This window comes from Desulfallas thermosapovorans DSM 6562, assembly GCF_008124625.1.
GTDB classification, from domain to species: Bacteria; Bacillota; Desulfotomaculia; order Desulfotomaculales; family Desulfallaceae; genus Sporotomaculum; species Sporotomaculum thermosapovorans.
Map to the genome: position 1 here is coordinate 115343 of NZ_VNHM01000007.1, position 49572 is coordinate 164914.

54 protein-coding genes and 1 pseudogene (1 of these 55 running past the window's edge) are annotated in these 49572 nt (G+C 51.3%); 3 read left to right on the top strand and 52 right to left on the bottom strand.

What is annotated here, in order from left to right; translation table 11 throughout:
• The 48 genes from LX24_RS07755 to LX24_RS07990 all read right to left on the bottom strand — a co-directional run.
• Nucleotides 1–791 carry the 5' portion of a DUF3866 family protein gene (locus LX24_RS07755; RefSeq protein WP_166511574.1) on the bottom strand. The gene continues 319 nt to the left of window position 1, outside the view, so only the first 791 of its 1110 coding nucleotides appear in the window; the start codon lies at nucleotides 789–791; its stop codon lies off the left edge, out of view.
• Between the two features lie 5 nt (nucleotides 792–796).
• Nucleotides 797–1933: a M20/M25/M40 family metallo-hydrolase gene (locus LX24_RS07760; RefSeq protein ID WP_166511575.1), complete on the bottom strand. Its 1137-nt coding sequence runs from the start codon at nucleotides 1931–1933 to the stop codon at nucleotides 797–799.
• A gap of 135 nt (nucleotides 1934–2068) precedes the next feature.
• Nucleotides 2069–2614, bottom strand: a complete 546-nt coding sequence (locus LX24_RS07765; RefSeq protein ID WP_166511576.1) for a 2-oxoacid:acceptor oxidoreductase family protein — start codon at nucleotides 2612–2614, stop codon at nucleotides 2069–2071.
• Entirely contained in the window at nucleotides 2614–3366 is a 753-nt protein-coding gene (locus LX24_RS07770) for a thiamine pyrophosphate-dependent enzyme (protein WP_207706556.1), read from the bottom strand. Before LX24_RS07770 ends, LX24_RS07765 begins: the two co-directional genes overlap by 1 nt.
• Nucleotides 3366–4430 carry a 3-methyl-2-oxobutanoate dehydrogenase subunit VorB gene (locus tag LX24_RS07775; RefSeq protein WP_166511577.1) on the bottom strand — a complete coding sequence of 355 codons (1065 nt, stop codon included), beginning with the start codon at nucleotides 4428–4430 and terminating at the stop codon, nucleotides 3366–3368. The genes LX24_RS07770 and LX24_RS07775 overlap by 1 nt, the downstream gene beginning before the upstream one ends.
• A complete protein-coding gene (locus tag LX24_RS07780; RefSeq protein ID WP_166511578.1) occupies nucleotides 4423–4644 on the bottom strand; it encodes a 4Fe-4S binding protein in 222 nt (73 codons plus the stop codon). Before LX24_RS07780 ends, LX24_RS07775 begins: the two co-directional genes overlap by 8 nt.
• Before the next feature lie 138 nt (nucleotides 4645–4782).
• Nucleotides 4783–5478: a hypothetical protein gene (locus tag LX24_RS07785; protein ID WP_166511579.1), complete on the bottom strand. Its 696-nt coding sequence runs from the start codon at nucleotides 5476–5478 to the stop codon at nucleotides 4783–4785.
• A 44-nt stretch (nucleotides 5479–5522) separates the two neighbouring features.
• Nucleotides 5523–6377: an MraY family glycosyltransferase gene (locus LX24_RS07790; RefSeq protein ID WP_243131665.1), complete on the bottom strand. Its 855-nt coding sequence runs from the start codon at nucleotides 6375–6377 to the stop codon at nucleotides 5523–5525.
• A gap of 17 nt (nucleotides 6378–6394) precedes the next feature.
• Nucleotides 6395–7069, bottom strand: coding sequence for a glycosyltransferase family 2 protein (locus tag LX24_RS07795; RefSeq protein WP_166511580.1), 675 nt, complete (start codon nucleotides 7067–7069; stop codon nucleotides 6395–6397).
• Nucleotides 7070–7099: 30 nt separating this feature from the next.
• Entirely contained in the window at nucleotides 7100–7972 is an 873-nt protein-coding gene (locus LX24_RS07800; RefSeq protein ID WP_166511581.1) for a copper transporter, read from the bottom strand.
• Between the two features lie 22 nt (nucleotides 7973–7994).
• Nucleotides 7995–9116, bottom strand: coding sequence for a putative cytokinetic ring protein SteA (gene steA, locus LX24_RS07805; protein WP_166511582.1), 1122 nt, complete (start codon nucleotides 9114–9116; stop codon nucleotides 7995–7997).
• 277 nt (nucleotides 9117–9393) lie between these two features.
• Complete coding sequence (spo0A, locus tag LX24_RS07810) at nucleotides 9394–10155, bottom strand: sporulation transcription factor Spo0A (RefSeq protein ID WP_166511583.1); 762 nt, start codon at nucleotides 10153–10155, stop codon at nucleotides 9394–9396.
• Nucleotides 10156–10285: 130 nt separating this feature from the next.
• Nucleotides 10286–11497, bottom strand: coding sequence for a SpoIVB peptidase (spoIVB, locus tag LX24_RS07815; RefSeq protein ID WP_243131666.1), 1212 nt, complete (start codon nucleotides 11495–11497; stop codon nucleotides 10286–10288).
• Nucleotides 11498–12015: 518 nt separating this feature from the next.
• Nucleotides 12016–13707, bottom strand: a complete 1692-nt coding sequence (recN, locus tag LX24_RS07820) for a DNA repair protein RecN (protein WP_166511584.1) — start codon at nucleotides 13705–13707, stop codon at nucleotides 12016–12018.
• A 5-nt stretch (nucleotides 13708–13712) separates the two neighbouring features.
• Complete coding sequence (gene argR / locus LX24_RS07825; RefSeq protein ID WP_166511585.1) at nucleotides 13713–14168, bottom strand: arginine repressor; 456 nt, start codon at nucleotides 14166–14168, stop codon at nucleotides 13713–13715.
• Nucleotides 14149–14766: a tRNA 5-(aminomethyl)-2-thiouridylate-methyltransferase MnmM gene (gene mnmM / locus LX24_RS07830; protein ID WP_166511586.1), complete on the bottom strand. Its 618-nt coding sequence runs from the start codon at nucleotides 14764–14766 to the stop codon at nucleotides 14149–14151. The genes argR and mnmM overlap by 20 nt, the downstream gene beginning before the upstream one ends.
• Nucleotides 14759–15625 carry an NAD(+)/NADH kinase gene (locus LX24_RS07835; RefSeq protein ID WP_166511587.1) on the bottom strand — a complete coding sequence of 289 codons (867 nt, stop codon included), beginning with the start codon at nucleotides 15623–15625 and terminating at the stop codon, nucleotides 14759–14761. Before LX24_RS07835 ends, mnmM begins: the two co-directional genes overlap by 8 nt.
• Nucleotides 15622–16446, bottom strand: a complete 825-nt coding sequence (locus LX24_RS07840) for a TlyA family RNA methyltransferase (protein ID WP_166511633.1) — start codon at nucleotides 16444–16446, stop codon at nucleotides 15622–15624. Before LX24_RS07840 ends, LX24_RS07835 begins: the two co-directional genes overlap by 4 nt.
• Nucleotides 16447–16449: 3 nt before the next feature.
• The gene (gene dxs, locus LX24_RS07845; RefSeq protein WP_166511588.1) at nucleotides 16450–18369 is read right to left on the bottom strand and encodes a 1-deoxy-D-xylulose-5-phosphate synthase; all 1920 of its coding nucleotides are present in this window, start codon (nucleotides 18367–18369) and stop codon (nucleotides 16450–16452) included.
• A gap of 39 nt (nucleotides 18370–18408) precedes the next feature.
• Entirely contained in the window at nucleotides 18409–18975 is a 567-nt protein-coding gene (locus LX24_RS07850) for a hypothetical protein (protein WP_166511589.1), read from the bottom strand.
• A gap of 869 nt (nucleotides 18976–19844) precedes the next feature.
• Complete coding sequence (locus LX24_RS07855; protein WP_166511590.1) at nucleotides 19845–20735, bottom strand: polyprenyl synthetase family protein; 891 nt, start codon at nucleotides 20733–20735, stop codon at nucleotides 19845–19847.
• Between the two features lie 2 nt (nucleotides 20736–20737).
• Entirely contained in the window at nucleotides 20738–20965 is a 228-nt protein-coding gene (gene xseB / locus LX24_RS07860; RefSeq protein WP_166511591.1) for an exodeoxyribonuclease VII small subunit, read from the bottom strand.
• 254 nt (nucleotides 20966–21219) lie between these two features.
• On the bottom strand, nucleotides 21220–21852 hold the full coding sequence (locus LX24_RS07865) for a cyclodeaminase/cyclohydrolase family protein (RefSeq protein WP_166511592.1): 633 nt from the start codon (nucleotides 21850–21852) through the stop codon (nucleotides 21220–21222).
• Nucleotides 21853–21882: 30 nt separating this feature from the next.
• On the bottom strand, nucleotides 21883–22734 hold the full coding sequence (locus LX24_RS07870; protein WP_166511593.1) for a bifunctional 5,10-methylenetetrahydrofolate dehydrogenase/5,10-methenyltetrahydrofolate cyclohydrolase: 852 nt from the start codon (nucleotides 22732–22734) through the stop codon (nucleotides 21883–21885).
• A 27-nt stretch (nucleotides 22735–22761) separates the two neighbouring features.
• Nucleotides 22762–23958 carry an exodeoxyribonuclease VII large subunit gene (gene xseA / locus LX24_RS07875; RefSeq protein ID WP_166511594.1) on the bottom strand — a complete coding sequence of 399 codons (1197 nt, stop codon included), beginning with the start codon at nucleotides 23956–23958 and terminating at the stop codon, nucleotides 22762–22764.
• 185 nt (nucleotides 23959–24143) lie between these two features.
• Entirely contained in the window at nucleotides 24144–25556 is a 1413-nt protein-coding gene (gene gltA, locus LX24_RS07880; RefSeq protein WP_166511595.1) for an NADPH-dependent glutamate synthase, read from the bottom strand.
• Entirely contained in the window at nucleotides 25556–26407 is an 852-nt protein-coding gene (locus tag LX24_RS07885; protein WP_166511596.1) for a sulfide/dihydroorotate dehydrogenase-like FAD/NAD-binding protein, read from the bottom strand. Before LX24_RS07885 ends, gltA begins: the two co-directional genes overlap by 1 nt.
• A gap of 196 nt (nucleotides 26408–26603) precedes the next feature.
• Nucleotides 26604–27017 (bottom strand): transcription antitermination factor NusB, encoded by a 414-nt coding sequence (gene nusB / locus LX24_RS07890; protein WP_166511597.1) that lies wholly within the window; start codon nucleotides 27015–27017, stop codon nucleotides 26604–26606.
• Nucleotides 27018–27026: 9 nt separating this feature from the next.
• On the bottom strand, nucleotides 27027–27248 hold the full coding sequence (locus LX24_RS07895; protein WP_166511598.1) for a DUF2273 domain-containing protein: 222 nt from the start codon (nucleotides 27246–27248) through the stop codon (nucleotides 27027–27029).
• Nucleotides 27249–27262: 14 nt separating this feature from the next.
• Nucleotides 27263–27796, bottom strand: a complete 534-nt coding sequence (gene amaP, locus LX24_RS07900) for an alkaline shock response membrane anchor protein AmaP (protein WP_166511599.1) — start codon at nucleotides 27794–27796, stop codon at nucleotides 27263–27265.
• 18 nt (nucleotides 27797–27814) lie between these two features.
• Nucleotides 27815–28204: an Asp23/Gls24 family envelope stress response protein gene (locus LX24_RS07905; protein WP_166511634.1), complete on the bottom strand. Its 390-nt coding sequence runs from the start codon at nucleotides 28202–28204 to the stop codon at nucleotides 27815–27817.
• Nucleotides 28205–28280: 76 nt separating this feature from the next.
• The gene (gene accC / locus LX24_RS07910) at nucleotides 28281–29630 is read right to left on the bottom strand and encodes an acetyl-CoA carboxylase biotin carboxylase subunit (RefSeq protein WP_166511600.1); all 1350 of its coding nucleotides are present in this window, start codon (nucleotides 29628–29630) and stop codon (nucleotides 28281–28283) included.
• A gap of 9 nt (nucleotides 29631–29639) precedes the next feature.
• Nucleotides 29640–31619, bottom strand: coding sequence for an acetyl-CoA carboxylase biotin carboxyl carrier protein (accB, locus tag LX24_RS07915; RefSeq protein ID WP_207706557.1), 1980 nt, complete (start codon nucleotides 31617–31619; stop codon nucleotides 29640–29642).
• A gap of 254 nt (nucleotides 31620–31873) precedes the next feature.
• Entirely contained in the window at nucleotides 31874–32479 is a 606-nt protein-coding gene (locus LX24_RS07920) for a SpoIIIAH-like family protein (RefSeq protein ID WP_166511602.1), read from the bottom strand.
• A 56-nt stretch (nucleotides 32480–32535) separates the two neighbouring features.
• Nucleotides 32536–33141 carry a hypothetical protein gene (locus LX24_RS07925; protein WP_166511603.1) on the bottom strand — a complete coding sequence of 202 codons (606 nt, stop codon included), beginning with the start codon at nucleotides 33139–33141 and terminating at the stop codon, nucleotides 32536–32538.
• A gap of 21 nt (nucleotides 33142–33162) precedes the next feature.
• Nucleotides 33163–33834: a stage III sporulation protein AF gene (locus LX24_RS07930; RefSeq protein ID WP_166511604.1), complete on the bottom strand. Its 672-nt coding sequence runs from the start codon at nucleotides 33832–33834 to the stop codon at nucleotides 33163–33165.
• A 20-nt stretch (nucleotides 33835–33854) separates the two neighbouring features.
• A complete protein-coding gene (gene spoIIIAE / locus LX24_RS07935) occupies nucleotides 33855–35045 on the bottom strand; it encodes a stage III sporulation protein AE (RefSeq protein ID WP_243131667.1) in 1191 nt (396 codons plus the stop codon).
• A 12-nt stretch (nucleotides 35046–35057) separates the two neighbouring features.
• A complete protein-coding gene (spoIIIAD, locus tag LX24_RS07940; protein ID WP_166511605.1) occupies nucleotides 35058–35444 on the bottom strand; it encodes a stage III sporulation protein AD in 387 nt (128 codons plus the stop codon).
• A gap of 11 nt (nucleotides 35445–35455) precedes the next feature.
• On the bottom strand, nucleotides 35456–35659 hold the full coding sequence (gene spoIIIAC, locus LX24_RS07945) for a stage III sporulation protein AC (protein WP_166511606.1): 204 nt from the start codon (nucleotides 35657–35659) through the stop codon (nucleotides 35456–35458).
• Between the two features lie 16 nt (nucleotides 35660–35675).
• On the bottom strand, nucleotides 35676–36194 hold the full coding sequence (spoIIIAB, locus tag LX24_RS07950; protein WP_166511607.1) for a stage III sporulation protein SpoIIIAB: 519 nt from the start codon (nucleotides 36192–36194) through the stop codon (nucleotides 35676–35678).
• Entirely contained in the window at nucleotides 36188–37141 is a 954-nt protein-coding gene (spoIIIAA, locus tag LX24_RS07955) for a stage III sporulation protein AA (RefSeq protein ID WP_166511636.1), read from the bottom strand. Before spoIIIAA ends, spoIIIAB begins: the two co-directional genes overlap by 7 nt.
• 309 nt (nucleotides 37142–37450) lie before the next feature.
• Nucleotides 37451–39139, bottom strand: a complete 1689-nt coding sequence (locus LX24_RS07960; RefSeq protein ID WP_166511608.1) for an FAD-dependent oxidoreductase — start codon at nucleotides 39137–39139, stop codon at nucleotides 37451–37453.
• Nucleotides 39140–39462: 323 nt separating this feature from the next.
• Nucleotides 39463–39897, bottom strand: coding sequence for a CD1247 N-terminal domain-containing protein (locus LX24_RS07965; protein WP_166511609.1), 435 nt, complete (start codon nucleotides 39895–39897; stop codon nucleotides 39463–39465).
• A 186-nt stretch (nucleotides 39898–40083) separates the two neighbouring features.
• Nucleotides 40084–40641 carry an elongation factor P gene (gene efp / locus LX24_RS07970; protein ID WP_166511610.1) on the bottom strand — a complete coding sequence of 186 codons (558 nt, stop codon included), beginning with the start codon at nucleotides 40639–40641 and terminating at the stop codon, nucleotides 40084–40086.
• A gap of 72 nt (nucleotides 40642–40713) precedes the next feature.
• Complete coding sequence (locus LX24_RS07975) at nucleotides 40714–41784, bottom strand: M24 family metallopeptidase (RefSeq protein WP_166511611.1); 1071 nt, start codon at nucleotides 41782–41784, stop codon at nucleotides 40714–40716.
• Nucleotides 41785–41786: 2 nt separating this feature from the next.
• The gene (gene aroQ, locus LX24_RS07980; RefSeq protein ID WP_166511612.1) at nucleotides 41787–42236 is read right to left on the bottom strand and encodes a type II 3-dehydroquinate dehydratase; all 450 of its coding nucleotides are present in this window, start codon (nucleotides 42234–42236) and stop codon (nucleotides 41787–41789) included.
• A 310-nt stretch (nucleotides 42237–42546) separates the two neighbouring features.
• Nucleotides 42547–43899 (bottom strand): TldD/PmbA family protein, encoded by a 1353-nt coding sequence (locus LX24_RS07985; RefSeq protein WP_166511613.1) that lies wholly within the window; start codon nucleotides 43897–43899, stop codon nucleotides 42547–42549.
• A gap of 128 nt (nucleotides 43900–44027) precedes the next feature.
• Complete coding sequence (locus LX24_RS07990; RefSeq protein ID WP_166511614.1) at nucleotides 44028–44243, bottom strand: hypothetical protein; 216 nt, start codon at nucleotides 44241–44243, stop codon at nucleotides 44028–44030.
• 275 nt (nucleotides 44244–44518) lie between these two features.
• On the opposite strand from LX24_RS07990, the gene LX24_RS07995 reads away from it, so the two are divergent.
• A complete protein-coding gene (locus LX24_RS07995) occupies nucleotides 44519–44782 on the top strand; it encodes a DUF3243 domain-containing protein (RefSeq protein WP_166511615.1) in 264 nt (87 codons plus the stop codon).
• Between the two features lie 91 nt (nucleotides 44783–44873).
• On the opposite strand, the gene LX24_RS08000 is transcribed toward LX24_RS07995, so the two are convergent.
• The 4 genes from LX24_RS08000 to hepT form a co-directional block, all read right to left on the bottom strand.
• A complete protein-coding gene (locus LX24_RS08000) occupies nucleotides 44874–45629 on the bottom strand; it encodes a prepilin peptidase (protein WP_166511616.1) in 756 nt (251 codons plus the stop codon).
• Nucleotides 45630–45703: 74 nt separating this feature from the next.
• Nucleotides 45704–47098 (bottom strand): TldD/PmbA family protein, encoded by a 1395-nt coding sequence (locus LX24_RS08005; protein WP_166511617.1) that lies wholly within the window; start codon nucleotides 47096–47098, stop codon nucleotides 45704–45706.
• Between the two features lie 141 nt (nucleotides 47099–47239).
• The gene (locus tag LX24_RS08010) at nucleotides 47240–47659 is read right to left on the bottom strand and encodes a nucleotidyltransferase domain-containing protein (RefSeq protein ID WP_166511618.1); all 420 of its coding nucleotides are present in this window, start codon (nucleotides 47657–47659) and stop codon (nucleotides 47240–47242) included.
• Between the two features lie 5 nt (nucleotides 47660–47664).
• On the bottom strand, nucleotides 47665–48111 hold the full coding sequence (gene hepT, locus LX24_RS08015) for a type VII toxin-antitoxin system HepT family RNase toxin (RefSeq protein ID WP_166511619.1): 447 nt from the start codon (nucleotides 48109–48111) through the stop codon (nucleotides 47665–47667).
• 303 nt (nucleotides 48112–48414) lie between these two features.
• On the opposite strand from hepT, the gene LX24_RS08020 reads away from it, so the two are divergent.
• Nucleotides 48415–49278 (top strand): hypothetical protein, encoded by an 864-nt coding sequence (locus tag LX24_RS08020; RefSeq protein WP_166511620.1) that lies wholly within the window; start codon nucleotides 48415–48417, stop codon nucleotides 49276–49278.
• Between the two features lie 118 nt (nucleotides 49279–49396).
• A pseudogene (locus LX24_RS14955) lies at nucleotides 49397–49572 on the top strand (IS5/IS1182 family transposase); the annotation flags it as partial.

Here is a 49572-nt window from a genome sequence, read left to right on the forward strand (position 1 = left end):
CCCCGGTGTCTTTCCCGGGGATCAGCAAAACTGATGCGGGGAATCGCCACCGGCTGGCCGCCCAGTATATTCACGGCGTTAATTATTTCCCCCTGTTCCACACCGGTGAAGCCCAGCGGGGAACCGGTACCCACAATCCCCGGTCCCATGGCCACAATGATGACATCCGCCCGGGCCACTGCCTTTGCCGTCAACAGCGCAGTATAAATATTGATACACTCCCAATCACCGCCAAAGGCATGGCCGCAGGTTATGGTAGCATCCACCAGTCCCTTTTCCCGCAGTTCACGGACCAGATTGCTAAGGGGCAATGGCAGAGCCGCGCCGTCCGTCATCACATACACCACCCGGGCCCGGCCACCGGTAACTGCCTTGGCCCCAGCCGCCGCGGGAGCCAGCATACTGTGCAGCGTACCCACCACCACAGGCACACCGTCCAGGGACGTTGTATTTTTGATTATTTCCGCGTCAGGGCTGTCCGGCTCTTCGGCAGCCAGCACCTTGACCTGACAGGGACTGTAGCGCAATTTCATTATATGCCCGGGCTCCCGGGCCTCCCTCGGGGGGATGGTGACATTGGCCATGACAAAATGGGCACCCCCCGTGCCCAGGTTCTTGGACACGGCGGTGGTGTTAAGCACCACGGTGTCTCCGGTTTTCACCGGTCCGGTGAGTAAATCATAGTTGTACGCCTTCCCTTCTGGCTCCCCCGGTATTTGCACCGTTATTTCCGTTATATCCCCCCGCCTGGCTTTGACGCCCGTCACCCGGCCTTGCCTTATTCTGATCAAAATAACTATTCTCCCTTCCCGGCCCCGCAGGTTACCGCCGCTTTGATGATGGCCAGTACATACGAAGCATCCATTACCAGGTCATCCACATTGATAAATTCGCCGGTGGTGTGCACATTTTGCATGGCAATGCCCAGGTTCACCGCTTCAATACCATGCTCATTAAAAATATGGGTGTCGCTGCCCCCGCCCGTGCCTTTGACCACGGGCTCTAGACCTATGTCCAATGCCGCATTGCGGGCTAACTCAACCACCGGCGCATCGCCGGGTACATCCATGGCCGGATAAACCGTTTCCACTTTTATCTGCACCCGGGCTCCACCTTCCCGGGCCGCCCTCTCCAGCGCCTCGCAAATAGCCCGGGTTTGCTTGATCCGTTTATCTTCCTGCAGGCTTCTGGTTTCACCTTTAATAGTTACTTTCTCGGGCACAATATTAATGGCCGTACCACCGGAAATAATGCCGATATTGGCGGTGGTTTCGTGATCTATGCGGCCCAATTGCATGGCTGCTATGGCCCGGGATGCCACCTGAATGGCATTCACTCCATCTTCGGGGTTAATACCGGCGTGGGCTGCGGTGCCAAGCATTTCAGCATATATCTCGTCCTGGGAAGGACCACGTGTGATAATGGTGCCCGCCGGGCCGTTGCTGTCCAGTACATAGCCCATCCGGGCCGTCAGGCGGGAAAAATCCAGGTACTTGACGCCCGATAATCCCACTTCTTCACACACGGTAAAAACCAGTTCCAGGTCACCAAAGGGTAATTTTTGTTCCTGCAGCACCCGTACCGCCTCCAGTATGGCAGCTATACCCGCTTTGTCATCGGCACCCAGAACGGTATCTCCCGCCGAGCGGATGACGCCGTTTTCTTCCACGGGTTTAATGCCGCAGCCCGGAGTTACCGTGTCCATGTGGGCCGAGAACATCAGGGCCGGTGCTTGGGCATTGCCGGCCAGACGGGCAATGAGATTACCCGTGTCCGATCCGGTTCGGGAACCGGCCTCATCTACATGGACGGTAAATCCCAACCTTTGTAGTTTTTCCTTAAGCAGTGCGGCCATTTGTCCCTCCCGGCGGCTTTCACTGTCCACCTGTACCATTTCCATAAACTCGGCCACCAGCCGCTCCCTGTTTATCAATCCAACCCCACCTTTGCAAACTATTGTTGTTAATATAATAACCGCCGGAAGCCCGGCTGTAAAACCGGCTTTCGGCGGTTATTATGGATTTGTTTATATTTATTTATTACGATATTGCAGTTGCTTTAATAAACTTTAAGCCTGACCCCTGGCCAGCTCGCGGCCCTTTTCCAGGGCTTCGCCGTTTAAGGGGATTAGATTGTGGTGTTTGGGCGGCAGCACCTTTTTCAGCGATTCCAGTACGCCTTCGTTGGATACTACGCCGGTTAGTTCCAGTAAAGCTCCCAGGATAATATTGTTGGCCACTTTGCCGTTGCCCAACTCCTCGGCCATGTCGTTAGCCGGCACATATACGGTGCGCACATCGGTGCGCTGGGTTTTAATATCAATCAACGAGCTGTTTACCAGAATCAAACCGCCCGGTACCACCGTGGGTTCAAATTTTTCCAGGGAAGGCCGGTTCATGGCAATCAGCACGGTGGGTTCGCTGACCACCGGTGAGCTAATGGGTTCAGTGGAAATGGTTATGCCGCAGTTAGCCGTACCGCCGCGCATCTCCGGGCCATAGGAGGGAATCCAGGCCACATGTTTATCCTCGATCATTCCGGCGTAGGCCAGCAGCTGTCCGGTGGATAAAACACCTTGCCCCCCGAAACCCGCGATTAAGATACCTTCAAACATTATATCTGCACCTCCTCCGCCGGAGTTTTGTGTTCACCAAGCGGGTAGTAAGGAATCATATTCTCTTCCAGCCACTTCAGTGCCTCCAGAGGGGGCAGGCCCCAGTTGGTGGGGCAAGAACCCAGTATTTCCACCAGGGTAAAGCCGTCTCCGCGCATTTGTACTTCAAAAGCTTTGCGTATGGCCTTTTTGGCCTGGGCTATATGCTTGGGGTTGTGCAGAGATACCCGGGCCAGGTAAGCACTGCCATCCAGCGGGGCCAGCATTTCACAAACCTTTACGGGCATACCATTGGCATCCTTATCCCGCCCGTAGGGAGTGGTGGTGGTTTTCTGGCCCAATAACGTGGTGGGGGCCATCTGGCCGCCGGTCATGGCGTAAACCGCATTGTTGACGAAAATAACGGTTATCTTTTCGCCCCGGGCCGCCGCGTGCACCAGCTCGCCCGTGCCGATGGCCGCCGCGTCGCCGTCACCCTGGTAGGTAAACACCAGCCGGTCGGGCAGCACCCGCTTGATGCCCGTACCCACCGCCGGTGCCCGGCCGTGGGCGGCCTGGTACATATCTATATCCAGGTAATTATAAATAAATACGGAACAGCCCACCGGTGCTATACCCAGGGCGCGCTCGTATATACCCATTTCATCAATAACTTCGGCCACCAAACGGTGGGCAATGCCATGGGTGCAGCCCGGACAGTAATGGAATGGTAAATCAGCCAGCGCCTCCGGCCTGGTAAAAACTTTTTTCATTATACCGCACCCCCGTTGTACAGTTTTTTAACCTCCGCCAGCACATCCCGGGCCACGGGCAGCATACCGCCCACCCGGCCATAGAAATGCACCGGCTTTTTACCCGCCACCGCCAGCCGCACGTCTTCCACCATTTGGCCCATGTTCATTTCCACCGTCAGGAACTGTTCAGCCGTCTCCCGTAAACGGGCTATCACTCCGGCAGGGAAGGGCCAAACTGTAATGGGGCGGATCAAACCAACCGCCAGGCCCTCCTGCCGGGCACGATCAACCACAGCCTTGCAGATTCTGGCACAGGTGCCAAAGGCTACAATGATCATTTTAGCGTCATGCACCTGGTATTCTTCCCAGCGCTGTTCTTCTTTGGTTATGGCCGCATATTTTTGGGACAGCCTGATATTGTGCTTCTCGCATTCTTCAGGCACGATATATAACGAGTTGATTAATCGTTTGGGGCCGCCTTTTTTACGCCCGGTAGCCGCCCATTCTTTTTCCGGCGGTTGCACCAGTTTCTCCTCACCCAGGTCCACCGGTTCCATCATCTGGCCCAATACACCATCGGCCAGCAGCATCACCGGGTTACGGTATTTATCCGCCAAGTCAAAGGCATCCGCCATCAAGTCAATAATCTCCTGCACCGATGCCGGGGCCAGGCAAATCACCCGGTAATCGCCATGACCGCCGCCATTGACGGCCTGGAAATAATCGGACTGGGCCGGGGCAATGTTACCCAGGCCGGGACCGCCCCGCATCATGTTCACTATTACACAGGGCAGCTCGGCACCGGCCAAGTAGGATATACCTTCCTGCATCAAGCTAATACCGGGGCCCGAGGATGAAGTCATTACCCGGGCACCGGCCCCGGCGGCGCCAAAGACCATATTGGCCGCCGCTGTTTCACTCTCCGATTGCAAATACACACCGCCCACCTCGGGCATACGCTTGGCCAGGTAGTGTGGCAATTCACTCTGCGGGGTAATGGGGTAACCGAAGAAATAGCGACAACCGGCCCGCACGGCACCTTCTCCGATGGCCTCATTACCTTTCATCAATATTTTAGCCAACCTTTTTTTCCTCCTTTGCCACTTCAATTACCAGGTCCGGACACATGCGGGCACACAGTGCACACCCGGTGCATTTTTCAGGTTCTTCCACGGTAGCCGGGTGAAATCCCATGACATTGATATGCCCGGCCATTTTAATTAATTGTTTGGGACACACCGCTGCGCATAATTGACAACCTTTGCAGCGCTCTTCCCGAAATGTTATTTGCGCCAAAAAGAGCCCTCCTTAATACCTGGATAATGTATAGATAAAATTGATAGTAGCTATTAGTGTCGCACATTTGTCACCGGTTAAACTAGCTATTTGGTTATCTTGAGCGTTGGCCAATGATCTTTGGCGTCCCCGTGTTTTCTAAAATAAGCCTGACCCCTTGGCCCAGGGAGGCATCATGTTTTTTTCAATGGGGAATAGCGGTATACCCGGTATGCGCCCGGTTATCTCCCGGGCCAGTGGGCTGTGCACGGCTACAAAGGCTACCGGTAGTCCCAGCTGCCGCGCCGCATCCTCAATGATGGCATGGCCATTTAAAACCGTATCCGGGTCAGTGGCGGAGCCCAGATTGGTATTGCTCACCAGAGCGGTTACCTGCAGGCGGGATGCCTTTTCCACCGACCGCAACATTTTAATTATTCCCTCTGCCGTACCGGTAAAGGGACGACAAGCATTGGCCACAAAATACATGTTATAAGACCCGGCGGGCAAGTAATGTTTAAACCGGCCCAGGGCAACAGCACCGATATCATCGCCGCCGACATCAAAAACGCCCATGCACCGTTCATCTTCCAAAACACCTATAATAGACGGTGGCAGGGCGGGCACATCGGCACCCGCCAGTTCGCCCGGCGGGCATATCACGCGCAAACCCGTTTTCTCCAGTTCATCACGCATCAACCTGGTACGAAAATAAGGATTAATAATATCTAAATCCACAATACCAACCCGTGGGTATTGTCCTTTCAGCCACAGGGCAAAGTTTATAGACAGCTCGGTCTTGCCGCTGCCTAAATTGCCTGTAAATAAAGTAATTCTTTTGAAATCGCTCAGCAATTGAATACACTCCTAATTCGTGACCAACAAGTAATTATTCGACATTATTTCTCAGGTTCCTTCTCCCGGCCCAACATATCCAGATAATTCAGTATAATGTTTCGGGAAATAATTTGGGTCAGGGAATATTTTTCTGTAATTATATGCAGTATTACCAGCACCGTCAGGTAACCGGTACGGTAATAACCCTCCAGGGATACAGCTGCTGTTAATCCAATGACTATACCCAGCGTGTTGGACCCGGCATCCCCCATCATGGCCCTGGCTTTAAGATCCGCCGGCAAAAAGGCCAGCAGTGTACCCAGCACCATGGTGGCCAAAACGGCCTCGGGACCACCCAGCGCCGCGGGCAGCAAAACTGCGTACAGCAGCACGAATACTTTGCCGGCGCGACCGGGTCGCAGGTCAAACAAATTGACCAGGTTAACCGACAGGGCTATGATCAGAGTGCTGTCCAGTACACGCCTAATATCACCGTGGTATACCTGCACCGCTAGAAAAAGCGCCAGTATGCCACCTCCCAGCGCTTTGACGGCCCCGGTGGTTAAACGTCCCCGGGCCAGGGCTTTAAAGTGACCTATTAATCCACTGGCGTCACGGCTGCCCCAAAAATCATCCATGAGCCCCAAAAAGGTGGCTCCGGCCATGGCCAGTAAATAAATCAACGCAATAGCACGTAATCCTGCCGGCCAGAAATAAAACAAGGGTAGTACTGCTGTTAACGTAGAAATAAAAAAAACAACCCCTGCGGCCAGAGGTATCTTTTCTCCCTTGAAATTCGGTCGCACAAATTCAGCCCGGACAATCATATCCAAAATTTTTTCCCTGATGAACAAAGCAATAAAAAAAGCCAGTCCCAAACCCACCGGCAAATAAAATAATTCCGGCTGCCAGTTCAATGATTTCACCTCGAAACTTATTTCACAGCGGCTCTGGCCAGTACCAGGGCCACGTGACAAAACTGTCTGCCCCGGTGCCAGAAACCCTTCAAGTCACGACCGGTTTCAGCATGGGTCATTTGCACCGGCACTTCCAGCACCTTAAACCCCGCCCGGACCGCCTTAATGGTCAGGCCAACCTCCACCCCGTAGCCCGAGGCAAAGGGTAGCAATTTTTCCATTACCTGACGGGTCATCACCCGCTGGCCTGATAAGGGGGATTGCATTTCCAACCCGGTGTAAAATTTAATACCTTTCCTGGCCAATCCTTTAACCAGGCCGAAGCCCCCTTTGCGCCGGGGCGGCGGAAACCGGGCCACGGTCATATCCGCCTGACCCGCCAGTACCGGTTCCAGTAACCACCGGGCTTCCCTGGCTGTCTCGCCCAAATCACCATCCAGCAGCATGATCACACCGGCATTAATATCCGCGCTGCCCCGGTTCAAAGCAGCACCTTTGCCGCTGTTCCGGGGCATGCTGATCACCCTGGCCCCCGCGGCAGCAGCCAGCTGTGCCGTACGGTCGGTGGACGCATCATCCACCACCACAATTTCGTTGACTTCAGGCAGCGCGGCCAGCGAGGCCACGGTGGCGCCGATATATTTTTCTTCATTAAATGCCGGTATGAGAGCCACAACCCGCTTTAACGACATTTACACCCTCGTTCCTTTCCTAAACCAAATCTACTGAACCGGTAAATCGGGCAGCAGCCTTTGGGCCGTGGATTTAATACCATAGTGGCCGGGTTGGCCGCTTAGTGCCAGCACCATAGCAAATTGACCCGGTACGGTATCAATATTATCCACTGTGCTAATGTGTTTGCGCTGGTATTCTTTCATTGATGACAAAGTGACATCGGTTTCCTCCACGCCCACCACCGGTATGTTTAACTCGTTGAAATAATCTATTAAAGAGATATCAATTTGCATGTTGCGGTTGATATCATTGTAACTGCCGCCGACAATGATGATACCATCTACCGGGTTACCATACTGGCCGCTGGTTTTAAGCAATTCTTTTTCCACCAGGTGCCCGATCACCAACGTATTTTCACCGGTATTTATATTGTTAGCTATTTCCATTGCCAGCCTTTTATATAATTCATCAGTGGTATTAACGGGCCAACCGAGTTCCTGCTGCAAAGCCTCGATGGTTTTCTGCTCATCGCCAATGGCGTTGACTGAAGTAACTGAAATAATACTGCCCCCGGCGGCTTCTATTACCCCGGCAACTTCCGGGGGAAAACCAAAGTTATTTAACTCCACCAGGGCATAATTTTTACCGGCCAGTTTACCCGCCGCCAAAACCGGCAGCACTTGTTTTTCAAATTGTTTATGCATATTGGAGTCGGTTTCCAGTGTATTGGCCCGGGCTTGAATGGTTTCATTGGTTTCCCGTAATGACTGCAACTGGCTTTCCAACCTGTCTGTAACCTGTTTCTGGTAATCAATCAGCGCGTCATTACCCAGTAAAGTACTGCCGATTAAAATGCCGATACCCAAAGCCAAAAACACCGCCACCAGCGATGCAATATGGTATTTGTAATCAATAATCATTAATTATCACCTTGGTTTCCCGTTAGATTCCCACCAGCAGTCGAAATTGAATAAACAAAAGCCGCAACAATTCCCTGGTTGAAGGAGAAATCACCGCCACAGCGGCCACAGGCAGCATCGCGGCAACAAAAATGGGGGCCAGGTGTTTGGCACGCAGTCTGCTTTTATACAGTTTGCTGACCCCTTTGGCATCAATTAACACCGAACCCACCTTGGCCCGCACCAAAAAAGTACTGGCCATGCCTTTACGGCCTTTTTCCAGAAAATCTATCATATTGGAATGGGTACCAACCGCCACAATCAGCTCGGCCCCCTTTTCGTAGGCAATTAGCATCGCTATATCCTCGCTGGTGCCCGGCGCGGCGAAGGTTATCGCCGGCAAGCCCATTTCCTGTAACCGGGCCATGCCGGGTGCCCGGCCGTCCGGGTAGGCATGCACCACCAGTTCGGCACCGCATTGCAGCGTTTTATCGCTGACGCTATCCATATCACCCACTATAACATCAGGCTTCAATCCAAACTCCATTAAAGCGTCGGCCCCACCGTCAACACCTATCAGCACAGGCTTTATTTCGTATATATAGGACTTTATTGCCCGCAGGTCTTCTTTATAATTTTTGCCGCGCACTACTATCAAGGCGTGCTTGTCCTTAAAGGTGGTTTTAACATCGGGAACTTTATACTGGCCGCAAATCAGGCCAATTTCATTTTGGGCATAATCCATGGTATTTTGTACAAAACTGGACAATACGCTTTCCAAATTGGCCTTGGTGGCCTCCATTTTTTGTTTTATAATATCAACGGTCAACTCTTCACCACTACACAGTACCCGGCCCGCGTGAATTATCTGGCCGTTCTTTACTTCAATTTCCTGGCCTTCCGTCAATATTGAAAATAAATCACTCTCCGGGCAGTCCACCAGTTTAATACCGGCTTCCACAATGGTCAAAGGCCCGCAATTGGGATAAACTTCACTCATGGATGAACTGACATTGACCACCGCTTTTACATGGGCTTCCACAAGGGCATTGGCGGCCACTTCGTCCAGATCGCGGTGATCTATTACGGCAATATCTCCATGCTGCAAGCGTTTAACCAGATGCTTGGTTTTTTTATCGAGCCGGACTGTGCCTTTGATGGCCACATTATCACCACCTTAATTTTCTCATTTTACAGTTTTTGCTTATTGCCGTCAAGACCGCACCGGTGCCAAAATAAGTAAATTTATATTATATATGTTATGATTCCAATATATGTTATGATTTCACGACACAAACCTTTCACATTATATATCATAAACCAAAATAAAAACACCGCCAATTTATTGTCTTTAGAAAAACTAATAAATTATTGGTGTTAGAAATTTGCATTTTAAAATCGTAAGTAGTAATTCTCATTTTTTTAAATATGAAGATTTTATACTAGCTGACTTTGGCTTCAATGCGCAATTTGTCGGCTACCATGGCAATGAACTCGGAATTGGTAGGTTTACCGCGCTGAAGGTTAATGGTATAACCGAAAAATTTGGTCATCATTTCAATGTTACCCCTATCCCAGGCCAGCTCGATAGCATGCCGTATAGCCCTTTCCACCCTGCTGGGAGTGGTTTGATATTTATGGGCGATCATGGGGTACAATTCTTTAGTTACCGCCCCAAGCAAATTTACATCTTCGATAACCTGTAAAATGGCGTCCCGCAGGTAATGATAACCTTTTATATGGGCGGGCACACCCATCTCATGGATAATATTTGTAACCGCAACATCAAGATTTTTGGGCTTGGCCACCGAAATATACTGGGCTACCTTAAATCCCCCGGCCAACTGTTTTATTCTGGTGGCCAGCACCGAAAAATCAAAGGGTTTTAATATATAATAATCTGCCCCCAATTCAACAGCCCTCTGGGTTATACTTTCCTGGCCAAAGGCAGTCAGCATGATCACCCGGGGTCGATGTTGAAATTCATTTAATTTTTCCAGCACACCGATACCATCCAAATGGGGCATGATCAGGTCCAGCACCAAAATATCGGGTTCTTCTTCCTGGATTAAATCCAGTGCTTCCAAACCGTTTTGGGCGATACCCACCAGGTTCAAGTCTTCCTGTTCCTGCAGAAATTCCTTTAATAATTCACAAAATTCACGATTATCATCAGCTATTATAATTTTAATTACCTTTCTCATTGATTTCCCGCCTCCTAAAAACTTCTTTTTTATCTCTGAGTATTTACTTTCGACGTGGAGGGGGGAATACCTTTATTTTTTTTTAACTTTTTTGTTAAATTTTTACTATTTTATTTCTACACGTTAATAATTATCCCGCTATCCTTTCCGCATGCTCTATATTTAACAGATTTGCTTCTTTTAACATATTTTCTGCCAGAACACCATACCCTTTGGCAGGATCATTGATAAAAACATGGGTTACCGCCCCCACCAGCCTGCCGTTTTGTATAATGGGACTGCCGCTCATGCCCTGGATAATGCCGCCGGTACGGTCCAATAATCTTTTATCGATAACTTTGATTACCATTCCCTTACCCTGGTTATCCGCGGGCAAAATATCCTCAATTTCTATATTAAATCTTTCTATTTTATTTTCGTCAAGAACCGTTAATATTTCGGCCGGGCCCTTTTTAATTTGATATTTCATGGCCACGGGTACGGGCTGGTTATAATAAGGGTTACGGATACCCTTTTGCAATTTACCAAAAATGCCGCAGGTGGTATTCTTTTCAATGTCTCCGATTATATCGCTACTGCCTTTAAATACACCCAGCTTTTCTCCCGGAGCACCCTTTTTGCCCGGGTGCAGCCCTTTAACGGCGGCCTCCACTATCTTACCGTTCACCGGGTTTAATCTATGGCCGCTTTCAAAATCAGTGATCATATGGCCCAGCGCTCCGTAGGTTTTTGTTCTTGGTTCATAAAAGGTCAGTGTCCCTACACCGGCAGTGCTGTTTTTAATAAACAGCCCAATGCGATAACGGCCAGTTTTGTCACACAGGATAGGTTCAATCCTGGCCAGCCTGTTTTTATTTCCCTGTTTAACCAGTAAAGATATTTTTTTTCCTTGTTTCCCGTATTTATCAACAAGTTCCTGTAATTGATTTTCACTGGTAATTTTTGCGCCGTTGATCTGTAAAATCAAGTCGCCCACTGAAATACCGGCTGCCCTTGCCGGGTAGTATGTTTGACCGTCCTTCTCCACAGCGGCTTCCCCCACTACCATGACACCCTCGGTATGCAATAAAACACCAATGGATTGCCCCCCTGGAATGACATGTGGGGGATCCACCACATTTACCACCATGCGATGAATGGGCAGCAAACCAAAAAGCTTCATCTGCATTTCCATTTGCCCCGTTTTTAAAGCTACGGGCAGTATTTCTTCAGGATTATAAGTAAATTCCCGGTATTGGTTACCGTCAACTGAAAATATTTCAGACGCCGCACGCAGGTTCAAACTTACGTTTTGAATAAAAATCTCCGGCAGTTCAATGCCCGTTGCAATTCTATCACCCACATTGATATACTGCCGGGTGGGTAGAAAATAAAGCCAGTAAGAATTAAGGGTAATAAAAGTTGCCATCAGAGCAAATACTAGTACAAACAGGGTTCCCAGTGATCTGTGATGATTGCTGCGTTTCAGACAACATTCCCCCTTATGCAAAATGTTTTACTTTTAATAAAAAATGGTCAAAAAAAATCACCGCCCTTCCCTTTCGCAGTGTAAAAAAATTTGTGTAATTAAATTGGCCCGGTTCATGTCCATTTATTCCGCCCTTTTGTACCTCTCTTTGGAAAGGCCTGCAGTCATGCCGTCCCCTTTTGTTCTGTAACATATTGATAACGGGCACAAAAAAAATGGTTGGCATATTTTTCGAAGTTGCCAACCAATTAGTTCCAATTGGCGCCTGGTGTTGCAAGATAAGCTAAAAAGCTTTTAACCTTATATGCATGCCTTTCCAGGGCGCAAAACGTTATGAAAGAATTTCTTTCAGACTTTCAACACCCGGCACTAAAGCTAGATTCGCCAATCTTTTAATTTTCGGAACTGCGCAGCAAAAGATTACGCGCGTGGTGATAAAGAGCTGTGGATTCCCGATCGCCCCCTAGCATGCGGCTTAATTCTTTGATACGTTCCTCGTTCTCCAATAATGATATTGTTGTCACAGTTTTTTGGCTATCTGCCAGTTTGTTGATTAAAAAATGTTTGTTCGCGCAAGCTGCAACAGCAGCTGCGTGGGTTACACAGAGTATTTGCTTGGCCTGGCTTAACTGGTCCAGTTTGCCGGCCACCGCCTGTAATGTTCGCCCCCCGATACCGGCATCCACTTCGTCAAAAACCAGGGTATTGATTTCGTCAGCGGCTGCCAGTATTGATTTAAGGGCCAGCATGACCCGGGACAATTCGCCGCCCGAGGCGCTCTTGGACAGCGGGCGCAGCGGTTCCCCCGGGTTGGGGGAGATCAGGAATTCCACTGCGTTTTGGCCCCGGGGACCGGGTTCGGAGGTGGTCAGGCGCACCGCAAACTGCACATTGCTCATGGCCAAATCCTTTAGTTCCCGCTCGATGGCCTGCTCCAAACCGGTGGCTGCTTTTTGCCTGCCCGCCTCAAGTTGCCGGGCCAGGGTAAAATACTGGTCGGCACTTTTGTTCACCTGTTCATCGATACCGGCCGCATCAGTTTCCATGGCCTTTAGTTGCTCCAGTTCAACGGCAATCTGCTCTCTGTGGTCCAGTATATCGGGTATGCTGGCCCCGTATTTCTTTTTTAACCGGTCAATTAAGGCCAGCCTTTCTTCAATATAATTCAACTCCCGGGGGTCTATTTCCAGGTTTTCCTGGTAACTGGCCAATTCCCGGGCGGTTTCTTCCACCAGGCAAAGGGCTGAAAAAATATTTTCCCGGGCACTTGTTAAACCGGGTATGTAGCGGCAAAGCTCATCCAGGCTGTTTTTGGCCTCGCCCAATAGGTCAACTGCCGCCGGGGTGCGGTTGGCACCTTTGTGTATACTCACCAGTACCTGCTCAGTGAGAGATGATATTCTTTCGGCATTGGCCAGCATATCACGGCGCTGTCTCAGTTCTTCCTCGTCCTCACCGGACAGGCGGGCCGCGTCTATTTCTTCCATTTGATACTTGATCATATCCATGCGCTGTTGTCTTTCCCGCCCGCCGCTAGTTATCTTTTCCTTGAGGTGCAGGTATTTACGCCACTGCCGGTAAGCTTTTTCGGTATCCCGGAGCAAATCAAGCACACCGGCACCGCCGTACCTGTCCAGCATCTGCATTTGTTTATCCGCCAGAAGTAAGGATTGTTGATCGTGCTGGCCGTGCAAGTCAACCAGTAAACCGGCTATTTCCCGGTAAACGCCCAGGTTGACAATCCTGCCGTTAACCCGGCAGGGGTTGCGACCCTGGCGGTTTATTTCCCGGCTTAGAATGAGCAAATCAGGTTCATCCTCACCGGTTTCCAAACCGTATTGCAGCATACGGTCCCGCACGCCCGGTAGCCGGGCAATATCAAATGTAGCCTGAACCAGTGCCCGGTCCCGGCCGGTGCGAATTAATTCTGTCTGTACACGAAAGCCCAGGGCAACTTGCAGGGCTTCCAGCACGATGGATTTACCCGCCCCGGTTTCACCGGTAAGGACATTCAAACCCGGTCCAAAGACTATTTCCGCCTCATCAATCAGTCCGAAATGTTTTATGTATAATGAAATCAGCACACCATTCACCTCCCGGTGAGAGCAAAGAATTTCTTCATGGTGGCATGGGTCAATTTCTTGGGCTTTACAACAACTAATATGGTGTCATCCCCGGCAACCGTACCGATTACTTCGGGCCAACCGGCATTATCGATGGTAGAGGCCACTCCCTGGGCCTCACCGGGTAAAGTTTTGATGATAATAAGGTTTTCACTGTAGTCCAGACAGACCACCGAATCTCTGAACAACCTTTTCATCCTGTCTTCATTTCTTGGGTTCAGGGATTCCCCCGGCACTGTATAGCGGGATATGCCGGAACTGCCGGGTACTTTGATCAAGCCCAATTCTTTAATATCCCTTGATACGGTAGCCTGGGTCACTGAAAACCCGGCTTTTTGCAGAACATCAACCAGATCTTCCTGGGTACTGATTTCCTGTTCACTGATTAATTCCAATATTTTTTTATGGCGCCAGGTTTTCAATTCCTTTTTTCACCCTTTCTATAAAGATTAAAAAGGGAGCCGAAACCGACCTGTTGATAAAGGTAACCTTAAGCACTCCAAAGCGACGGGGATCAAGATTAGCCGCGGTTTCCTCCACAGCCCGGCTTTCATCCGCGGCACCGGGATGGCCGGTATAAACCACCACGCTGATCCGCCCGCCCGGTTTTAGAAGTTCCAGGGCAATCTGTAACGCCCTGACCGTGGTATGGGCACGGGTTATTCTGTCGTGATCGCCGCCGGGCAAGTAGCCCAAATTGAATATAAAGGCATCCACAGGAGTATCAATATATAAATCCATTTTTTCATGCCCGTCATGAATTAAAGTTACGCCGCTGTCCAAGCCGAACTGTTTTAGCCTCCGGGCTGTAATATCAAGGGCCTCCCGTTGGATGTCGAAGGCATAAACCCTGCCGCCCGCACCCACCGCATTGGCTAAAAAAAGGGTATCGTAACCATTGCCCGCTGTGGCGTCCACCGCCACACTGCCTTTTTGCAACACTTCACCTACAAACTGCTGCCCCAACAGCACCGCATTTCCCCGTACACCGGCAAAATTAACGGGCCTTTTGTTAGACACCGGCCCCGTCTCCCTCTTTTAATTTTTCCTTAAGAATATCGAAAAAAGTGCGGTTATTCAGTTTAATAAATTTAGCCCGGTGAGAAGCTCTGCGCACAATCACCGAGTCTCCGCACTGCAATCGCATACCGTGTTGACCATCCATGGTTAGCATAACCTCACCTTGTTTGGAACGTAATGTTACCTGCACCTCACTGTCCGCAGCAATGACCAGCGGCCTTGCCCACAGGGCGTGGGGACAAATTGGTGTTACCAGCATAAGTTCCAATTTAGGCACCACCAGCGGACCCCCCGCTGAAAGCGAGTAGGCTGTTGACCCGGTAGGGGTGGATATAATTACTCCGTCGGCATGATAAGTATTAAAAAGGTGCCCGTCCACCATGGCATCAAAAACAATCATGCGGGCAAAGGCGCCTTTGGCAATTACAGCATCGTTCAAGCCATTTATCGGGGCGCAGGTGAGCCCGTCCCGCACAACGCTGGCTTTAAGCATCATCCGCTCCTCAATGGTATACTTTCCAGCCAGCAGGCATTCCATGGCCTCGTACAGCCGGGGGATGTCCACCTCGGTGAGGAACCCCAAGCGCCCCAGGTTGACGCCAAAAATAGGCACTCCTGCCGGTGCAGCCAGGCGAGCGCTATGCAGCAACGTGCCGTCTCCTCCCAGCACCACCAGGCACTCCACCTGCCGCACCATTTCCCGGCGGTTAAAACCGGCCAGGGGTCTGCCTATACGGGTAGCAGTTTCATCGTCCAGCAATAAAGCAACCCCCCGGTTGCACAACCAATTCTCGATGTCGTTGACCAGGTTTATAATTTTACCCTTATCTAAATTGGACAACAGGCCGATGGTATTCAATGTTCCGATCCTCCGGATAAGTTACGGTGCGCCTCGGACACCGCCCGAACAATCAATTCATTTAACCCGCCCGGGGCAGAGGCGGGCTTTTTGAAATGCAGCAAGTACTCGATGTTACCCTCGGGCCCCTTGATGGGGGAATAGTCAATACCCAGCACTGCAATACCCAAGCCACCGGCCGATTGCACCACTTTTTGCAGTACCTCCCGGTGTACCCCGGGGTCTTTGACCACTCCCTTTTTGCCCACCACCCCGCGGCCCGCCTCAAACTGCGGTTTCACCAAAGCCACACCTTCGTATTTGTCCAGCAGGTAATCCAGCCGGGGTAGCACCAGGGTGAGGGAAATAAATGAAACATCAATGGTAACCAAATCGGGCATACCCTTTATGAACACGTCCCTTTCCATATAACGGATATTGGTCCGTTCCAGCACGGTTACCCGGGGATCGGAGCGCAACGACCAGGCCATCTGGCCGTAGCCAACGTCCACTGCATAAACCGCTGCGGCACCGTTCTGTAATGCACAATCTGTGAATCCCCCGGTGGAGGCACCAATATCCAGGACCACTTTACCCGGCATATCAATGGGGAAAACTTGTAGTGCCCGGGCCAGTTTATAGCCACCCCGGCTAACATAAGGCATTTTTGGTTTTACAATAATGTTGGTTTGGTGGGCGTCCACCCTTTGCCCCGGCTTATCCGCCAGCTGGCCGTTGACCATAACCTCCCCGGCCATTAATGCGGCCCGGGCCTTTTCTCTGCTATCAAAAAACCCCTTTTCAACCAACAGCACGTCAATCCTTTTCTTTTCCGCCACGATTATTTACGCGCCTCCGCCCAGGCCAATAATTTTACCGCCTTTGACTTTCTGTGAGCTAATCATGTGCAACGCCTGGTTAACTATGTTTTCCGCCGTTAACCCGTATTTTTCGCGCAAAATTAACTGGCTGCCGTGTTCCAAAAACATATCCGCAATACCCAGACATTTAACCTGCATACCGGTAATATCCTTTGCTGCAAACAATTCCAAAACGGCCGATCCAAAACCACCGGGTAATGTATTTTCCTCCACGGTTATCAAACGACCGGTACGAATAGCCCACCGGGTGATACAATCCTCATCCAGCGGCTTAATAAACCTGGCATTGATAACAGTGGCCAGCACGCCACGTTCTTTCAGCAGAGCCGCTGCGCGACGGGCCACCGGCACCATATTGCCCACAGCCAGCAGTGTGATATCCTTGCCCTCGGCCAACACTTCGGCCCGGCCCACCGGTAGTACGCGACTGTGCCGGTCCAAAGCCACCCCCAAACCGGTCCCCCGGGGGTAACGCACTGCACAGGGACCGTTTAACTGCAGTGCGGTATGCAGCATATGCTGCAATTCATTTTCATCGGCCGGAGCCATTACAGTCATATTGGGAGAGCTACGCAGGTAAGAAATATCAAACAAACCGTGGTGTGTCGGGCCGTCATCTCCCACTATACCACTGCGGTCCACAGCAAACACCACCGGCAGTTGCTGCAGGCATACATCGTGGATAATTTGGTCATAGGCTCGCTGTAAAAAAGTAGAGTAAATTGCCACCACCGGTTTTAACCCCTGGCTGGCCAACCCGGCCGCCAGGGTAACTGCGTGCTGTTCGGCAATACCAACATCAAAAAACCGGCGTGGGAACTTTTTGGCAAATTCGCCCAGGCCGGTGCCGCTGCACATAGCCGCAGTAATACCAACAATAGCGGGATCCAGCTCCGCCAGTTTAACCAGTGTACGCCCGAATACTTCGGTGTATGTGCTGGTATCACTTTTTTTCAAGCAGTTGCCCGAGCTGATATCAAAGGGCCCGATACCGTGAAATTTGTCGGCCTTTTCCACCGCAGGCGCGTACCCGCGCCCCTTTTCCGTGATCACATGGACCAGTACCGGGCCACCCAGCGTTCTGGCCTGTTCAAGGGTGTTCAACAGGGAAGAAAAATTATGCCCGTCAATAGGTCCCAGGTAAGTGAAACCCATTTCTTCAAACAGCATTCCCGGAACAACCAGATATTTAAAACTGTCCTTGAGTCGCTCGGCCACCTTTACCACGGTGGAGCCAATGGAAGGAATGCGGCGCAGTATCTGTTCAATTTCGTCCTTACCCCGGGAGTATTTGGGGTCGGTACGCAGGCGGTTTAAATAACCGGACATGGCGCCTACATTGGCCGATATACTCATCTCGTTGTCGTTTAAAACCACAATAAGATCCTTTTTCAAGTGCCCGGCGTGGTTCAGGGCCTCGTAAGCCATACCTCCGGTCATGGACCCGTCACCGATCACGGCCACCACGGCATACCGGTCACCTTTTAAATCTCTGGCCAGTGCCATACCCAGGGCAGCGGATATGGAAGTGCTGCTGTGACCTGTTCCGAAGGCATCGTGCTCGCTTTCATCCGGGCGGGGAAAGCCGCTTAGCCCCCCGTAAGTGCGCAGCGTGGCAAATTGCTCCCTCCGGCCTGTAATTAACTTATGCACATAGCACTGGTGCCCCACATCCCAAATGATCTTATCCCGGGGAGTGCAAAAGATGCGGTGCAGCGCCAGGGTCAATTCAACTACCCCAAGGTTGGGGGCCAGGTGCCCACCGTTTTTGGCCACCGTGCTAATGATCTCTTCTCTTATTTCCCCGGCCAGCTGTTCCAATTGGGTAATGCTAAGCTCCCGCACGTCCCGGGGTGAATTTATTTGCTCCAAATACCTGCCCAAGGTTTCACCTTCACCTCAATTTTGTTGTCAGGAGTAAGTTTATTTTTTTACTAAACTTATACCCGTTATACTACTGAAGGCGGCCATAATCCTGCCTACGCCAAAAATAACCTTGTTGGAGTTGCTAAGGGCGATTTTTTTACCATAGGCTTTACCACCCACTGTAAAGGCGGCAATCAGTGCCGTTATTAACATATTCAATATAAACCGGTTTAGATCCTCCCTGAGGCTCATGATCTGCAACACCAGGGCTATGCCCAGGGCGCCGCTGACCGTGCCGGCTATGTCACCTATTACATCATTGGCTATATTGGCTACCCGGTCCGCATTGCGGATTAAAAATACGCCTTCCCGGGCCCCGGCCACTTTCTTGGCGGCCATGGCGTGGAAAGGGGCAACATCTGCTGCGGCCACCGAGGTTCCAATAATATCCGCCGTTATACCGAATAAAATAATCAATATCAACAACACAAAGGAAAAAGTCAAATTATTTATGGTTTCGGATAAAAACTGGGATAATAAAAAGAAAACCGCCGCCAGGACAAAAGAAATTAAACCGACAAACAGCACAAATTTACCGGAAACCGTAGATTTGTTACTTTTCAAACTCTTCACTCCATTTAATTTGTGCCGGTCTAAGCGGCCTTACCCCAATGGTTCCATCCGGTTGGGGGATGTGCGTATGTACAGGAACAAGTGACAACGTTACGGGTAAATATTGTGGCTTAGGTCCAGCAGGTTTTCCCAATTTCGTACCGGCTGTCACCATACCGGCGGTTTCCCATTAAACGAAATTCCAAAAGTTAATTTTGGGGCTGGATTACCACTTAGTCCACACTGCAATCCCCGTACCGTCCCGGACAACCGGACAGCCTAGAAGTTTTCCTTAAACGGGAGTACCTTATCCTAGCCTCTTTTGCAACAGCGGTTTAAACCCACAGCACATAACGCATGGGCCCAAGCGTTGTGTGCCGCTTTACAGGCCTCCACCGGCATCACTCAAGGCAGGCTACACTGCACGCAGCTTTCCCCACGTGCAGGTTTACCCCCAAGCCATAGCAGTTGCCGTTAACAAACTGCCACGCACTTGGGTCTCCACGGGGGCAGGGTCAACGCCCACATGCCATTGCAGGTCGCCCCGCCCCCTTAACTCCCAGCACCAACCCCCGACTGGGCGTCGGCAGCCAGCACCAGGAACTTCATCGATGTGCCCTTGACGGATTTTTAGGCCCGCCTTCAGATAAGGGTTCCCGACTAGGATACTGCGTCACTTGTTCGCAGCATAAATACTTTCAATCTATTATTATAACACGATGTTTGCCGGAACGACAAACACTCATTCCCGCCGCAGCTCGACAATATGGACCGAATGTCGTCGATTTATAACCCCGCGCAACACCGCGTTCGGCTTTGGCCGGTATTAGGATAGTTATCCATATAATTTGAACTGTGCAACGAATAGCCGGTTGAATTGCTCAATTTTCCCTGTTCAGTACAAATCCAACCAGTCCGCGTAAAAAACCGGCCTCAGCGCCAAAGGAAGCCAGGGCACCGGTGGCATGTTCCGCCGCCTGTCGCGCCATGTCCTTGGCGGCTGCCAGGCCGTACAGCGCAGGATAGGTAGCCTTTTGGTTTTTGGTATCACTGCCCACCGGCTTACCCAGCTTTTGCTCGTCCCCTTCTATGTCCAATATATCATCCACAATCTGGAAAGCCAGCCCCAGGTTTTCAGCATAAAGGGTGAGTTTATCCAATTGTTCCGGGGTGGCACCGGATAGCATGGCCCCCGCCCGCACAGAAGCTTTGTACAGAGCACCGGTTTTACGGCTGTGGATGTAATCCAGCACCTGTCTATCGATTAATTTATCGCTGGAAAGAATATCCACCACCTGGCCGCCGATTAACCCCATAGTCCCGGCCGCCACGGCCACCTCGTGAATTACCCGCAGTATCCTGCCGGTATCGACCGATCCGCTCCGGGATAAACCGGCCAGTATCTCAAAGGCCAGGGTTAGCAGGGCGTCACCAACCAGCACAGCCATGGCTTCGCCATATATTTTGTGGCTGGTGGGACGGCCCCGGCGTAAATCGTCGTTATCCATGGCCGGTAAATCATCGTGCACCAGCGAGTAAGTGTGCAGCAGTTCTATGGCACAGGCGGCCGGCAGTACGAATTGATATCCTCCCCCCACCGCCCGGGCCGAGGCCAGCACCAGGGCGGGACGTAGCCGCTTGCCGCCGGCAAATACGCTGTAGCGCATGGCTTCGTGAATTAAGGACGGGTAATTACTTGCCGAAGGAAGGTATTCATCAAGGGCTTTGTCCACCATGGCGGCGTATCCGGCCAATTCCTCTTTAAAAGCCATATTTACAGCTCCTCTTCCCTAATTACAGACTGTCCTTGATCATCCTCCAACAGTATGCTGATTTGCTTTTCAGCCTGTTCCAAATGCTTATTGCATTTTTTGGTGAGACTGATGCCTTCGGCAAACAGTTTAAGCGATTCCTCCAGGGGCAGGTTGCCCTCTTCCAGGCGGTTGACCAGCTCTTCCAGCCGGGCCAGCGCTTCTTCAAAGCTTATAGCATCATTATTCATTATTGCCCTAAAACCTCCAATTTAATGGATTATCCCCTTTCATTTAAATTATATATCAATTGACTGACCAAAACCACCGCCCAAATTCTTTAAGACTCTTGGAAAGTCAGCGCGAGACCCGCTTATATCATTTTTGCGGCAGCCAGCCCTTACGGTGTTACACAGGTGCCAAAACCAGCGATTAGAACAAACTCTATAAAGAATGGTAAAAAAAAAAAGAGGGGCTTTTTTACAGCCCCAAGTACAAAAATATATTACTTCATCCTCTCCCGAACTTCCGCCACTGCCTTTTCTTTTAATTCTGCGGCCTTTTTAACCAGCTGCTCTTTCTCCGCCAGTATATTCTTTACGTACTCCTCATCTTTAACCATGGGAATATTGATATCAGCACTTAAAAGCACGGCGTTGAGGGCCGCCTCACACACATATGCCGCCACACCGGCATCACTGATGGCCATTTTGTTACCAATTTTGGCCAGCCGGTCGGTTATTTCCAGTGCTTCCAGCAGGGTGCGGGCTATCTCCATGGGTGTATCGGTGGCGGTTTTAAGCGCCTTTTGCATCATTTCTTCCCGCTTGGCCTTTTCCTCATCGGTGTTCTTGGGCATGCGGAAAACGTCCATAAACTTGCCAAAGGCGGCTATATCCGCGGCCACCAGTTTTTCCAGCTTATTTATGATAAAGTAAGCAGCACCGGTGATTTCCTTAACTTCGGGTTCAACATCCTTGAACTTGGGCTTGCCCACAGTAAGGTTACCCACCATGGCGGTCATGGCAACGCCCAGAGTACCCACCAGAGCCGATACGCTGCCGCCGCCGGGGGTGGGAGCGTCAGAGGCCGATACTGCCACTACTTTGCGGAACGGAAAATCATAAATTTCGCTCACTTGAGTCACCTCATCAATAAAAATTTGGAATTAAGCCAAACCCTGCAGTTTGATAGCCTTGAGCACGTTTTTCTGAATCAGTACGGTGGTCAGGCTGCCCACGCCGCCCGGCACGGGGGTGATGGCACCCGCCACTTCCTTGGCGTTTTCAAAGTCAACGTCGCCGCAGATACCGCCGCCCTCGGCGGGGTTAATACCGGCGTCAACCACGACGGCACCGGGTTTGATCATATCAGCAGTGATCATTTTTGCCCGGCCCACCGCCGCGATAAGGATATCGGCCTGTTTGGTATGATAAGCCAGGTCGGCGGTTTTGGTGTGACAAACGGTTACAGTGGCGTTTTGATTGAGCATCATAAATACCAGCGGTTTGCCCACAGTTTCACCGCGGCCTACGATAACGGCGTTTTTGCCTTTGATTTCAATGCCGCTACGAAGCATAACTTCAATGCAGCTCTGGGGGGTAGCCGGGAACAGGCCCTCGCCGCCGCTTAAAATGTAACCCCGGTTGATGGGATGGGAGCCGTCCACGTCCTTTTTGGGGTCAACGGATTCCAAAACAACTTTTTTATCCATGCCCTTGGGCAGGGGCAGTTCGATCATAATACCGTGTACACTGGTATCCTTATTCCATGCGTCAATGACAGCCAGCACTTCCTCAAGGGTGGAGGAACCGGTCATGGTTTTCAATTCGAAGTCGATACCCACGTTGGCGCAGGATTTCTCCTTGGAGCGGGCGTATACCACCGAAGCGGGATCATCACCAACAAGTAATACATTCAGCTTGGGCACAATGCCCTTTTCCCGCAGTTGTGCCACTTCAGCCTTCACTTCTTCTCTGATGGTCGCTGCAATCGCTTTGCCATCAATAAGGGTCGCCATTATAGTTTTCCTCCCTAAACAAATATTTTATTTAATCTCTTTGACCAGGCACTCTATCATTCCCCGGTGTAAATGCACCTGCACCTGGTCGCCAGCTTGTACCTGCCGGCTGTCCCGCAATACCGCACCGTCCGGGCAAAGGGTATAACTGTATCCCCTCGCCAGTGTGGCCAGCGGGCTGAGGGCATCAAGCCGCCCCGCCAGCAGAGCCAGGCGACCGGCCAAACCGTTCACACCGGTCCTGGCCAGCCCGGCCAGCTGTTTTTCCAACATATCCACAGCCTGGCGCCGCTGCTCCACCAGTTTATCCAGGGGCCTGGCCAGCACCCGGCTCCGGGCGCAGTGGCTTAACCGCTGCCGGTAGCCGATTATCTGCTGTTCCAAAGAACGGGTTAGCCGCGCGGCTTGCATGTCCACCAGCCTTTTCGTTTCCAACCGGTCGGGCACCGCCAATTCCGCCGCCGCCGAAGGGGTGGGAGCACGCAAATCTGCGGCCATATCGGCCAGGGTGAAATCAGTTTCGTGCCCCACCGCCGATATAACCGGTATGCGAGAGGCCGCGATACTTCTAACCACCTGCTCGGTGTTAAAGGCCCAAAGCTCCTCAAGGGATCCTCCCCCCCGGCCTACAATGATTAAATCCACACTATTCAGCCTATTTAGCTGTTCCAAAGCCCGGGAAACCTCCCGGGGAGCTGCTTCTCCCTGTACCGCCACAGGGGCCAGTATTATTTTAACCTGGGGCCAGCGGCGGCGCAATATTTGCATAACATCCCGCACCGCCGCACCCGTCCGGGATGTCACAATACCAACACAGCGGGGAAAACGGGGTAGTCTTTTCTTGCGGCTGTGATCAAATAACCCTTCGGCAGCCAGTTCCTGTTTGAGATTTTCCAGGGCGGCAAAGAGCGCCCCGGTACCATCGGGTTCCAACTGCTCGGCATATAACTGGTACTGGCCGTCCCGGTCATAAACGGTCACGTAACCCCTTACCCGAACGGCCATACCGTTCCCCGGGCTGCATTTTAAATTTCTGGCCCGGGAACGAAACATGACTACTCTGATACAGGAATAATTGTCTTTCAAGGTAAAGTAAATATGCCCGGATGTAGCTTTTTTATAGTTGGAAACCTCACCCTTGACCCACAGATTAATCAACTGCCGATCATTTTCCAACAGATTTTTGATATGTCCGGTTAATTGCTGCACGGTAAAAATCTGCATCGATCAGTTCCTTTTCCATAGCAAGTTAACTAAATTCGACAATATCCGGTTATCCATCCCTTATTAAAACAGCAATGATCACTTCCAGCCGGCTGGAAATATGCCGCCGTGCTGATGATTTTTTAAATTTGATTTATCCTGCCCTAAGTTTATCATTGGTGCCGGGCAGTTGTGAACCAGCGAAATTATTTACTGGTCAAATAGGCGTGAATCGATTTGGCCGCCGTGCGCCCGGCACCCATGGCCAGGATAACGGTGGCCGCACCGGTAACCACGTCGCCGCCGGCAAACACGCCGGGCTTGGAAGTAGCGCCGGTTTCCGGGTCCGCTACGATGTTTCCTCTGCTAGTTAATTCCAGGCCTTTGGTAGTCCTTGGCACCAGCGGGTTGGGGCCCTGGCCGATGGCCACCACCACGGTATCCACATCCATAATATATTCGGAGCCTTCAATGGGAACGGGGCGGCGTCTTCCTGAAGCATCGGGCTCGCCCAGTTCATATTTGATGCATTTCATGCCGGTTACCCAGCCTTCTTCGTTGCTGAGTATTTCCACCGGGCTGGTCAAAAAGGCAAACTTGACGCCCTCTTCCTCGGCATGTTCAACCTCTTCCTTGCGGGCCGGCAGTTCCTCATGGGAACGGCGGTACACGATCCAGGATTCCTCGGCGCCCAAACGCAGCGCAGTGCGGGCACCGTCCATGGCTACGTTACCGCCGCCCAGCACGGCGACCTTTTTACCGATTTTAATGGGTGTATCCCAATCGGGGAATTGGTAGGCCTTCATCAGGTTGGTACGGGTTAAAAATTCGTTGGCGGAGTAAACACCACAGGCATTTTCCCCGGGAATTTTCATAAAATAGGGCAGGCCGGCACCGGTGCCGATAAATATTGCGTCATAACCCTCGTTTTCCATTAATTCATCAACAGTGGTAAACTTGCCCACCACCGAGTTAACTTCAATTTTAACGCCCAGTTTCTTCAGGTTTTCCACTTCGGCCTGCACTACGGCCTTGGGCAGACGAAATTCGGGAATACCATACATCAACACACCGCCCGCCACGTGCAAGGCCTCGTATACAGTTACATCATGACCCAGCTTGGCTAAATCGGAAGCGCAGGTCAAACCCGCCGGCCCGGAACCAACCACGGCCACCTTTTTACCGGTGGGCGGAGCTACCTCGGGCAAGGTCACACCCTTTTGCAATTCCCGGTCGGCGCAGAAGCGTTCAATACGGCCGATACCAACGGCTTCATATTTTTTAGCCAAAGTACAGTATTTTTCGCACTGGTTTTCCTGGGGGCACACCCGGCCGCAGACCGCCGGCAAAGCGTTCTTCTCTTTTATCTTTTTAATAGCCCCGTCAAAATCCCGTTCGGCCACCAGCTTGATAAAGGCGGGAATATCCACCTCCACCGGGCAACCTTGCCGGCAGGGCTCATTTTTACACTGCAGGCAACGCTGGGCTTCAGCAACTACAGTTTCCTCATCGTAGCCCAGGGCCACTTCATTGAAATTCCGGGCCCTTTCCAGGGGATCCTGGGCCGGCATGGGGTTCTTATTGGGTATAATTTTTTTCTTGGTTTTTTGTTCAGCCATTATTTGCCACCTCCACATCCGCACTTGCATTCATGATGTTCCAGGGCTTTTTGCTCTTCCGCTTTAAAGTAAACCTGGCGGCGGGATAACTCGGCCCAGTCCACCTGGTGCCCGTCAAAGTCCGGTCCGTCAACGCAGACAAACTTGGTTTCATTGCCCACGGAAACCCGGCAACAGCCGCACATACCCGTACCGTCCACCATCAGAGCATTCAGGCTGACTATTGTTTTTATGCCGTATTCTTTGGTCATGTTACATACCGCCCGCATCATTGGCTGTGGCCCGATGGCAATAACCAGAGGAATATTTTCTTTACCTTTACTTTCAATGACCTCTTTTAATACGTCGGTGACAAAACCCTTACGCACATAAGAACCGTCATCGGTGGTAACCAGCAATTCCGAGCAGGCCGCCCGCATGTGGTCTTCCCAGAACATAAGCTCCTTATTCCTGGCTCCCATAATACCAATTACATGGTTGCCTGCTTCTTTAAAGGCCCGGGCAATGGGATGCACCGGCGCAACACCAACACCGCCACCTACGCAAACCACGTTGCCCACGTTTTCAATGTGGGTGGGCTCGCCCAGCGGTCCTACAAAATCTTTGATGTAATCTCCGGCTTCCATGGCACCCAGTTGTTTAGTGGTTTTACCCACTTCCTGGAATACTATGGTTACGGTGCCCTTTTCCCGGTCAAAGTCAGCAATGGTCAAGGGAATCCTTTCCCCTTCTTCATGGATGCGTAAAATAATGAATTGACCGGCCTGGCAGCTTTTGGCCACCTTGGGCGCATCGATCACAAATAGTTTGATTATTGGTGAAAAAACCTGCTTTTCTAGTATTTTGAACACGTCTCTCCATTCCCCTCCCTCATTTTTTTTCATCCAGAAAACTTATCCTTAATATTTCTAGGCTAAATGCTTGATTCCTGCCATCACGCCAGGCATTAAACAAAATTTTGCGAAAAAAGCGCCAATACAAAAAAAACAAGGTTGAAATCAGAGATTTTCAACCTTTAAAAACCGGCACCAAAGTTATGTCAACTGTTCAAGCCCGGGTTTCCCCAACCCGGCGGGCAAAGGCACCCAAAATACCGTTGATAAACTTGCCTGAATCCTTACCACCAAACCTTTTGGCCAGTTCCACAGCCTCGTTGATAGATACGCCGTGTGGTATATCATCGACATACAGCATTTCATACATAGCCAACCGGAGAATATTTCTATCCACGGCCGCCATCCGCTCCAACTGCCATTCCCGGCTGTACCCGGCAATGGTTTTATCCAACTCCTCCATTTTTTCCAGGGTCCCGTATACCAGTTGGCTGGCAAATTCAAAATCTGATTCGGCAAGCACAAAGTTTTCCTGAATATTTCGCAGTGCCTCATCCACGGCCATTTTGCCCACATCCACCTGGTATAGCACCTGCATAGCCGATTCCCTGGATTGTCTTCTGCCCATTGATTTGTGTCACCTTTCCCCCAGCAAGCGTAACAGCCGGTCTTTAATATCCACCTGGTCGTCCAATTGTTTTCCCCCCAGGTAGCCCAATACAACGCATACTACAATAAAAAGGGTCTTTAAAACCCCCCAAAAAATCACGGACAAGCTTAGCAACAGGCCTATTAACACACCAATTATTTTTCCCCGGTGCATGATAATCCATTCCAGAATATATTCCAGGTAATCCATAAGGCCACTCCCCATTATTCAACCCTGGGTTTGGCTGTTTTGAAACTCTCCACAGCCACCCGCACCTCGGATACGGTTACCCCCACCACGTTATATATACTATCCTTTACCTTCTTTTGTATATCTTCCGATACAGCGGGAATATTAATATCCGGAGCAGTGATTAATTTTAAATGCATGGCTATCCCCCGGGGCGATGACTCTACTTTGGCCTTTACTTCTTTAATACCAGGTACGTCGGCTACCGCCTTTTCCGCCAGGGTTTCGACAGCGGCCAGAGAAACCCGCACCTGACCCAGGCCGCCTTCGTGCACCACTGCTTGCTTCCTGCGCTCGGGCTTTAAGCTTTTCCACAACAGTCGCAGGCCCATAATAACATATACCACCACTAAGGTCCATAATATTTCGTAATTGGAGGAGGTATTGATCTCCCCCCAAAGCCGCTTTGCCGGATCCGGCCAACCGGCCAGGAAGACGCCCAGGGCCATAAAAAGCAATGTTAAAGTTGTAGTGTACAACAAAAGTATGCCGCGGTCAAAGGGCCCCATGTGCATTATCCTCCAGTTTTATTTTACCCGGTTACTGTGTTCCTCTTCACCTGGTTCATTGGCGAAGGCCACTCCCTGCACATTGACATTTACCTCCACCACCACAAGGCCCGTCATTTTTTCAATGGCGTTCTTTACAACGTCTTGTATTTTAGCCGCTACATCGGGGATGCGGGAACCATACTCCACCACAATAAATAAATCCACCGCCGCTTCCTTTTCTCCCACTTCCACCTTGACGCCCTTGGAAAGATTTTTGCGGCCCAATTTTTCTGTGATACCGCCCACCACACCGCCGCTCATTCCAACCACGCCGGGTACTTCGGTGGCGGCCAGCCCGGCAATAATGCGCACAACATCATCGGCAATGCGGATGGTCCCCAGACTGTTTTTCTCTTCACGAACCATGTCTTGCTGCTCCACTTTGCAACCCCCTCACATCCAAGATTTAAGTTATTATACCAAAGGAGGAAAAATACCGCAATTAACCCTGCGGTATTATTCTACGCTGAATAAAATTGGTATATATCTCTCCCCTGCGGAAGAAAGCGTTGCGCAATATGCGCCGGTGGAAGGGGATAATGGTCTTGACCCCGTTTATGGCCAGTTCATCCAGGGCACGCTGCATGCGCGTAACCGCTTCACTGCGATCCCGCCCCCAGACAATCAGCTTGCCCAGCATGGAATCGTAATGGGGAGGTACCTCCCACCCGGCGAAGATGGCACTGTCCAGGCGCACCCCGGGACCTCCGGGGGGCTGAAAGGAGGTAATTTTACCCGGACAGGCCATGAAATTCCGATCCGGGTCCTCGGCGTTGATGCGGCATTCGATGGCCCAGCCGGAAAACCGGATATCCTCCTGCCGGTAGCCCAACTCCTCCCCGGAAGCAATGCGTATTTGCTCTTTAATTAAATCAATGCCGGTTACCATCTCAGTCACCGGGTGTTCCACCTGAATGCGGGTGTTCATTTCGATAAAATAAAAATTACCGTGTTTATCCAATAAAAATTCCACCGTACCAGCGCTACGGTAGCCCACTACCCGGGCAGCAGCCACCGCCGCCTCACTCAAACGGCGGCGCAGTTCTTCGTCCACCGCCGACGAAGGTGACTCTTCAATAATTTTCTGGTTGCGCCGCTGAATGGAGCAATCCCGCTCACCCAGGTGCACAATGTTACCGTAATTGTCGGCCAGCAGCTGTATTTCAATGTGTCGGGGTTCTTCCACGTATTTCTCCAGATAAATATCCCCGCTGCCAAAGGCGGCTGTAGCTTCAGAGCGGGCGGTTAATATACCCCGGGCCACTTCTTCCTCACACTGGGCCACCCGCATGCCCTTGCCGCCGCCGCCCGATGAAGCCTTGATCAGCACCGGGTAGCCAATTTCAGCGGCAACCTGCAGCGCCTGCCCGGCATCGCTGATCACGCCCCGGGAACCGGGCACCACAGGCACCCCGGAGGCCAGCATGGTTTCCCGGGCCTGCACTTTGTTGCCCATCAGGCGCATGGCCTCGGCCGGGGGGCCGATAAAAATCAACCCGTTGGCAGCACATATTTCAGCAAACTTATCATTTTCCGATAAAAAACCGTACCCCGGGTGTATCGCATCGGCTCGAGTTATAAGGGCGGCGCTGATGACGTTGGAAATGTTAAGATAACTGCGGCCCGGAGGCGGCGGGCCAATACATACCGCCTCATCGGCCATGCGCACGTGCAGGCTGTCCCTGTCCGACTCCGAGTAAACCGCCACGCTGGCTATGTTCATTTCCCGGCAAGCCCGGATAATTCGCACCGCTATTTCGCCCCGGTTGGCAATTAGTATTTTGCTGATCATGGTTATCACCTAGTCCTCTTTAATTACCATCAGCGGCTGGCCGTATTCCACGGCCTGGGCGTTCTCCACCAAAATCTGCACCACGGTGCCCGAAACCTCGGCTTCAATTTCATTCATCAGTTTCATGGCCTCCAGTATACAAAGGGTCTGACCCTTTTCCACCCGGGTGCCCACTTCCACGAAGGGATCGGCATCCGGGGCCGGGGCACGGTAAAAGGTGCCCACCATGGGCGCTTTAATTACGGCACCTTCCGGTACTGCTACGGCTGCGGGAGGTTGGCAAGAGCCGGCTTTGCCGGCGTCCTTTACCACGCCCGGGGCTAAGGCAGTAGCTGCCGCCTTACCGGCGGTGCAGGGGTCCGGTCCGGGCAAGGGGGAGCCCTCCCCACTCACTTCCGGCATAATTCCACCACTGCCGCAGGCACCGGTTTTTCTAATGGACAGACTCACGTCCTGGCTCGCAAATGAAAACTCGGCGATATCAGTTTGATTTATTACATTGATTAATTCTTTAATCTGCTGAACATCCATATCATTAACCTCCCTGGTATTATCGAACGGTTTTGCTGTACCGGTTGCGGGTACCTGCCCGCCGCCATTTGGCAGCTTCGCTCCACCGCCGGTATTGGCGTTACCGGCGGCAGCACCGGCGACAGCATTATTATTGCGAGTTTCCCAAAACTTCCTGGTTATTTGGGGGAACAGGGAATAGCAAAGAATATCCTCATCTGATTTGGCGAGCCCCCTGGTTTCCAGTTTTATTTTCTCCAACTGGGGTTCCAGTAAATCGGCAGGGCGACAAGTAACCGGCTCTTGATCGCCCAGTACCCGGCGGGCCACCGCCTCGTCCAGGGGAGCCGGCGGACGGCCGTAGAGGCCCTGGATATAAGCTTTAACTTCACCGGGAATCAATTTATACCGTTCTCCGGTAAGCACGTTAAGCACGGCCTGGGTACCAACGATCTGGCTGGTGGGCGTCACCAGGGGCGGGTAACCCAGTTCCCGGCGCACCCTGGGAATCTCCTCCAGCACCCTGGGCAGCAGGTGGACCGATTTTTGTTCCCTGAGCTGGGAGACCAGGTTGGTGATCATACCACCGGGGACCTGGTGCTCGAACACCCGCATGTCGTTGATCCGGGTCACGCCCCGGTCATACCCCTTTCGCTCCCGTAATTCCTCAAAATACCCTGCGATTTCAAACAGCAGTCCCATATCCAGCCCGGTATCGTACGGAGTGCCCTGCAGCGCCCGCACCACGGTTTCCACCGGAGGCTGGGAAGCCCCAAAGGCCAGGGGTACCGCCGCGGTATCAATTACATCCACCCCGGCCTCCACCGCCTTCAGGTAAGTGGCCAGGGCCAGGCCGCCGATATAGTGGCTGTGCAGTTGCACCGGCAGTCCCGGGCTTTGCTTTAGTTTACCCACCAAATCATAGGCCTGGTAGGGGGTTAACAGGCCGGCCATATCCTTGACACAAATGGAGTCAGCCCCCATTTCCGCCAGCTTTTCGGCGGTTTCCAAATAATGCCCGGTGGTATGTACCGGGCTCACCGTATATACCACCGAGGCCTGAACGCGGGCACCCGCCCTTTTGCCTGCCCGCACCGCCGTTTCCATATTACGTATATCGTTCAAGGCATCAAAAACCCGGATGATGTCGATGCCGTTTTCCACCATCTTGAAAACGAATGCCTCCACCACATCATCCGGGTAATGCTGGTAACCTACCAGCGACTGTCCCCGCAGCAGCATTTGTAATGGCGTTCGTTTTATATATTTTTTTAAAGTACGCAGCCTTTCCCAGGGATCTTCATTGAGATAACGCAAACAAACATCAAAGGTAGCGCCGCCCCAGACCTCCAGCGAGTGGTAACCCACCGTGTCCAGCTTTTCTACAATGGGCAGCATATCCTCGATGCTCATCCTGGTGGCCCATAAACTTTGATGACCATCCCGCAGTGTTGTGTCGGTAATTTTTACCACAGCCATTAAAATCTCCTCCATAAAAAAGACAGGCTGCCGTCAGTTAACAACCTGATTCATGAAATAAATTATATATCTGCATATGGAAAAATAAAATAGATTCAGCCCAAGTATACAATATATAAGCAAATTACACTGTATACAGTACAATATATGCTCCGTGCCGGGACAAAGGGGGCACGGCGGCAAGCAAAACAATGGGACGTTGAGTTTGTCTTGTCAAAATAAAACAAACGGAACGTCCCTGTGTCTTGCTATTGCTAGTTAGCCCTGGTTATTACAATGACGCCTTCTTCGGGGACACCGGTGGTTTTGGACACCAGCCCCGCAATGGTGGTGTTATCCGTATCAATAGCCATATCTTTGCCGGGTCGCAGTATCACCGTAACGGTATCGCTATCTAAAAACACGGCAGCATCCTGGTAGCCCTTGGCCCGAATCAAATTTTCCAACTCCATTTCCTGGGATATCTTGCTGCTCAGCATCATCAATCTCTCCTGGGCAGTTTTCCGAACCTCTTCATCCGCCTCCGAAGCCAGCACTTCCCGCAGGGTTTCCATCTCTTTACCCCGGGCCTGTTCCAGGCTCATGCGGGCTTCGACAAAGTAAGAGCTGCCTGTTGTGTTATCAACATCATTCATAATTGTCTGGTCAACAACCTGTGCTTCACCGGGCCCCATATCCCCTGCCTCATCATCGCTTTCAGGATGGGAAAGGGTTACTGTGGCAGCGGTGGAGGGCTTATCCTCCAAACCCAACATTTTTTCGGCCAGGCCGCTAAAACCCGCCACGCATAAAATAATACCCACCAGCAAAAGAACCGCCAGCAATATTTTATTGCGATCCAACTTTATTATTGTAATCACTGTTAAAAACCTCCTCCCGGGACATGTGCTGTCCTGCTTTACTCACCAACGTGCACCTATGCCCCCTTTTTCATGGGCAGCACGATAATTTTATGCGGTTCCACACCCAGCGCCACCTGTACCGCCCGGAACAAATCGGCCTTCACTCGGGGGATACCCGCCCCCTGGGCCACCACCATGATACCGGCCACATCAGGGGCCACTTGTTTTTTCACCACGGGTTCTTCCAGTCCCTGATTCCCCCTGGCCATCACCACTGTGCTGGTGTCGGTATTTTCGGTAATCTGCCGGGAACCGCCGCTCTGGTCATTCTCCCGGGTAGTCTTAAGCCCGGTGGTGGTGTTGATGGCATAATCGTGGTTGGTAGAGGCGGCCAGTTGTACAGTTACTTCCACCCGACCGGCTCCGGCCACCTGTTCCAGCATTTGGCGCAGTTCACCGGCCAATTCCTTTTCTTCCCTGGTCATGAGGGAACTTGTAATGGCACCGGGTTCACCGGTGCCAGCCGTCGCACCGGTATCCGGCGGGTTTTTCCCGGCACCGGATTTAATGCTGTCGCTGTCGCAACTACCCACCAAGATCAACATAACACCCAGCATAAATAACAAAGCCATTAACCCGAATTTTTTATGCTTGGGATGAAAAATATCCGGTATGTTCATATCATCACCTCGCCATGGTAATTAAAGATCCCGAAACTCATATTTGACCTGATCCCGCCGCAGGTTATAGAATTCAGCCACCATCGCGGCTTGACCGGCAGCCGCCCTTTCCTGTTCAGGTGTAACCGCCGGGGCGGGAGACTCTTTACCCGCAACATCTCCTCCCTTTATATCAACCACCACGGGCTGCACCCCTAAATCTCCACCCGCGTCCTGGTCCGCTTGACGTGCTCCGTCGCCGGCGCTTTGGCTGGAAGGCGTGTTGTCTCCATCCGCGGCGGCAAAAACAATGTTTATTTCCTCTATGGCGCTGTTCTCATCAACCGTCACCCGGGCGTCCAGCACCTGCAGTTCCCCATTCATCCGGGCCAGTGCAAGCACCTGACCGGAAAGGGCCTTGCTATACTGCTGCACCGCCAGCTCCCGGTCTTCCCGCGCCAACCCTTGTCCGGCGGCCATAATATCATCCAGGGGAGGCGCACCGCTGTCCACAGCGGTAACCGCGGGTATGTCCCGCACAAGATCGCTATGAATCACCCCGGCTGCCGCCTGCATCACCGCCATGATGATCAAAAGCCCCATGACCATCTTGACATAACGGCGCATGTCACCGCCGGGCAGCAGCATTTCCACCAGCACGGCCAGCACCACAATAACGATAATGGTTTGTATCAATTCCCGCAGTACATCCATGCTACCGGCCCCTTTCCCGCTTAATGCAGCATGACCGTTATATTACCCAGGCCCACCACTATGGCCAGGGCAAAAAAGAACAGCAATCCCACCATGGCCACGGCGGCAAAAACGGTAATCAAGCTGTTGCCCAGGCCGTTCAGACAGTCGCTGATTCTTTCCTCACCAACGGGTTGAATAACCGCCCCGGCCAGTTTATAAATAAAGGCGATGGTGATTATTTTTACCAGGGGGATGACCAGTATCATGATGATAATAAGCACCCCGGCAATGCCCACCGCGTTTTTGATCAGCAGCGAAGAGCGAATCACCGCCCCCAGCGCATCACTGAAAACACCGCCCACCACGGGTATAAAGGTGTCGGTGGCAAACTTGGCCGTGCGGAAGGTTACACTGTCCCCCACAGCTCCGGCCACCCCCTGAATAGCCATGATACCAAGGAATATGGTACTTAAAAGCCCCATTAAACCCATGGCGGCTCCTTTGAGCAGCCCGGCCAACCTGGAGACCTGAAATTGTTTGGACAACCCGCTAACTATCTCCAGCACTGCTGAAAAAAATATCAGAGGTAAGATGACATTCTTGATTACGGTGCCGAAGGTGGCGATGGTGATAAAAATAAGGGGGTGAAATATGGCGGCCGAGGCAATGCCCCCCACGGCCACCAGCAGCGTCAGCAAAAGCGGCAGCAGGGCCTGCATAAAGGTGACCATTTTATCCACCACTTCCCGGCCCAATTGGATGGTCATGGTAAAGGAGCCCACGGCAATGGTGACCAGAACCAGATAAGCCACCATATGGGTCAGTTGCCCGGTGGTACCCTTTTCGAAGGCGCCGGTAATATTCTGCAACACCGCGCAAATTACAGCCAGCACCACCAGCTTGCCCAGCAGCGCGGAATTGGCCACTACTTCGCGAAATATATAACTAATACACCGGTTAAATACCTCGGTGGGTTGCAGTGATATTTGGCCCGTGGCCAGACCCGTAACCAGTGCCTTAAAATCAGTCTCGGGCAGCGCGCTTTGCAAATCATGATCCATCCGGTTTACAAACTGTTGAATCTCTTCCATGTCCAGCCTGCCCGCCTGCTCGTCCAGTCCCCCGGGGATATCCGGCGCGGCCCAGGCAGCCAGGGGCAGGGCCAAGGCCAGAAAAATATGCAGTATGAACAACAAAAGCGTGCACCGGATGCGGCATATCAAGCTCAATCTCATCCCCCCTTACGGTATCAACCTCAGCAGGGCCTGCAGCACCGCCACCATGATCGGTACCGCCAACACCAGCACCAACACTTTGGCGGCCAATTCCACTTTGGTGGCAAAGGCTCCTTGATCGGCGTCCCGGCATATCTGGGCGATAAAATCGGCGATATAAGCGATACCGATGATTTTCAACAATGTACCCAGGTATACCGAGCTAATGTCCGCCCTGTCGGACAACTGTTTCAGCACGTCCACAACCGCGCCTATTTTGCCCAGCACCAGCAGGAATATGACCACACCCACCGCAATACTGAGCAGCACTGCCATGGGCGGTGACTTTTGCTTCAGCACCACGGCCAGCACCGCACCGGTCAGGGCGATACCGGATACCTGCAAAATATCCATAGCACCACCGCCTAGAATAATTTAAAAACTGTCTTTACCTCGTCGAAAAGGGTGCCCAGCATTTGGATCACCATGATCAACACCACTGCAATACCCGTAAGGGTCACTGCAAAACCATAGTCCTCTTTGCCGGAATTTTTCAGCACCATATGCGCCACGGCCACCAGTATACCAATACCGGCAATTTTAAATATTAAATCTATGTTGGCACCCAATGAACACTCCTCCTTTTTAGTAAAGGGCCAGAACAATAATTAACCCGCCCAGCAAACCCAAATAGTTCCACATTCTAACATTTTTAGCCGCTGCGTCATCCGCCGCCACCAGGGCGGTTTTTAACTGCTCCGCAGCCAGTCGCAGGTGTTTACCCTGGTCTTCCCGGTCGGAAATGCCAATGCTGTTGCCCAGACCTCCCAGTACAGCCAAGTCACCGGAACTCAGGGCGCTGCCGGGGCCATGGGTCCTTAAAGCGGCGTGCCAGGCTTCCCTGGCGGAACAACCCGTGTGGGCACCGAGAGCACCGGATACCTGCCGGAAGAAAGAGGCTGCCGGGGACCCCACCTGTTCCGCCACCCTGCCCAGCGCCTCGGGCAGCGGCGTAGCGGCATAGGTAATTTCGGTTTCCAATAGCTGCAAAGCTGCGATAAACTGCCGCAGTTCCACCGGGCGGCGGGCATATCCCCTGGACACCCACCACCCGGCCAACCCGCTGCTGGCCACCACCAGCAGCCCCCCAATTAGTTTCAGCACGTATTCACCCCCATCTTGGGCAGATCCGCACCGCTGAAAATCTTCTCCACCGTGCCCACACCCCGGGAACGGCCTAAAAGCACAAAACGTTCAATAACATTAAGCTGAAGAAGGTATTTTAATGCCGGGCGGTTGGCCAATTCCCGCAGTGATGAACCGTGTATGGTAACAATGACGCGCACCCCGGCGTTAAACACCTCTTCCAGCGCGTGAATATCCTCCATGCGTCCAATTTCGTCGGTAACAATCACATCCGGCGACATGGCCCGCAGCAGCATCATCATCCCCTGGGCTTTGGGACAACCGTCCAGCACATCGGTTCTCACCCCCACATCCATCTGGGGTACCCCGCGGTGGCACCCGGCAATTTCTGAACGCTCGTCCACCACACCCACGGTGCGCCCGGCAAAATGCAAACCCGGTGAACCGTTGCTTACCTGGCGCACCAGGTCCCGCAGCAGGGTTGTTTTGCCGCACCGGGGCGGTGAAAAAATAACGGTATGATAAACATTGTTTACTTTACGGTCAATCAAATGTTTAAATAATCCATCGGCCACCCCTTTTATCTCCCTGCAGACACGAATGTTCAGCCCCGAAAGATATTTCAGTGTTTTTACCCGGCCTTTATCCAGCACGGCCTTTCCCGTTAAACCAACTCTGTGGCCGCCGGGCAAAGTAACATAACCGTTTCTCAGTTCCTCCTCCAATGCATACATGGAGGAACCGCTGATATTGTGCAGCACCCTTTCCAGGTCGGCCGCATTAACCGTGTAAGCCCCGGATGGCACCGTTACCGGCGCACCGTCCTGCCGTATAAAATAATCACATCCCTCCACTCCCAGCATTAAAGGCCTGTCCCGCCGCAGCCTGATTTCCTCCAACCCGGCCAGGTAACGGGACGGAACCTGGCCGATCATTCTGGCCAGATTGGGTGGGAGAACAGGCATTATTTGCCGCCACGCCCCGGCACCGGCTGTGCACCGGGCGGGTCCGGCGGGGCCGGGAATTGTTCTGGTTATTGTATTACTCACTTTTCGCATCCCTCCAGGTTGCTGTCATATATAAACCACAGCCCGTCCCCGGTTATTTAATAATTTATTTACGGCATTGGAAAAATATGCCCTGAAAACACAAAAAACAGGTCGCTGTTCATAAGCCAAAACAGCAACCTGTCTTTTTAGTTTGTAAAAATTTTATAGAGCGTTAATTCATTTACTTCATGACAACAGTTTTACATACACACCCGGCGGCCGGGCTTACAGGTCGTAGGGCCAGGCTTGCAGGCCGCCCTCCACGTATTTGACATCTTTAAACCCGGCACCCTTAAGGGTACGCAATGCTTCATAGCTGCGGGTACCCAGGGCACAAACCGCCACGATTTCCTTATCCCGGGGAATCTCTTCTATTCTTTCGCGCAAATCGCCCAGTACCACCAGTTTGACCCGGTCATCCTTGAGGCGGCGCATTTTAAACTGGGGCTCGGTGCGCACATCCAAAATGACCATATCGTCGCCTCGGTCCATTTTCTGCTTCAGCTCTTGCACCGTAATGGTCTCCGCCAGCCCGGCCAATTTGTTGCGGATAATATTGGCGGTGTGCATGCTCACATCAATGGGAGTGGCAAAGGGCGGCGCGTAACCGAGGTCGACATCAAATAACTGCTCCACGGTGGCGCCCATGGTGATGGCCGTGGCCACCACATCGATGCGCTTGACGGCGTCCCCCTGGCCCAGCGCCTGGGCACCCAGGATCTTACCCGTATCTTTTTCGGTAACCATCTTCATCAGCACCATGCCGTGCCCGGGATGGTAGTGGGTGCGGTCAAAGCCATGGTATATGGCGGTTACCACCTGGTAGCCCAAATCCCGGGCCTGTTTTTCGCTCAGTCCGGTGCGGCCGATGTTAAAGCCCATGGTATGCAGCACCCCGGTGGCCAGAATACCCCGGAAAACCTCATTGCCCCCGGCCACATTGTCGCCCACTACACGGCCCTGCCGGTTGGCATAGGTGGCCAGCGGCACAAATACCTTTTTGCCGCTTACCAGGTGGGTATTTTCCACACAATCGCCCAGGGCGTAAATATCCGGGTCGCTGGTCTGCATATGGTCATTGACGGCAATGGCACCGGTTTCGCCAATGGTCAGGCCGGCATCCCTGGCCAGCTGCACGTTGGGACGCACGCCAACGGAAACCACCACCAGCTCGGTATCAATGGTGCCCTGGTCGGTAACCACCGAGGTTACCCGGCCCTCTTCGTCCCCTTCCAGTTTTAAAACCTTGTGCCCCAGATAAAATTCCAGGCCCTGGTCCGTTAATTTTTTAGCCAGTACCTCGGCCATATCCTTGTCCAGCACGCCGGGTAAAATCTGGTCCTGCAGTTCCACCACAGAGCAGAACATATGTAGCTTCATCAGGGCGTCCGCTGTTTCCATACCGATAAAACCGGCACCGATGATAACAGCCTCGCCGCCTTCCATCTCACCCAGGTACTCCTTGATTTGACGGGCATCGTCGGGATGGTTCAGCTTGTACACACCCTTCAGGTTCAGGCCTTCTATGGGCGGCACAAAGGGCTGGGCACCGGTGGCCAGCACCAGCTTGTCATAGGGAACGGTGTATTTCTCACCGGTCTCCAGGTTTTCCACATGTACTTCTTTTTTATCCCGGTCTATGGATTTGGCTTCGGTGCGGGTAATTACACGAACACCCTTTTCACGCCAGAAGTATTCTTCGTCTCTGATTACACCATAAGTGGTTTCAAACAAGTGGTCGAATTTATGCACTTCACCGGCTAAATAAAAAGGCATACCACATCCCGCGTAGGAAATTAGTTTGCCTTTCTCTATAATGGTAATTTCTGCATCGGGGTTAACTCTACGGGCCCTGGCGGCTGCTTTGGGACCTGCGGCCACGCCGCCAATAATCACTATTTTCTGAGCGCTCATTATTATCCACCTGCCTGTAATTTTTTAATCGGGGTCGGCCCCAGAAAGCACCGGCCCAACTGTAAACACTTATATTTTTTTCATAAAATACCTGGCACTATTGTAATTGGGACAGACAGGTAAGTCAAGGAGCGGGTTGCGGCGGCACCCGCCAAAATAACCGGTAAAAGGCAACTGGGACCACTATTTACCTAATAAAATAATCTCTATATCCAAATATTTTTATATCTCAACTACTCCAGGACATATAAAAAAGCCGCCTTTGCCCAAGCAAAAGCAGCTATGTGCATTACTGTCGTTCTTCACCTGTTGCTATATGCCGGCTATATATCTTCCTCAATCGCTGAGTTCCGGCTATGCAATATTTCAGGTTCATCTGCAGTTTCATAACCATCGTCGTTTACGAAAACCACCTCATCGCAATTGGGACAGGTAACCTCAATGATATCCTCATCCTCTACAATATCGGAATCAAAAAGTACCGTTTCCCCGCAGCGTGGGCAGTCCACCTCCATATATTCTTCCAGTTCCTCCTCGCCGTGCATATCATTCTCCAGGGTATATAAATCTTCATCCAGGGTTTCCACATACTCTTCCAGTTGCTCCTGAGATTCCTCCAGTTCGGAAAATGAGTCGGCAAATTCGTCTAAAACGTCAATGATACCACCCAGCAGCTTGCCTTCTTTGCTATCGGCCTCCATATTCATACCATTGGCCAGTCCCTGCAAGTAAGCCACCTTTGACTTAAGATCAGACACAAAAATACCCCCTTTGTGGTTACGTATCAAAAATAGTATCTCCGTTCAGGGGGTTTTTAAACATTTGTTTCCTTATTAAGGTAACAAACTACACTCAAAAACGCACAAACCATCCCTCTTTGACGGTGCCGGGTGTTGAAAGGTTAAAAGTTTTTACTTTCAACCTTTCAACACCCGGCACCAATACTAAGCCCTTTTAATATAGTGACCGGTACGGGTATCTATCTGCAGTATATCCCCGGTGTTTATAAAAAACGGTACCTGTACAACATAGCCTGTTTCCAACGTAGCCGGTTTGGAGCCACCGGATGCGGTATCGCCCTTGATACCCGGTGCTGTTTCCACCACTTCCAGTTCCACAACATTTGGCAAATCCACACCAATGGTACGTCCCTGAAACATCATAACTGTAATGGTCATGTTCTCTTTGAGAAATTTAATGGCGTCGCCCAGCTGATCGTTATTAAGACTGAACTGGTCAAAACTTTCCATATCCATAAAATGATAATCGGATCCGTCATTGTACAGATACTGGGCCTCCCGGCGATCTATCCGGGCCCTGGGCATTTTTTCCCCGGCGTTAAAGGTTTTGTCCACCACTGCACCGGTACGCAGGTTTTTCAGTTTGGACCGTACGAAGGCCGCACCTTTACCCGGCTTAACATGCTGAAATTCCACCACCTGGTAAACATCGCCTTCCAGCTCTATGGTCAGGCCGGTACGAAAATCATTAGTTGAAACCAAATTCTACGCCTCCTTGAAATATCCCAATTTATTATTAGCGGCACAACCAGGATTCATCACAAAGCTGCACAATCAAAGCTCTATAAGCCTGTCCTTGGGTGATTTGGTAAGCCTGCGACAGCCGTATTTCTCAACCACCACACTATCCTCGATACGCACCCCCCCGGTGCCTGGCAGGTAAATACCCGGTTCTATAGTGACCACCATGCCTTCTTGCAAAATGGTGTCATCTCTCATGGAAAGCCGCGGCCCCTCATGCACTGCCAGCCCCACACCATGCCCGGTGCTATGTCCGAAATATTCGCCGTACCCGTGGGAAGCGATAATATCCCGGGCAGCCTTGTCCACGCTACTTGCCGCCACACCGGCTTTTACCGCGGCGAGGCCTGCCAGTTGGGCCTCCAACACAATATCATATATTTGTCTGATTAACGCACCGGGTGAACCCAGGGATACCGTCCTGGTCATATCCGAATTATAATTATCCACCACCACGCCGAAATCTATGGTTATAATATCGCCGTGGTTAATGGTTTTCGCCGAGGCCTCACCGTGGGGCAATGCAGCCCGGGGACCTGAAGCCACAATGAAGGGAAATGCTATTCTTTCAGCACCCCGCCGGCGCATAAACATCTCCAGTTCCAGGGCTATCTCCCTTTCAGTAACACCAGGTTTGATTAAGTTGCAGATATGCTCAAAACCTTCATCTAAGAGGCCCATAGCCCTCTCAATGGTAGCCAGTTCGGATTTATTTTTGACCAGGCGGAATTGTTCAACGATACCCTCCACCGGGCGCAGTGACACTTGCTGCAGTTTCTCCTGCAGTGTGTCGTAAAACTTGTAACTTATGTAATCGGACTCAAATCCCAGAACGTGTAAACCCAGCCGGCTGATCAATTCCACCAGCGCCTCTGCCAGGGTGGTTTCCATTTTTTTTATTTCCAGGTGCGGGCTTTGTTCTTTCGCCTGCTGAGTGTACCGGAAGTCGGTTATTAAAAAGGATGTCCCGGCTGTAATAAGCAGTGCACCTGTATCACCGGTGAATCCGCTTAAGTAATACCGGTTTTCGGGTTGTAGTACCAGCAACGCGTCCAGGGCATTTTCCTTTAAGGCTGCGGCCACTTTGTTTATGCGGGTTTTCATTTTCATTCCTCCGTCCAGGGTACCCGGGCCATTTCCACCACCGCCCGTAAGGCCAACCGGTACCCCAGCGCGCCAAAGCCGGATATCTGCCCCGCCGCCACGGGAGCAATCACCGAATAACGACGAAAATCCTCCCGGGCATGGATATTGGAAATATGCACTTCAACCACCGGTATGGCAATGGCGGCCACCGCGTCACGCAAGGCATAACTGTAGTGGGTCAAGGCACCCGGGTTCAATATTACAGCGTCGTAATCATCAACAGCGGTATGCAGGCTATCTATCAGCACCCCTTCATGATTGGACTGGATAAAATCAATGTCCACTGCCAGTTCCCGGGCCAGCTCCTCCAGGGACGCGTTTATGTCCCCCAGTGACCCGGTACCATACACACCGGGTTCCCTTTTGCCCAGCATATTCAGATTCGGGCCGTGCAGCACCAGTATTTTCACCCAAATCACCTCAAAAAAGATGGGAATATTTTAACATAAATGACCCTGGTTGCATAGTCCCGACCATATTTCACGAATCCCGTTAAACAACCCGGTTTATCTTTTCTTAAAGAGGCTGTTCCCAAAGCCCGCGCCAGATACACCTGTGAGCTCTACGCTGGCTGGCTTTTATAGTGCTTACGCAGGTGCCGGGTATTGAAGTCTAAAAGAAATTTTTCATAACGTTTTGTGCCCTGGAAAGGCATGTATATATGGTTGGAAGAGCACCAAAGGCTACTTTTGAACAAACTCTTAAAGTTTTTAAAAAACTTTAAGCCTGACCCCCGCCGCTTATACTCATGCGGGAAACTCTGATGGTGGGGGCACCCCGGGTACCGAAGAATTGCAGGTCGCTACCCACCGCGTCAACCCGACCCAGCATTTCCATAATGTTGCCGGCAATGGCCAGGCCCCGCACCGGATAGGCCAATTGTCCATTTTCAATCCACAGCCCGCTTGCCCCCAGGGAGAAGTCACCCGATATGGGATTGGCAGTATGCAACCCCATCACCTCGGTTACATACAGGCCGCTTTTTATATCACCAATGATTTGTTCAGGAGTTTGACTGCCCGGTTCAATGAAAAAGTTGGTGGTACCCACCTCGGGAGTGCCTTTAAAGGACCCGCGCGTGCCGTTGCCCGTGGATAACACCCCGTCCCTGGCAGCTGTATACACGTTGTGTAAAAATCCCTGCAGCAGGCCGCCCTGAACCAGTACCGTCCTGGACATGGGCACCCCTTCCCCGTCAAAGGGCGCCGAAGCGATGCCCCCGGGCAAAGTACCGTCATCAATAATGTTGATTTGATCCGAGGCCACCTGTTGGCCCACTTTACCTGCGAACAGTGAACGCCCCTTTTGCACCGCTTCAGCGGACAGGGCCGGTGCCAGCACGCCTAAAAACCCCGTGGCGACATAGGGCTCCAGCACCACCGGTGCCTGCCGGGAAGCCACAGGCCTGGCCCCCAGCATACGTACCGCCCGGCTTGCGGCCTCCCGGCCCAGGGCTGCGGGGTCCAGATCAGCATAGCGCAGGCCATATTTCATGGCAAACCCGGTCTGGCTTTCCTCTCCCTGACCCGCTACCAGGGTGATATACATGCCGCAATAAGCTACTCCGTACTGCAGGGAAATGCCATGGGAGTTCACCAATATAACCTCGGCTTCGCCATCGTGGTAGGTGGAGCTTTCAATTATACTGATCCGCTTATCAGCAGCCCGGGCTTCCTTTTCCATAGTACGGGCCATGTCGATTTTTTCCTCGACAGTGGCAGCCCGGATAGCCGTGTCGTATAAATCCATTTCCGGGTAGCTTGGGGCAGGCCGGGGCAACAGGCGGTATTCATCGGGCTCAGAGAGCCGGGCGTTGGCCAGAGCCTGTCTTACCGCCTCATCTATGGCACCATCGCTCAGGTCGGTGGTGAAGGCAAAACCGTTTTTACCATCCTGAAACACCCGGATGCCCATGCCTCGATCTTCCGCTAGTTTCATTGTATCCACAGCCTGCTCTCGCACTTCAATCTCCAGTTCCTTACTGCTGCTGATATATGCCTCGGCCATGGATGCACCTGATCGCAAAGCTTTATGCACCGCATTTTCCGCATATTTTTTGTATTGGGAATCCATGATGCTCGTGATCGCTCCTTTCAGTTAAGTTATTATAATTCAATGGAAAATAAACTATTCCTTTCCGTACCAAACACAAATCAGAAACGTACTATTTTTAGGGACAAAAAAAAACCACCTGATGGCAGTTAATGCATAAAAAAAGAATTGGCCGTCAAGGCAATCAAATCTTTAAACGTAACCGGCGCCAGTTCCTGGACGGAGACCTGAACCACAAAATTGGGATCCAGCATTGCCACTATGGCGACCTTTTGCCCGGTTTGCTGGTCGGTGTAAAAACCAATTACACAAAACTGGGCCTCCTCCCCGGCTACTTTCCTGGTGACAATATCGCCTATTTTCATTAAATATGCCCCCTAAAGGAAGTAAACACCGCAGGATCAAGTTCCTTGCATCGGCATTTGGTACAATACCAAAGTAGCATTATATGCACTTATAATACAGCATATGCGCCGCTATCAACGGTTGTGCCATATGAAAAATTTCCCCCTCAGTACAATAATGGATGATGATGAAAATTATTACTTATTTATATGCATAACTTTCAAATGGCCGTGTGAAAATAAAAAAAGAATTTGGTTACATAATAAAACTATAAATACAAGGAGGGGTGTTAATCATGGACTTCAATTTTCGTCAAAACGTCAACACCGATTGGCCAACCTGGAAGAATTATTTAAAGAACGCTATGGAGTTTGCCGAGGAACTTGGCATTGCAAGGGAGAAAATTAATTCACTGGCTTACCAGGTGGGAGACCTGCTGGCTCAAAGCGTGCCCCCGTCTAACCCGGAACAGCAGGCCATCAAGGAGTTGTGGCAGGTAGCTGACCCCAACGAGCGACAAGTCCTGGCCCGTTTAATGACCAAAGTGGTCAGCCAGTAACCGTCACACAGCGGGCTACCCAATTTATGTAAAGCATAGCGCCCGGAGCCGGAGCGCTATGCTTTTAGCAGTGTAACTGTCAATTAATGATCTATAGACCGGAAATACTCCAGTACCATTTAATTATCCAATCAGCGCCAAAGGCTGCCACCACACCGCCCAGGGCCAGGTAAGGTCCAAAGGGCACGGCATCTTTTCTGCCCTTTTGTCCCAGAGCCATGAGCATAATCCCCGACAGGCCGCCTACCAAAAAGGAGATAAAAAGTGCCACCAGGATGTCAGGCCAGCCCAAAAATAACCCCATTAAAGCGCTTAATTTAATGTCTCCTCCGCCCATACCACCCTTTGACACCAGGGCAATGATCAAGAACAGCACTCCGGCCCCCAAAAAGCCGATTAAACCGTCAATTAATTTACCTGTCCCCGACAAATACACCAGGGGCAGGCCCAGTACCAGACCCGTTATGATGAGCTCGTCGGGAATAATTTTATGCCGGTAATCGATCAGTGCCGCAGCCAGCAGCACGGCAAAAAACACCCACATGGAAACCGACTGCCACTGCCAACCCCAGAATTGATAAACAGCCCCGAAAAACACCGCTGCGGTCGATTCCACCAGGGGATACCGGGCCGGTATTCTTGTTCCGCAATAACGGCAGCGTCCCCTGAGCAGTATATAGCTAAGCAAAGGCACCAAATCAAGCGCCTTAAGCCTGTGGCCACAGCCGGGGCAATGGGATGGATTATAAACCACCGATTGCCCCAGGGGCAGGCGGTGGATGCATACATTGAGGAAGCTGCCAATGCAGGCACCCAATATAAACACTATAATATCATCAAGAAACATATTATTCTCCATAGTATAATACATATCTTGCAAAAGCCAAAACCTTTCAACACCCGGCACCAATTTTGTGCATTTTATTCCCCGTGGCCCGTACCGCCAACCACCAGCTCTTTAATTCTAATGGTGGGCTGGGCATCGCTCACCGGAACGCCCTGGCCGTCTTTACCACAGGTACCGATGGTGAAGCCCAGGTCACCGCCCACCGCCTCAATAATCCGGAGTACCTCGGGGCCGTTGCCGGTCAACGTGGCACCCCGTACCATGGGGCCAACCTCACCGTTTTCAATGAGATAACCTTCGGCCACATCAAAAACAAAGTCCCCGGTGGTGGTGTTAACCTGCCCGCCGCCCATTTTTTTCACCAGCAAACCGTTGCCGGTCTCGCGGATAATTTGCTGCGGGTCGTCTTTGCCTGGTGCAATATAGGTATTACCCATGCGGGGGATGGGTTTATGCTGGTAGGATTCCCGGCGACCGTGACCGTTGGGCTCAACACCGTCCCGTTTGGCAGTGAGCCGGTCATACATAAAATCTTTTAATATACCATTCTCGATTAAAACCACTTTGCGGGAGGGCACACCCTCATCGTCAAAGCTGTAGGAACCATAGCGTTCCGGCAGGGTGGCATCATCCACAACGGTAACACATTCCGCCGCCACTTGCTGGCCCTTTTTACCGGCGTATACCGAAAGGCCCTTTTGTACCAGGTCGGCTTCCAATCCATGGCCGCAGGCCTCATGTACCATGGTGCCGCCGGCCTCTCCCGCCAGCACCACCGGCATTTTCCCGGCCGGTGCCGGCTTGGCGGCCAGCATCTGCACCGCCCGCCGGGCTGCGGCGACCCCCACTTCCCGGGGATTGTTGCGTTCCAGTAGTTCAAAGCCGCCGTGTCCGCCCACCGCTTCAAAGCCCGTTTGGATTACCGATCCTTCTGTAGCCACCGCCTGAACCATCAGCCGGGTGCGCACCCTTTCATCTTCCACATAATCACCGTCACTATTGGCCACAATCACATGCTGTACCACATCGCCATAACCAACCATCACCTGTTTAATTTTTTCTTTGTCCACCGCCCGGGCGGCTTCATCCGCCGCCTTTACCGCCTTGACCTTATCCTCGGTGGACACCTGATCCGGCCTTTGCAGTACCGTAAAGCTAACCGGGGACTCCACCCGGCGCAGTTCAAAGGATACATCCCCGCCCTGGCCCGCCACGGCGTGGCTTACAATACGGGCCGCTTCCAGCAAGCCCTCCCTGCTCAAATCATTGGTATAAGCATAAGATGTATGGTCGCCGGACAATACCCTAATCCCCGCCCCGGATTCGATGCCCGAGTGGATACGCTCAATTTTGCCGTCCTCACACCCGATACCGGTCACCTTTTTGTATTCCACGTAAACATCGGCAAAATCACCGCCATGGGCAAGGGCGGCAGCAATTACTTCTTTTAAAGTGTCCTTATCAAGCATGCAATTCACCATCCAGTTCGGTTTGATAAAAATGCTCCAAAAACCACCAAATAAATGACTATACCGGTCAAGAAGATACAATGCTGTGCTGTTTTGGTGCTACCTTTATTTTACTCCGGGGGCGTTACTTTTATTTGCTCTCTATATTAGATCATTGAAAAAGGACTTGATCATTGGTTGATAATCAAAGTATTCTCGCCAGGTTTTTTCTAAAAAATCAAATCTGGTTTTTTCATCCCGGCTGAATAGAATTTTGCCTCTGGTAACGTGATAACGTAACGCTATGGGGGCAAAATTCAATACCATTACGTCAACGGGTATACCGGCATGATCCTCCAGGTATAGGGAAAGTTCGACTTCGTATTCCCACTGTTTTTGTGGCATTACCTTATCATCAAGGTATACCGCAACATCAACATCACCGCAGGAGGTCGGCAATAAAAAAGAACCGTGCAGGTAAGCAAATAAAATCTCCGCTCGTTGAGATAATTTGCTTTTCAGCAGTTTTTCCACAGATTCTTTTTCCAGTGATGTAAGAAGATATTTTTTTTTATTGCTCATTTCACTCATCCCCGGGCGGAGGATATAAATAGTTTGATCTCTTTTGTATAGGTGATTAAATCTACTATATTATGCTTCAATATATCAAGCACAATTGAATTATCCACTTTACCGTATTGGTTGGCCAATAAATTTCTAAACCTGGCCATGGAAACGAGCTTTTGGACCAAATCGCGGGACAGGATACCGTTATCACCCAAAATGCGAAAACAGTCCGCATAGCTTCGGGGGGCTTCTTTGGCTATCCTGGCAGCCAGGTGATTACAAATGCTTTGGGCTGCTTCAATGGATAGAATTAGTTGATACTTGGCGCCGGAAACAAGAATCTCGTCCTTGTAAAATTTCTGCGGCTCAACTTGCCCAATGGTGTTTAACAAAGCCACTGATTTCTTGATATCAGCCAGTTTATCAGTAATTAATTCGTAGTTGATATATAAATTATTTTCGGTCATTGTGTAAACCCCATTTCCCTTTACCATGGATTGGTTATACCCATTATACCAAACTCGCCCTCCCGTTTGCATTATCTATAAACGAATTGTAAAATTATTCCCTTATCATTAGTATGTACAATAATACATAATAGCCTTAAAGATATTGTTCAAAAAGCAGGTTTTGGTGTCAACATAGAAATTATAAGTGGATCTCACACATGCTTTCAAATAGCTTTTAAAGCTAACCTTTCGAATTATCCCCTTAGCAAGTAAAACTTCCATGGTATAATGGGTTTAACTAACACTTAAGGGGTTTATTTTATGTGTACAAAAATGATTTTTAATAAATATAAATTTTTTATGGTATGTATGCTGGCCATGCTGTTTTGGGGAGGACCTGATGTATCTACTGCCCGGGCTGCCCTTGATTGGACAGTGCATGTGGAGCGCACGGTTGGGAACAAACAAACCGACCGGGGCTTCTTCATCCAACCAACAAACGATGGCGGGTATATTATTGTGGGGGAAACCCAAAGTGGCCAGGATTACGATCTCTACCTGGTTAAACTCAGTGCAAAGGGCTACTTCCAGTGGCACAAGACATTTGGTGGCAGTAAAAACGAACGAGGGTACTCGGTGCGGCAAACCGGTGACGGAGGATATATTATCGCCGGCAACACGCAACCAGTATTCGGGCGGGGGGACTATAACGTCTATCTGGTCAAGACAGACGCCTCCGGCCGCCAACAGTGGAATAGGGAGTTCGGCGGCACCAGTGAAGATACAGGGACTTGTGTATTACAAACCAGCGATGGAGGCTACATCATCGCCGGCACCACCAATTCAACCGGTGCCGGTGCTTCCGACGCCTACCTGATAAAAACAGATGCCGCAGGCAAGAAAGAATGGGAAAAAACTTTCGGCGGAAAAGAAACGGATTCCGCCACGGTGGTCCGGCAAACCAGTGACGGCGGGTTCATTGTGGCCGGGCAGACCTACTCCTTCGGGGCCGGTGGTTATGACGTATACCTGGTGAAAACAGACGCTTCGGGCAATGAAACTTGGACCCAAACCTTCGGCGGAGTTAACTGGGATACCGCTGCCTCGGTAGAGCAAACCAGCGACGGCGGGTATATAGTGGTTGGCCAAACGTCATCCTTCGGTATCGGCAACAATGATATTTAGGGCTTGCTGAACGAAACAAAAACCCAACAAAATCAAGGATTCAGGAACATATTTGTCGAAATAAAATGCATGGAAAATGCGGTAAATGTTGCAAAAACCGTGCACTTGGAGGCAAAATATGTTCCGCAGGATAGAAAATCAATATTACCTCGAAGAATTTAATTTGCCCTTTGAAGGCAAATTAAGAGCCGATAACCGCTGGGTAAAACTAGCTAAAATGATCCCCTGGGACAAAATCGAAGCACGCTATGCCAATCTCTTTCCCAGCAACCGTGGTCAGGTGGCCAAACCTGT

Coding starts and splice junctions, on each gene's coding strand:
- LX24_RS07765 (WP_166511576.1), bottom strand. CDS start 2,614: ATGTTTGAAGGTATCTTAATCGCGGGTTTCGGGGGGCAAGGTGTTTTA.
- LX24_RS07770 (WP_207706556.1), bottom strand. CDS start 3,366: ATGAAAAAAGTTTTTACCAGGCCGGAGGCGCTGGCTGATTTACCATTC.
- LX24_RS07795 (WP_166511580.1), bottom strand. CDS start 7,069: ATGTCGTTAAAGCGGGTTGTGGCTCTCATACCGGCATTTAATGAAGAA.
- LX24_RS07800 (WP_166511581.1), bottom strand. CDS start 7,972: ATGATTATTGATTACAAATACCATATTGCATCGCTGGTGGCGGTGTTT.
- spo0A (WP_166511583.1), bottom strand. CDS start 10,155: ATGAGAAAGGTAATTAAAATTATAATAGCTGATGATAATCGTGAATTT.
- LX24_RS07855 (WP_166511590.1), bottom strand. CDS start 20,735: ATGGCTTTTAAAGAGGAATTGGCCGGATACGCCGCCATGGTGGACAAA.
- xseB (WP_166511591.1), bottom strand. CDS start 20,965: ATGAATAATGATGCTATAAGCTTTGAAGAAGCGCTGGCCCGGCTGGAA.
- LX24_RS07870 (WP_166511593.1), bottom strand. CDS start 22,734: ATGGCGACCCTTATTGATGGCAAAGCGATTGCAGCGACCATCAGAGAA.
- xseA (WP_166511594.1), bottom strand. CDS start 23,958: ATGCAGATTTTTACCGTGCAGCAATTAACCGGACATATCAAAAATCTG.
- gltA (WP_166511595.1), bottom strand. CDS start 25,556: ATGGCTGAACAAAAAACCAAGAAAAAAATTATACCCAATAAGAACCCC.
- nusB (WP_166511597.1), bottom strand. CDS start 27,017: ATGGGCAGAAGACAATCCAGGGAATCGGCTATGCAGGTGCTATACCAG.
- LX24_RS07895 (WP_166511598.1), bottom strand. CDS start 27,248: ATGGATTACCTGGAATATATTCTGGAATGGATTATCATGCACCGGGGA.
- amaP (WP_166511599.1), bottom strand. CDS start 27,796: ATGGGGCCCTTTGACCGCGGCATACTTTTGTTGTACACTACAACTTTA.
- LX24_RS07905 (WP_166511634.1), bottom strand. CDS start 28,204: ATGGTTCGTGAAGAGAAAAACAGTCTGGGGACCATCCGCATTGCCGAT.
- accC (WP_166511600.1), bottom strand. CDS start 29,630: ATGATCAGCAAAATACTAATTGCCAACCGGGGCGAAATAGCGGTGCGA.
- accB (WP_207706557.1), bottom strand. CDS start 31,619: ATGGCTGTGGTAAAAATTACCGACACAACACTGCGGGATGGTCATCAA.
- LX24_RS07925 (WP_166511603.1), bottom strand. CDS start 33,141: ATGAACATACCGGATATTTTTCATCCCAAGCATAAAAAATTCGGGTTA.
- LX24_RS07930 (WP_166511604.1), bottom strand. CDS start 33,834: ATGGATGTACTGCGGGAATTGATACAAACCATTATCGTTATTGTGGTG.
- spoIIIAD (WP_166511605.1), bottom strand. CDS start 35,444: ATGGATATTTTGCAGGTATCCGGTATCGCCCTGACCGGTGCGGTGCTG.
- spoIIIAA (WP_166511636.1), bottom strand. CDS start 37,141: ATGCCTGTTCTCCCACCCAATCTGGCCAGAATGATCGGCCAGGTTCCG.
- LX24_RS07960 (WP_166511608.1), bottom strand. CDS start 39,139: ATGAGCGCTCAGAAAATAGTGATTATTGGCGGCGTGGCCGCAGGTCCC.
- LX24_RS07975 (WP_166511611.1), bottom strand. CDS start 41,784: ATGAAAACCCGCATAAACAAAGTGGCCGCAGCCTTAAAGGAAAATGCC.
- LX24_RS07985 (WP_166511613.1), bottom strand. CDS start 43,899: ATGGATTCCCAATACAAAAAATATGCGGAAAATGCGGTGCATAAAGCT.
- LX24_RS07990 (WP_166511614.1), bottom strand. CDS start 44,243: ATGAAAATAGGCGATATTGTCACCAGGAAAGTAGCCGGGGAGGAGGCC.
- LX24_RS07995 (WP_166511615.1), top strand. CDS start 44,519: ATGGACTTCAATTTTCGTCAAAACGTCAACACCGATTGGCCAACCTGG.
- LX24_RS08000 (WP_166511616.1), bottom strand. CDS start 45,629: ATGTTTCTTGATGATATTATAGTGTTTATATTGGGTGCCTGCATTGGC.
- LX24_RS08005 (WP_166511617.1), bottom strand. CDS start 47,098: ATGCTTGATAAGGACACTTTAAAAGAAGTAATTGCTGCCGCCCTTGCC.
- LX24_RS08010 (WP_166511618.1), bottom strand. CDS start 47,659: ATGAGCAATAAAAAAAAATATCTTCTTACATCACTGGAAAAAGAATCT.
- hepT (WP_166511619.1), bottom strand. CDS start 48,111: ATGACCGAAAATAATTTATATATCAACTACGAATTAATTACTGATAAA.
- LX24_RS08020 (WP_166511620.1), top strand. CDS start 48,415: ATGTGTACAAAAATGATTTTTAATAAATATAAATTTTTTATGGTATGT.